This is a genomic window from Pontibacter brevis, from assembly GCF_054779655.1.
The window spans coordinates 171,550-228,110 of sequence record NZ_BAAGXV010000034.1; the positions used below are offsets into that span (position 1 = coordinate 171,550).

45 protein-coding genes are annotated in these 56,561 nt (G+C 46.6%); all 45 read left to right on the forward strand.

What is annotated here, in order from left to right; genetic code table 11:
- Positions 1-380: 380 nt before the first annotated feature.
- The 45 genes from ACYVB1_RS12600 to ACYVB1_RS12820 all read left to right on the forward strand — a co-directional run bounded on the left by ACYVB1_RS12600 (position 381) and on the right by ACYVB1_RS12820 (position 56,345).
- Positions 381-1,313, forward strand: coding sequence for a glycosyltransferase family 2 protein (locus ACYVB1_RS12600; protein WP_460924028.1), 933 nt, complete (start codon positions 381-383; stop codon positions 1,311-1,313).
- A 615-nt stretch (positions 1,314-1,928) separates the two neighbouring features.
- Entirely contained in the window at positions 1,929-2,777 is an 849-nt protein-coding gene (locus ACYVB1_RS12605) for a hypothetical protein (RefSeq protein WP_460924029.1), read from the forward strand.
- A 176-nt stretch (positions 2,778-2,953) separates the two neighbouring features.
- On the forward strand, positions 2,954-3,739 hold the full coding sequence (gene cysQ, locus ACYVB1_RS12610; RefSeq protein ID WP_460924031.1) for a 3'(2'),5'-bisphosphate nucleotidase CysQ: 786 nt from the start codon (positions 2,954-2,956) through the stop codon (positions 3,737-3,739).
- Positions 3,739-5,511: an SLC13 family permease gene (locus tag ACYVB1_RS12615; RefSeq protein WP_460924032.1), complete on the forward strand. Its 1,773-nt coding sequence runs from the start codon at positions 3,739-3,741 to the stop codon at positions 5,509-5,511. The genes cysQ and ACYVB1_RS12615 overlap by 1 nt, the downstream gene beginning before the upstream one ends.
- Before the next feature lie 4 nt (positions 5,512-5,515).
- Positions 5,516-6,124, forward strand: a complete 609-nt coding sequence (cysC, locus tag ACYVB1_RS12620) for an adenylyl-sulfate kinase (RefSeq protein WP_460924034.1) — start codon at positions 5,516-5,518, stop codon at positions 6,122-6,124.
- Complete coding sequence (cysD, locus tag ACYVB1_RS12625) at positions 6,117-7,022, forward strand: sulfate adenylyltransferase subunit CysD (RefSeq protein WP_460924035.1); 906 nt, start codon at positions 6,117-6,119, stop codon at positions 7,020-7,022. The genes cysC and cysD overlap by 8 nt, the downstream gene beginning before the upstream one ends.
- A gap of 14 nt (positions 7,023-7,036) precedes the next feature.
- Positions 7,037-8,278, forward strand: a complete 1,242-nt coding sequence (cysN, locus tag ACYVB1_RS12630; RefSeq protein WP_460924037.1) for a sulfate adenylyltransferase subunit CysN — start codon at positions 7,037-7,039, stop codon at positions 8,276-8,278.
- 16 nt (positions 8,279-8,294) lie between these two features.
- The gene (locus ACYVB1_RS12635) at positions 8,295-9,074 is read left to right on the forward strand and encodes a polysaccharide deacetylase family protein (RefSeq protein ID WP_460924039.1); all 780 of its coding nucleotides are present in this window, start codon (positions 8,295-8,297) and stop codon (positions 9,072-9,074) included.
- Positions 9,064-9,924 (forward strand): sulfotransferase family protein, encoded by an 861-nt coding sequence (locus ACYVB1_RS12640; RefSeq protein ID WP_460924041.1) that lies wholly within the window; start codon positions 9,064-9,066, stop codon positions 9,922-9,924. The genes ACYVB1_RS12635 and ACYVB1_RS12640 overlap by 11 nt, the downstream gene beginning before the upstream one ends.
- Positions 9,921-11,078: a glycosyltransferase family 4 protein gene (locus ACYVB1_RS12645; protein ID WP_460924043.1), complete on the forward strand. Its 1,158-nt coding sequence runs from the start codon at positions 9,921-9,923 to the stop codon at positions 11,076-11,078. The genes ACYVB1_RS12640 and ACYVB1_RS12645 overlap by 4 nt, the downstream gene beginning before the upstream one ends.
- Before the next feature lie 133 nt (positions 11,079-11,211).
- Positions 11,212-12,210: an NAD-dependent 4,6-dehydratase LegB gene (locus ACYVB1_RS12650; protein ID WP_460924044.1), complete on the forward strand. Its 999-nt coding sequence runs from the start codon at positions 11,212-11,214 to the stop codon at positions 12,208-12,210.
- A 33-nt stretch (positions 12,211-12,243) separates the two neighbouring features.
- Positions 12,244-13,407: a LegC family aminotransferase gene (locus tag ACYVB1_RS12655; protein WP_460924046.1), complete on the forward strand. Its 1,164-nt coding sequence runs from the start codon at positions 12,244-12,246 to the stop codon at positions 13,405-13,407.
- Positions 13,404-14,033 (forward strand): acetyltransferase, encoded by a 630-nt coding sequence (locus ACYVB1_RS12660; protein WP_460924048.1) that lies wholly within the window; start codon positions 13,404-13,406, stop codon positions 14,031-14,033. The genes ACYVB1_RS12655 and ACYVB1_RS12660 overlap by 4 nt, the downstream gene beginning before the upstream one ends.
- Before the next feature lie 199 nt (positions 14,034-14,232).
- Complete coding sequence (gene neuB / locus ACYVB1_RS12665; protein WP_460924049.1) at positions 14,233-15,318, forward strand: N-acetylneuraminate synthase; 1,086 nt, start codon at positions 14,233-14,235, stop codon at positions 15,316-15,318.
- On the forward strand, positions 15,305-16,039 hold the full coding sequence (locus ACYVB1_RS12670; protein ID WP_460924051.1) for a WbqC family protein: 735 nt from the start codon (positions 15,305-15,307) through the stop codon (positions 16,037-16,039). Before neuB ends, ACYVB1_RS12670 begins: the two co-directional genes overlap by 14 nt.
- Entirely contained in the window at positions 16,029-16,601 is a 573-nt protein-coding gene (locus tag ACYVB1_RS12675; protein WP_460924052.1) for a GNAT family N-acetyltransferase, read from the forward strand. Before ACYVB1_RS12670 ends, ACYVB1_RS12675 begins: the two co-directional genes overlap by 11 nt.
- The gene (gene neuC / locus ACYVB1_RS12680; protein ID WP_460924053.1) at positions 16,598-17,788 is read left to right on the forward strand and encodes a UDP-N-acetylglucosamine 2-epimerase; all 1,191 of its coding nucleotides are present in this window, start codon (positions 16,598-16,600) and stop codon (positions 17,786-17,788) included. The genes ACYVB1_RS12675 and neuC overlap by 4 nt, the downstream gene beginning before the upstream one ends.
- On the forward strand, positions 17,785-18,456 hold the full coding sequence (locus tag ACYVB1_RS12685; RefSeq protein WP_460924055.1) for a PIG-L deacetylase family protein: 672 nt from the start codon (positions 17,785-17,787) through the stop codon (positions 18,454-18,456). The genes neuC and ACYVB1_RS12685 overlap by 4 nt, the downstream gene beginning before the upstream one ends.
- Before the next feature lies 1 nt (position 18,457).
- A complete protein-coding gene (locus ACYVB1_RS12690; protein ID WP_460924057.1) occupies positions 18,458-19,504 on the forward strand; it encodes a nucleotidyltransferase family protein in 1,047 nt (348 codons plus the stop codon).
- A 13-nt stretch (positions 19,505-19,517) separates the two neighbouring features.
- Positions 19,518-20,222: an acylneuraminate cytidylyltransferase family protein gene (locus ACYVB1_RS12695; RefSeq protein ID WP_460924105.1), complete on the forward strand. Its 705-nt coding sequence runs from the start codon at positions 19,518-19,520 to the stop codon at positions 20,220-20,222.
- Positions 20,219-21,139 (forward strand): Gfo/Idh/MocA family protein, encoded by a 921-nt coding sequence (locus tag ACYVB1_RS12700; protein ID WP_460924058.1) that lies wholly within the window; start codon positions 20,219-20,221, stop codon positions 21,137-21,139. Before ACYVB1_RS12695 ends, ACYVB1_RS12700 begins: the two co-directional genes overlap by 4 nt.
- A 1-nt stretch (position 21,140) precedes the next feature.
- The gene (locus tag ACYVB1_RS12705) at positions 21,141-21,878 is read left to right on the forward strand and encodes an oxidoreductase (RefSeq protein WP_460924059.1); all 738 of its coding nucleotides are present in this window, start codon (positions 21,141-21,143) and stop codon (positions 21,876-21,878) included.
- 374 nt (positions 21,879-22,252) lie between these two features.
- On the forward strand, positions 22,253-24,046 hold the full coding sequence (locus ACYVB1_RS12710; protein WP_460924060.1) for an ABC transporter ATP-binding protein: 1,794 nt from the start codon (positions 22,253-22,255) through the stop codon (positions 24,044-24,046).
- A 468-nt stretch (positions 24,047-24,514) separates the two neighbouring features.
- Positions 24,515-25,669: a hypothetical protein gene (locus ACYVB1_RS12715; protein ID WP_460924062.1), complete on the forward strand. Its 1,155-nt coding sequence runs from the start codon at positions 24,515-24,517 to the stop codon at positions 25,667-25,669.
- Positions 25,670-25,745: 76 nt separating this feature from the next.
- Positions 25,746-26,840 (forward strand): glycosyltransferase, encoded by a 1,095-nt coding sequence (locus tag ACYVB1_RS12720; RefSeq protein ID WP_460924063.1) that lies wholly within the window; start codon positions 25,746-25,748, stop codon positions 26,838-26,840.
- Between the two features lie 28 nt (positions 26,841-26,868).
- The gene (locus tag ACYVB1_RS12725; RefSeq protein WP_460924065.1) at positions 26,869-27,714 is read left to right on the forward strand and encodes a glycosyltransferase family 2 protein; all 846 of its coding nucleotides are present in this window, start codon (positions 26,869-26,871) and stop codon (positions 27,712-27,714) included.
- The gene (locus tag ACYVB1_RS12730) at positions 27,668-28,825 is read left to right on the forward strand and encodes a glycosyltransferase (protein WP_460924067.1); all 1,158 of its coding nucleotides are present in this window, start codon (positions 27,668-27,670) and stop codon (positions 28,823-28,825) included. Before ACYVB1_RS12725 ends, ACYVB1_RS12730 begins: the two co-directional genes overlap by 47 nt.
- The gene (locus ACYVB1_RS12735; protein WP_460924069.1) at positions 28,776-29,774 is read left to right on the forward strand and encodes a GNAT family N-acetyltransferase; all 999 of its coding nucleotides are present in this window, start codon (positions 28,776-28,778) and stop codon (positions 29,772-29,774) included. The genes ACYVB1_RS12730 and ACYVB1_RS12735 overlap by 50 nt, the downstream gene beginning before the upstream one ends.
- 6 nt (positions 29,775-29,780) lie before the next feature.
- Positions 29,781-31,628 (forward strand): asparagine synthase (glutamine-hydrolyzing), encoded by a 1,848-nt coding sequence (gene asnB / locus ACYVB1_RS12740; protein ID WP_460924071.1) that lies wholly within the window; start codon positions 29,781-29,783, stop codon positions 31,626-31,628.
- A 205-nt stretch (positions 31,629-31,833) separates the two neighbouring features.
- Positions 31,834-32,946: a hypothetical protein gene (locus tag ACYVB1_RS12745; protein ID WP_460924073.1), complete on the forward strand. Its 1,113-nt coding sequence runs from the start codon at positions 31,834-31,836 to the stop codon at positions 32,944-32,946.
- Positions 32,939-33,928: a polysaccharide deacetylase family protein gene (locus ACYVB1_RS12750; RefSeq protein ID WP_460924074.1), complete on the forward strand. Its 990-nt coding sequence runs from the start codon at positions 32,939-32,941 to the stop codon at positions 33,926-33,928. Before ACYVB1_RS12745 ends, ACYVB1_RS12750 begins: the two co-directional genes overlap by 8 nt.
- On the forward strand, positions 33,928-35,118 hold the full coding sequence (locus ACYVB1_RS12755) for a glycosyltransferase family 4 protein (protein ID WP_460924076.1): 1,191 nt from the start codon (positions 33,928-33,930) through the stop codon (positions 35,116-35,118). The genes ACYVB1_RS12750 and ACYVB1_RS12755 overlap by 1 nt, the downstream gene beginning before the upstream one ends.
- Positions 35,081-35,722 carry a sugar transferase gene (locus tag ACYVB1_RS12760; RefSeq protein WP_460924078.1) on the forward strand — a complete coding sequence of 214 codons (642 nt, stop codon included), beginning with the start codon at positions 35,081-35,083 and terminating at the stop codon, positions 35,720-35,722. The genes ACYVB1_RS12755 and ACYVB1_RS12760 overlap by 38 nt, the downstream gene beginning before the upstream one ends.
- Positions 35,719-36,756: an ATP-grasp domain-containing protein gene (locus ACYVB1_RS12765; protein ID WP_460924080.1), complete on the forward strand. Its 1,038-nt coding sequence runs from the start codon at positions 35,719-35,721 to the stop codon at positions 36,754-36,756. The genes ACYVB1_RS12760 and ACYVB1_RS12765 overlap by 4 nt, the downstream gene beginning before the upstream one ends.
- A 4-nt stretch (positions 36,757-36,760) precedes the next feature.
- Entirely contained in the window at positions 36,761-37,654 is an 894-nt protein-coding gene (locus ACYVB1_RS12770; RefSeq protein WP_460924082.1) for an NAD-dependent epimerase/dehydratase family protein, read from the forward strand.
- 16 nt (positions 37,655-37,670) lie between these two features.
- Positions 37,671-38,318 carry a metallophosphoesterase family protein gene (locus ACYVB1_RS12775; RefSeq protein WP_460924084.1) on the forward strand — a complete coding sequence of 216 codons (648 nt, stop codon included), beginning with the start codon at positions 37,671-37,673 and terminating at the stop codon, positions 38,316-38,318.
- Between the two features lie 258 nt (positions 38,319-38,576).
- A complete protein-coding gene (locus ACYVB1_RS12780; protein WP_460924086.1) occupies positions 38,577-40,115 on the forward strand; it encodes an MBL fold metallo-hydrolase in 1,539 nt (512 codons plus the stop codon).
- Between the two features lie 97 nt (positions 40,116-40,212).
- Positions 40,213-41,364, forward strand: coding sequence for a DegT/DnrJ/EryC1/StrS family aminotransferase (locus tag ACYVB1_RS12785; RefSeq protein ID WP_460924088.1), 1,152 nt, complete (start codon positions 40,213-40,215; stop codon positions 41,362-41,364).
- 847 nt (positions 41,365-42,211) lie between these two features.
- Positions 42,212-44,143, forward strand: coding sequence for a polysaccharide biosynthesis protein (locus tag ACYVB1_RS12790; RefSeq protein ID WP_460924090.1), 1,932 nt, complete (start codon positions 42,212-42,214; stop codon positions 44,141-44,143).
- Between the two features lie 385 nt (positions 44,144-44,528).
- Complete coding sequence (locus ACYVB1_RS12795; RefSeq protein ID WP_460924092.1) at positions 44,529-45,710, forward strand: Pycsar system effector family protein; 1,182 nt, start codon at positions 44,529-44,531, stop codon at positions 45,708-45,710.
- 300 nt (positions 45,711-46,010) lie between these two features.
- Entirely contained in the window at positions 46,011-48,278 is a 2,268-nt protein-coding gene (locus tag ACYVB1_RS12800) for a tetratricopeptide repeat protein (protein WP_460924094.1), read from the forward strand.
- Positions 48,279-48,597: 319 nt separating this feature from the next.
- Positions 48,598-49,959 (forward strand): hypothetical protein, encoded by a 1,362-nt coding sequence (locus ACYVB1_RS12805; protein WP_460924096.1) that lies wholly within the window; start codon positions 48,598-48,600, stop codon positions 49,957-49,959.
- Between the two features lie 377 nt (positions 49,960-50,336).
- Positions 50,337-54,509 carry a hybrid sensor histidine kinase/response regulator transcription factor gene (locus ACYVB1_RS12810; protein WP_460924098.1) on the forward strand — a complete coding sequence of 1,391 codons (4,173 nt, stop codon included), beginning with the start codon at positions 50,337-50,339 and terminating at the stop codon, positions 54,507-54,509.
- A gap of 293 nt (positions 54,510-54,802) precedes the next feature.
- Positions 54,803-55,570 (forward strand): 3-keto-disaccharide hydrolase, encoded by a 768-nt coding sequence (locus ACYVB1_RS12815; protein ID WP_460924100.1) that lies wholly within the window; start codon positions 54,803-54,805, stop codon positions 55,568-55,570.
- A 109-nt stretch (positions 55,571-55,679) separates the two neighbouring features.
- A complete protein-coding gene (locus ACYVB1_RS12820; protein WP_460924102.1) occupies positions 55,680-56,345 on the forward strand; it encodes a GDSL-type esterase/lipase family protein in 666 nt (221 codons plus the stop codon).
- Positions 56,346-56,561 lie beyond the last annotated feature (216 nt).

A 56,561-nucleotide genomic window follows, 5' to 3' on the forward strand; every position in this document is an offset into this window, starting at 1 on the left:
GAACGCAGGGAGGCAGCCTGTAGCGGAGCTAAAGAAGAGCCACACCTGCCTAAGACGATGCCTCTCTTGTGAGGGAACCTACCCCATCCTGGAGAGCACAGGCAGGAGCTGTAGAAAAGGCCGTTAGGGAGTTATTGTAACAGCTGCTGCTACGGCAGCTTAGGCAAAACCTCTTGAAAACATTCACTGTGTGAAAAGCTTTAGAAAAGAGGGATGAGCAGGAGAGCACTACTATTGAAATTTACCTGCCTGCAGAAAGTTAAACCGAGTCAACAAATGCCCGTGCAGTTACCAGCCAGTAAAGTCAAAACTTTTGGACAGAAGGAGCAGTATCCTTTGAAATAGTTACCTGCTAATATATTTCGTGAAGTAATTTTTTTATGAGCATTAAAGTTTCAGTCGTCATTCCAACATACAACCGGGGAGATCTAATAAGTGAAACATTAGATTCCATCAAGTCTCAAACGCTAACTGACTGGGAGTGTATCATAGTGGATGATGGGTCGGAGGATGCAACAGAAGAGATTGTAGAAAGATACACCGACGCTGACACCCGGTTCAGATACATAAAGCGCCCCCCGGACAGGCGCAAAGGAGGTAACTCCTGCAGAAACATAGGTTTGGAGGCTGCAAAAGGAGAGTTTATCCAATTCCTGGATTCTGATGACTTACTGGCACCGAATAAATTTGAGGCGCAGGTGCAGGCGCTAAACCAGGCAGCTACGGATGCCGTGGCAACCTGCAAATGGGGCCGTTTCAGAACATCCCATGACCGCTTTAGTGCAAAGCCCAACGAACCAACCTACATCAGTTCCGAAGGCCCGTTAAAGCTACTTGACGTTTTCGGGAAACACAGTATCTGGTTTCCCCCACACGTGTACCTCACGAGGAGAAGCGTCATCGAAAAGGCAGGTCCTTGGAACGAGGACTTGAAGATGAACCAGGACGGGGAGTTTTTTGCCCGGGTGCTGTTGTGTGCCTCGCAAATAGTTTTTGTGCCTGCCACAGAAGTGTATTACAGGCATCATACCGGTAACAACACCAGTTCCTGGAATAAGGAAGACAGGGTAAGGAGTGTGATTGAAAGCTGGAGATTGGTGGATTCTGCTATTGAGCGGAAACTGGGAATCCGGAATCACTCCTACGTAAAGCAAGCCAGGAACATGATATATGATAAGATCAAAGACAGGTTTCCGGGAGTTGTCAGTGACAATCAGGATTTCTTTGACCTGAAGCGCTCAAAGCTGGAAGATCTCTCAGTAAAAGTAAACTCACGGCTGCAGTTGCTGTATCTGAAAAAGGTGAAGCCCTGAACCGTAATTGCAAGCAGCAAGCAGATGAGGCGCTTGTGTCGCTTTAAAGTATTCAGTCTATAAAATCCATCGTGATTTCTTAAAGCAGAAAGCAGGATACTAGTGCAGTTTTATGTACATCTTGTTTTAGAACTTTTGTTTTATAATACATTAAGTAGCAGGGGTTTTAAGGGCCAGAGGGTAAAAATGATGTGCAAAGCTGTGCGTAATAATATAACCTTACTAATATAAGCCCACGTAAGCGGAGGTACATGAACAACCTGTTGTTTCAGCTCAGGAGCTAGAGGAGGAAGAGCACATGAAAAGCGCTTCGCCTTCTGCAGACAGGATACATGACTATAAGTAGCAGTTCCTGCTTACCAGTGCTTTTAACAGCTACTGCTTAGGCACGAAGATATCTGTCACCTATTTTACTGATTTGTCGGCGGTCATACTGTTTAACTGAAACACTGCCGTACGCTGCCCTATAACAAGGTTGTTTATCGGGGCAGCCAGGAAGTAATACGCTGCGTCTACTAAGGCTGAATGAGAGGGAGGCGGGTTGTACAGCGTAGGAACAGGGGCCACAGAACGCTGCTATCAGGTTCCGGAGGATAAATGTAACCAGCAAATCATATGCATAAACTGTACAACTGTATTATTCTATCTACAAAGTCAGCAGGCTCCAGTGCGCTGCAGAAATTCCTGGTGAAGGACTTTGGTTTTCAGATGACGACACACGCACGCCACCACGAGAACGAAACCCTCTTTTGGACCAAAGTGGCTTCCATCCTGGGGCTCCCGCAGCAGAAAATGCACAGAAGCAAGGTTCCATTCACAAACACAAAAGCCCTTGAAAGCCTGAAGCAGTTTTGTGAGGAAGGCAACCTAGGAACACTCACACCTGAAAATGCCACAAAGGAACACCTGTTTGACCTTTACACCCGGCTGGTACAACAACATCAGCCCCGTTTTGTGGAAAAGAGCCCGCATCACCTTTATAATAAAAGTAACCTGGACCTGATAAGAGAATATATTTCCCTGCAACAGAAAGACATGGACTTTAAAGTGATAGGCCTGGTGCGCCATCCACTTTCGGTTATCTACTCCGGCTGGGACAGGTGGCGGTTTGATTGCAGGCAGTTTGAAAAAGAGTGGTACCTGTCAAACAAAAACCTGCTTGAATATAAAGAGGAACTGAACATAGAGCTGGTGCGCTATGAAGACTTGGTGGCTGAAAACGGGGCTTTCATGCAGGAGAAATTAGGCCTGGAGCGAGTGTCAGATAATTTCCATTTTAGAAGCTCTTCTCTCTATAAGTGGAAAACAGATGACAAGTTCGGTCATGAGTTGCGTGCCGAGACAATTGCGCTTGCTGAATCTTTTGGCTACAGCGATTTTGACACCTCTACTGATAAGCTGGCCTGGAAAATAAAAGATTTTTCCACGTTTGCTGGTGTTGAACTGAAGCGGATGCTACGCTAGCCGTAAAAGCATTTTGCAGCTGCCTACGTGCACCACCCTGCCAAAACATCATTAGCCAATAAAGCCAGCGATATGAAGAACAGGTGATCAGGGTTTTATAAGTAAGAGGAATCTTCAGCGACTGGTTTTTCATGTTTAACCTCTCGCGAGAGAGTACCTAACTGTATTGAATAAAAATGGATTTAAGTCAACTTATATCTTCAGCTGCCATAGAGGCAGGAGTCAAGATATTGGAAATATATGAACAGGAGTTTGCTGTAGAATACAAATCAGATGAATCGCCTCTTACCATGGCCGATAAAAAGGCACATGAGGTGATAGCAGCACACCTTGAAAAAACACCGTATCCCATATTAAGCGAAGAAGGCAGCCAGATTGCTTACGAGGAAAGAAAGAACTGGCCTGCTTACTGGCTTATTGACCCACTGGATGGCACAAAAGAATTTGTGAAGCGCAATGGGGAGTTCACAGTAAATATAGCTCTTATAAAAGCCGGGGTTCCTGTGCTGGGAGTGGTGTATGCCCCAGTAAAGCAGTGGCTCTATATAGGCGCATCGGGAGAGGGCGCCAGGAAACTGGAGCTAAAGGAACACAAACTCCCGGATAACTGGAAGGAGGCAGGAGATAGCCTGCCATTAAAAATAAACGAGGGGCGGAAGTACACGGTAGTAGGAAGCCGTTCGCACAGATCAGAGGAGACAGAGGCGTTTGTTGCGAAGTTGCAGGAAGAGCATGGCGAGGTAGCGTTTGTGTCGATGGGCAGCTCGCTGAAGCTCTGCCTGGTGGCAGAGGGGGTGGCCGACATTTACCCGCGCCTGGCACCTACCATGGAGTGGGACACCGCAGCCGGGGATGCCATTGCGCGCAGTGTGGGCTGTAGCGTGGTGCAGTATCATACGGATGCCCCCCTGCAGTACAACAAGGAAAACCTGTTGAACCCCTGGTTTGTAGTGAAGCGTTAATGGTTGATCTGCCGATCGAAAAATGGGTTACAATTGCAGTGCTGGTTTGGTGCGTGGCAGGTTTGCTGCTGGATACAATGCGCCCGGCACTGGTCTTTATCAGCGGCATTATTGTGCTGATGCTGGCAAAGGTGGTACAGCCAGCCGATTTCCTGCAAAGTCTGAGTAATGAGTCCATTATTACCATATTCCTGCTCATATTCATTACCGCAGGCATCAAGAACCACTTCAACCTCATCGGTTTTCTGAACAGGCTGTTCCGTTCAGCGAAGAGTCCCAGGGCCTTTATGGTTCGCATGACAGCCGGTGTGTCTGTGCTCTCCTCTGTAATCAATAACACGCCTGTTGTCGCCTTAATGATTCCGTATGTGTACCAGTGGTCGAAGCGGCATAAGGTGGCACCTTCCAAGCTGCTGATCCCGCTCTCCTTTGCAGCTATTATTGGAGGAATGATGACGGTGATAGGTACCTCTACCAACCTGGTTCTGAATGGATTCATTCTTTCCAGGGAGCCTGAAGGCCTGGGCTTTCTGGATTTCTTTGTGCCGGGAGTGCTGGTTACAGCCGTAGGACTTACTTTTTTAGCCACTGTTGGCTATAAGCTGTTACCGTCCCGGATAAACCCACTGGACGAATTTAAAACCAATGCCCGTGAATATCTCGTAGAAACGCTTATTGAAGAAGGATCTGTACTGGCTGGTAAGAGCATTGCCGAAGCCAACCTTCGGAACCTGGAGGGGATCTACCTTTTTGAGATAGTTAGAAAAGGGAAGGGCATCAGCCCGGTTACGCCAGGGGAGGTGCTGCAGGTAGGCGACCACCTGTATTTTGCAGGTGATACTGAAAAAGTAGTGGAGCTTTTGCAGCAGGACAACGGTCTGCAGATACCGCACTCAGGCAAACTGGGTATTGCCAAGCATGTGAACCTGGTGGAGACGGTAGTGCCGAGAAACAGTGACCTGATAGGGCGCACGTTAAAGCAAAGCCAGTTCAGGGCTAAACATGACGCTGCGGTGGTGGCAGTGCACCGGAATGGAGAGAACCTGACAGGTAAGATTGGGGCTATTGTGCTGGAACCCGGTGATTTACTTCTGCTGTCAGCAGGCCAGAAATTTCTTTCTCGTAACAAAAACAACAAAGATTTGTACACTGTATCAGTAGTGTCAAGAACAAATGGCACTGCTACCTGGAAAAAAGCAGTTTTTGGAATTGGCGCTTTGTTGGCGCTGGGGTTGATGATAGCAGGCTTCTTCAGCCTGTTTTTTAGTATTTTCCTGGTGAGTGTGCTCATGGCCGTTACCGGTCTCCTGCGGGTGGATGAAATAAAGAAACTCCTCGACCTGGAACTGCTTGTAGTGCTGGCGAGTGCCTTAACGCTGAGCAAAGCGTTGATTGATACAGGAATAGCAAATGAAATAGCAACCTTATTTATTGCATTCTTTCAGGATTTTGGAAAGTATGGAGTGTTGATTGGATTGTTCAGCGTCACGGTTTTGCTGACCTCCTTCTTAACCAATGTGGCTGCAGTCTCCATTGCTTTCCCAATTGCGTATTCTCTTAGCCATGACATGGGCTTCGACCCAATGGGTTTTTACGTTGCGATTGCCTTTGGGGCATCTGCCAGTTTTTTAACTCCGGTTGGGTACCAGACGAACCTCATGATCTATGGTCCAGGGTCTTATAAGTCATCTGATTTCCTGAAGATAGGTGTGCCATTCACCCTATTGTACTCTATAACATGTATTACCTACATCATACTTATGTACTTCTAAAACTATGAGTGAAAAGCTACACATTATACCACACAAGCACCGGATAAACAGGAAGCTGCGAAACAAGATGAAAGGACACCGTTCTATGGTCATTTGGTTTACCGGTTTTTCCGGCAGCGGTAAATCTACCCTTGCCAATGCCCTTGAGGAATACCTTTATGAGCATGGGTATCACACGTTTGTACTGGACGGTGATAATGTGCGCAAAGGGCTCAACAGTGACCTTGACTTTTCAGATGAATCTCGCAAAGAAAACATTCGCAGAATAGGGGAGGTAACAAAGCTGATGGCAGATGCTGGCCTTGTGGTGATGTCGGCTTTTATTTCGCCTTTTAAAGAAGACAGGGAGCGTGTAAGGGAAATAGCAGGTGAGGGCAACTTTGTTGAGGTGTTTGTAGACTGCCCGGTGGAGGTGTGTGAACAGCGGGATACGAAGGGACTTTATGCCAAGGCACGCAAGGGGGAAATCAGCAACTTTACGGGTATCAGTGCTCCGTTCGAGGCTCCCGAAGATCCTGCCATTCACATTCAATCAGATAAGGAACCGCTTGATGTATCCGTACAAAAGCTTATTTCTTACATCGTACCTAAATTGAACCTACCAAATGAGTAATTATTCATTAAGTCATTTAAAAGAGTTAGAGGCAGAGGCCATATATGTTATCCGGGAGGTAGTGGCGCAGTTCGAGTGGCCAGCCATTCTGTTTTCCGGCGGTAAAGACTCCATCGTAGTCACCCACCTGGCCCGCAAAGCTTTTTTTCCGGCCAAAATCCCCATGCCGCTCGTGCACATCGATACCGGCCACAACTTCCCTGAAACCATTGCCTTTCGCGATAACCTGGTGAAGGAACTGGGTGTGCAGCTTATAGTAGGGTCGGTGCAGGAGTCGATAGACAAGGGGCTGGTGAAAGAGGAAAACGGAAAAAATGCCAGCCGCAATGCCCTGCAGACAGCCACTCTGCTGGATACCATCGAGAAGCATCATATTGATGCAGCCATTGGTGGGGCACGGCGCGACGAAGAAAAGTCAAGAGCCAAAGAGCGCTTTTTCTCCCACCGCGACGATTTCGGGCAATGGGACCCCAAGAACCAGCGGCCGGAGTTGTGGAACCTGTTTAACGGCAGAAAGAACATGGGCGAGCACTTCAGGGTATTCCCGATCAGCAACTGGACGGAGATGGACATCTGGCAGTACATCCTGACGGAGAACCTGGACATTCCTTCGCTCTATTTTGCGCACCAGCGGGATGTTATTTTCCGAGACAATACCTGGCTGCCTGTGTCGGAGTACATCCGCCTGCGCGACGAGGAAGAAGTGGTGCGCAAGCACATCCGCTTCAGAACGCTGGGCGATATCACCATTACCGGTGGCGTGGAGTCTGATGCCGATACCTTAGATAAAATCATTCTGGAAGTAGCCGCTACGCGCCACACAGAGCGCGGCAACAGGGCCGACGACAAGCGTTCCGAAACATCGATGGAGGACAGAAAGAAACAGGGCTACTTCTAAACAAGCAAGAAACTATGCAACTATTAAGATTTACGACTGCCGGAAGTGTGGATGATGGAAAAAGCACCCTTATCGGCCGGTTACTCTTCGATTCAAAATCCATCTTCGAAGACCAGATGGAGGCTGTTAAAAAGTCGAGCGAGAAAAAAGGGCTGGACCACGTGGACCTGTCTTTGTTTACAGACGGCCTGAAAGACGAGCGGGAGCAGGGTATTACCATTGATGTGGCCTACCGCTATTTCGCCACCCCAAAACGCAAGTTTATTATAGCCGATACGCCGGGGCACATACAGTACACCCGCAACATGGTAACCGGTGCTTCCACGGCTAACCTGGCCCTTATCCTGCTGGATGCCCGCAATGGCGTAGTGGAGCAGACCTGCCGCCACTCTTTTATTGCCACGCTCCTGCAGATTCCGCACGTGGTGGTGTGCATCAACAAGATGGACCTGGTAGATTACTCCGAGGAACGCTTTGACGAGATTGTGGAGCAGTATACCGAATTTGCCGCGAAGCTGAATGTAAAGGACGTCCGGTTTGTGCCCATCAGCGCGCTGCACGGCGACAATGTGGTGAACCGTTCCGAGAAGATGAGCTGGTACCAGGGCGAAACGCTGCTGCACATGCTGGAGACCATCCACATCGGCAACGACAAGAACCTCATCGACTGCCGTTTCCCGGTGCAGACGGTTATCCGACCGCACAACGACGAGTACCACGACTACCGGGGCTATGCCGGCCGCGTGGCAGGAGGCGTTTTTAAACCCGGCGACAAAGTGCTGGTGATGCCATCTGGCTTCAGCAGCACCATCAAAAGCATCGACACCTACGATGGACCGGTGCAGGAAGCGTTCCCACCCATGTCGGTGAGCATGACTTTGGAGGACGACATCGACATCAGCCGTGGCGATATGATTGTGCGGGAAAACAACCAGCCAAAAGTTATTCAGGACCTGGATGTGATGCTGTGCTGGCTGAACGAGCAGGGCCCTGCGATGCGCGGAAAATACATCCTGCGCCACACTACCAACGAGGTGCGCACCATGATAAAGGAGGTGCTTTATAAAGTTGATATCAATACGCTGCACCGCATAGAAGACGAGAAGGAAATAAAGATGAACGAGATTAGCCGGGTGCGCCTGCGGACAACAAAGCCGCTGCTGGCCGATGCCTATAACCGCAACCGCCAGACCGGCAGCATCATCTTAATAGACGAAACAACAAACGAAACAGTAGCGGCTGGTATGATTCTGTAAACCTGTCACCGATAAGATGAACAAGCTGGAGCTAAATAAGAAGATTGTCACCTACCATAAAATAGGTGCGCAGCATCAACTGGCTGAGCACTTTGAGATTTATCAGGGAAAGGACATCCTGGTGACGGTGGACGATGGCGACATTTCATTTTATCAGCACATGTTCCCGCTGCTTAAAAAGTATAACATGCCCGCCATCCTGTTCATTATTACAGGGTTGATAGATACTAAGGTGCCTTTCTGGTGGGATGAAATGGTGTACCTGCTGGGAGCCGAAGAAGGAGAGAAAAAGGTATGGGAAGTGAAAAAATGGCCCAACCATAAACGGCTGGCGTATATACAGCAGCTTCGGGATAACTCAAATAAGCCCTCGCTGGAGCAGGTGCAGCTAACGACGGCGCAGCTACTGGAGATGCAGGCGGCCGGCATTACCATTGCCAATCACTCGCACACGCACCCCATGTTCGACCAATGCACGGAAGAAGAGCTGCGGGAGGAATTTCGGAAATCCAGGGAGTTTTTTGAGGAGCGGCAGCTGAAGGGGTATGACCTCTTTGCTTACCCGAATGGTAACCACAGCCCTTTAACAGAGAAGATGGCAAAAGAAGCAGGAATAAAGGCTGCTTTCCTGTTCGACCATAAGCTCCCGGGCAAAGACTTTAACTCTTACCGCATATCGCGGTTAAGCGTAACAGACACAACCAGTGCAGGCAAGCTGCGCTTTATACTAAGTGGATGGCACACAAAGCTGTTGCCCCTCCGCAAGAAGATACATACTATTCTAAATGGCAGATAAACCAATTTTTCACCGCCTTGTCGGGCGCTTCAGAAAGAACAAGGCATTCATGTCTTTTCTCGACATGACGGGGAGCGACATCCAGAACAAGAAATGGGTGTTTGTCATCGGCTGTTATAATTCAGGCACAACATTGTTAGAGCAAGTGCTTTCCACGCACCCGGCCATGAGCTCGCTGCTCGACGAAGGCGTGGTACTCACAGATAAACTCCTGCGGCCAGAGGATTTTGCCTGGCGCCGTATGTGGCATGCGTGTGAGGAGGAGATGAAAATAGATGAAAAAGAGGCCCCGGAAGTAGCCAGGAGAGTGAAAAGGCACTGGTCCCATTTCTATGATTTAAAGAAGCCGGTGTTACTTGAGAAGTCTATTGCCAACACCACCCGCATCGATTTCTTTAACCGCTATTTTAAAAATGTGTACTTCATCCATCTCGTCAGGAACGGGTATGCTGTAGCGGAGGGAATACACCGCAAAGCTGCCATTATGCCGGGAAATCCGATGTTTGGGAAAGAAGACCGCTATCCGCTGGAGCTATGTGCGCAGCAGTGGGCCCGAAGCCTTGAACTAGTAGAGCAGACGAAAGCAAAGGCCGATAACTTCTATGAGATTACGTACGAAGAATTCACGGACGAGCCGGATGCGGTGCTGCGGGAAATAACAGATTTTATAGGGGTCGAACCCTTCGGGAACAGCTTCAAGAACGAAGTTTTTTCTGTTCACAATGTGGAGAGCAGCATCCGGAACATGAACGAGAAGAGCCTGCGAACACTCTCTAACGATGATATCAATCTTATAAATAAAGCTGCTCTCCCTTATTTAGAACAATACGGTTACCTGATTAAGGCATGAAGATACTTTTTGTACAGGATAGCCTTGGTACTGGTGGAGCAGAGCGTTCGAATGCGAACCTGTGGTACTACCTGCGGTCGCAGGGCGTGGACCTGACAATTGTAGTGCTGGAGCACCGGAAAGAAGGCATTGAGCAGGAGATTTTAGGAGAAGGCTTTCCCGTAATATTCTTGAAGGGAGAAGGCTTGCTGCGCAACAGCAGGGAGATTGCGGCTATCATCAGGGCCTATAAGCCTACAGTGGTCCATTCTACCCTGATAAGGTCGAACCTGCGCGTCAGGCTGGCAAAACTGTTTGCCTCCTTCTATCATGTAGAAAGCTTGGTGAACTGCACCTATGATCCCATCCGGTTAAAGGACCCGCGGGTAAGCAAAGCAGGTTTTTACCTGTATAAATATATTGATTACTTTTCCCGGTTCAGGGGGGTAGACCATTCCATTGCGATTACGCACGAGGTAGAGAATCACTACCAGCGTGAGTTGGGCGTGCCCCGGGAGCGGTTGTCGGTTATATACCGTGGCCGGAGTGGAAATAGCCACTTGGGCACAAGCACGGTGAGCCGGTTGAAGTTCAGCGCAGAACTGGGCATCCGCCAGGACAAGGTGTGGCTGATACATGTGGGCAGGCAGGAATTTCAGAAAGGACATATCTACCTGCTGAAAGCCCTGCAGCAGATGCATGCTGAACACCCTGCTGTCTGGGGCAAAATCGAAGTTTTGTTCTGCGGGAGAAAGGGCAATGCTTCTGCTGATATAGACGCTTTCCTGGAGAAACACCCTGCGCTTACACCTGGCTTACATTGGCTGGGCCACAGGCACGATGTGCCGGAGTTGTTGGCTGCTTCCGATGTTTTTGTGTTCCCTTCTTTATATGAAGGTTTGGGTGGCTCTCTTATTGAAGCACAGGCCGCAGCGCTTCCGGTGGTGTGCTCCGACATACCAGTGTTTTATGAGGTGGTAAACGAAAATGAGAATGCCCTGATGTTTCCGGTTGCCAATGCGGCCGCCCTGTCGGAGCAGCTTGTGAAGCTGGTGAATAATGCCCGCCTGCGGGAAAGCATGAGTGAGAAAAGCCTGAAGCATTTTAACCAGAAGTTCAGGCTGGAGAAAATCAATGAGGAGACGCTTGAATTTTACAGGAAAGTAAGGATGTAAAGTTCCTGCTGCTCAAGAAGTATCAGGCGTCTGTATAAGATTTAAGGCTGCTGTTTGATGGCTGACGGATGAGCAGCGTTTTTTAAATAAAATAACGAGGTAGCGCTATCAGGCCTCAAAAAATAAATATTCTATGGAATTAATAAATAAACATGTTCTTGTAACTGGTGCTGATGGTTTTATAGGAAGCCACTTAGTAGAGCGCCTGTTAGAGGAGGGCTGCAAGGTCAGAGCATTTGTGTATTACAACTCTTTCAACAGCTGGGGGTGGTTAGATAATTTTCCAAAAGAAAAGCTGGAGCAGGTAGAGATCTTCTCGGGCGATATACGGGACCCGAATGGGGTGCGTACCGCAATGAAAGACATAGAAGTGGTGTTCCACCTGGCGGCCCTTATCGCCATTCCGTTCAGCTACCACTCCCCCGACAGCTACATCGACACCAACGTAAAGGGAACTCTGAACATCGTGCAGGCAGCAAGGGACATGGGAGTGGAGCGTGTGCTGGTAACTTCTACCTCCGAAGTGTATGGCACGGCCCAGTATATTCCCATTGATGAGAAACACCCGCGGCAGCCACAGTCGCCGTATTCCGCCTCTAAAATAGGCGCAGACTGCATCGCCGAATCCTTTTACAGGAGCTTCAACCTGCCGCTTACCATTGTCCGCCCCTTCAATACCTATGGTCCGCGTCAGTCTGCCCGGGCCGTTATACCAACCATCATCACACAGCTGCTACAAGGCAAAACCGAAATCAAACTCGGTGACCTGACACCTACGCGGGACCTGCTGTTTGTAAAAGATACCGCCAATGGCTTCGTGCAGATTGCAAAATCAGAGAGCCTGATAGGGGAGGACTGCAACATTGCCACTGAGTCTGAAATCTCTATCGGGGAACTGGCGCAGAGTATTATCGACCAGATTAACCCTGATGCTAAGATCATCCAGGATGAAGTGCGCCTCCGGCCTCAGAAGAGCGAAGTATTCCGCTTGTACGGCGCGAACTGCAAAATCAAGCAGCATACCGACTGGCAGCTGAAGTACAACCTGGAGGAGGGTGTCAGGGAAACTATTGCCTGGTTCAGAGACAAAGAGAACCTGCGCCACTACAAAGCGGATATTTACAACATTTAGGCCGACTCCATTATTAACAAACTAACAAAAATCATGGAGCAAACGAGCAAGTACAGCCACATTATAGATTTTATTAAAACCCTTTTCCCGGGCCAGGACTTCATCCCGTTGCACGAACCTCTTTTTATCGGGAACGAAAAGAAATATGTTGCCGATGCAATTGACTCCACCTTCGTATCCTCGGTGGGGGCCTACGTAAACCGTTTCGAAGAGATGATGCAGGAAATTACAGGGGCAAAGTATGCAGTGGCCACGGTAAACGGTACGGCTGCCCTGCATATGGCGCTTCTGGTAGCCGGCGTGAAGCGGGGCGACGAAGTACTGTCGCAGGACCTGACCTTTATTGCAACGGCCAATGCCATCAGCTACATCGGCGCACATCCTGTTTTCCTGGATATAGACCGAAAGACGTTGGGCTTGTCTGCCGATAAGTTAGAGGCTTTTCTGCAGGAGTATGGGCAGAAGGGAGAGAACGGCACCATCAACACCAGCACGGGTAACCGGATAGCGGCCTGTGTGCCCATGCATACGTACGGTTTTCCCTGTGAAATAGAGCGCATAGCCGCCATTTGCCGTGAGTGGGAGATCCTGCTCATAGAAGATGCTGCGGAGTCCTTAGGGAGCTATTACAAGGGCAAACACACCGGCACCTCCGGGCTGCTGGGCACTTTCAGCTTTAACGGAAACAAAACTGTGACCTGTGGCGGAGGCGGCGCTATTGTAACAGACAACGAGGAGCTTGCCAAGCTTGCCAAACACCTGACCACACAGGCCAAGATGCCTCATGCATGGGAGTTTAACCATGACCACATTGGCTACAACTACCGTATGCCTAACCTGAACGCAGCACTGGCCTGTGCCCAACTGGAGCAGCTGCAGACTTTTGTGGAGAACAAGCGAGGTTTGGCAGAAACGTACAAATCCTTTTTCAGCGAAGTAGAGAACATTACCTACTGCGAGGAAGGGCAGGATGCAAAAGCAAACTACTGGCTGAACGCCCTGCTGCTGGACAGCAAAGAAGCACGCGATACTTTCTTAAAGGAGGCAAACAGCAACGGGGTTATGTTGCGCCCTGCCTGGACGCTGATGCACAAGCTACCCATGTTCCAGAACTGCCAGCACCATGATGTAAGCGTCAGCGAATGGGTGGAGGAACGATTGGTTAATATTCCGAGCAGCGTAAGGTTAAAGCCATGAAAAAAATTGCGCTATTCGGGTACTCGGGCCACGCATACGTTGTGGCAGATGCCATTAAGCTGAACGGGGATGAAATAATGGGGTACTATGAGAGAGCAGAAGCCCAGGCGAACCCCTTTGGGATTACCTACTTAGGCTATGAGCAGGATGCCGAGACGTTATTGCCACTGAAGGCTGAAGGAATTCCCGGAATCGTTGGGGTCGGAGAAAACAACATCCGGCAAAAAGTCATGCTTTTCCTGGGGAGCCAGGGCGTATCCTGTACTTCTGTTATTCATCCAACGGGCATTGTCTCCGGTATGGCTACGATAGGTGAAGGCACGTTTGTGGCTGCCGGCGCTAAAGTGAATCCACTGGCAAAAGTTGGAGCAGGCGTCATTCTCAATACAGGTTGTATTGTGGAGCACGAGTGCAGCATCGGCGATTTTGCACACATTGCCCCGGGTGCTGTACTGGCTGGCAGTATAAGCGTTGGCGAAGGCAGTTTTATTGGCGCTAATGCTGTGGTTAAACAGGGAGTGCGAATCGGGAGTAAGGTAGTAGTGGGAGCCGGTGCGGTTGTGTTGAAAGACGTACCCGACAATCAGACCTGGGTCGGAAACCCGGCCAGAGAAACAAATAAGTAAGCAAAGCCACGAAGTAGCGGAGGCCGGTGTAAAGCATTGGTAATGTTGCTTTAGCAGAAAAAGTAACAAGCGAAATAGCTGGTGCAGGAGCAGATTGATCTAAACCAAAGCATGTAAAACTACGATACAGTAACATAACTGCTCTGCATGCATAAAATTAGTTCATAAAACACGGGAGTAAGAAAACACTTGATTAGAGTTGGATCTTACCCTTGAACCAAAGGGAAAAACAGATATAGAGAAAGAAGTAAAAGAAATCAAAAAAATGACAAAAACACTCATCATAGCCGAGGCAGGTGTAAATCATAATGGCAGTATAGAACTAGCTAAAAAGCTGGTAGATGCTGCTGTTGAAGCAGGTGCAGATATAGTGAAATTCCAGACTTTTAAAGCAGAGAAGGTTTCAAGTAAACTGGCTGCAAAGGCAGAATACCAGAAGCAAACTACAGGAGAGGAAACTTCTCAGTTAGCAATGTTAAAGAAGCTGGAATTAACTGAGGATGATCATGATACGTTGATTTCTTACTGTTCAGATAGAGGAATATTCTTTCTGTCCACTCCCTTTGATCTTGACAGTATTTTGTTGTTGAAAGAGAAAGGAATCAGAATAGGTAAAATACCCTCCGGGGAAATTACCAATCTTCCCTATATAGAAGCCATGTCTAATGCCTTTCCGGAAATCATACTGAGTACCGGAATGGCTACTATACACGAAGTGGCGTCTGCTCTTTCCATATTATTGAACAACGGCACCAAAAAGGAAAACATCACCATACTGCACTGCAATACAGAATATCCAACCCCAATGCAGGATGTGAATCTGAGGGCTATGCTCCATATAAAGAACCATCTGGAAGTTAAGGTCGGATACTCTGATCACACCCTGGGCATAGAAGTTCCGATTGCAGCTGTGGCGTTGGGGGGTACCGTGATAGAAAAGCATTTTACCCTGGACAAGAACATGGAGGGGCCGGACCACCGGGCTTCCCTGGAGCCAGCAGAACTAACAGCCATGGTAAAAGCTATCCGCAACATTGAGCAAGCAATGAGTGGAAGCGGTGTAAAAGAACCTTCTCCTTCAGAGAAACCAAATATCTCATTGAGCAGGCGCAGTATACACCTGGCAGTAGATGTTAAGGAGGGTGATGTATGTAAACCGGAGCACCTGATTATGAAAAGGCCAGGTGATGGCATTAGCCCTATGGAGTATAAAAACTTAAACAACAAAACGTATTCAAGAAACTTAGAAACTGACCATAAACTTGACTGGAATGATTTCAAATAACAATGCGAATGTTTTATCAATACATCAACCTAGTTATTTTCCCTGGCTTGGACTATTAGACAAGATAAATAAAAGCGACGCTTTCATCCTGATGGATGAAGTGCAGTTAGCAGATAGGGCATACCAGCACAGAAACATCTTTTTGACAACGGGTGGTTCAGAAAAGTACCTTACGGTGAATATTTCCAAAAAAGGCTACAGGGGTAAGTATATTAAAGAACTGGAGCTGTCAAACCCTGACTGGCAGAAAGAGCACTTTTATTTTATTCAGGATAATTATAAAAAGCACCCTTTTTTTGATGAGGTGATAGAAGTTATACAGGAGGTGTATGAGAAGGATTATAAGTTTCTGATAGACCCCTTGTACGATTCCATGCGAATCGCGCTCAAAATGTTCGGTATCAGGACCCCCGTCAGGTTAATGAGCGAACTTGACTATGACAGGTCATTGAAAAAAGATGACCTCATTCTGGAACTGGTAAAACAGGCTGACGCCAAGACGTATCTTTCCGGCACGGGTGCTCTTAAATACATGGACACTGACAGGTATGAACAGGAAGGCATCAAAATAGAGGTGCAGGAGTTTTCTCACCCGCACTATCCCCAGCTTAACTCTCCTGACGAATTTAAACCCGGAATAAGTTGCCTGGACATGCTTTTTAATATCGGTATAAAGGAAGCAAGTGCTGTTCTACAAGAAACCTCAAAAAATGAAGTTTAACTTTAACCAATTACCATCCATAGAGACGCAGAACCTTTTGCTAAGAAAAGTAACACTTTCTGACGCGGAGGATGTATTTGCTTTTACCAGTGACAGCAGAACATCGGAAAGGTTAACCTGGGAACCGCATAAAGATGTAGACCACACGCGCAATTTTCTTAGATCCCTGATAGAAAAATACGAACAGAATGTTGCTGCTCAGTGGGCGGTTTGCCTGAGGTCAACCAACAAAGTGATCGGGTTCTGTGGCTTCATCAACTATCATGAGGAACATAAAAAAGGGGAAGTTGCCTATGTGTTGTCTCCGGAGCATTGGGGAAAAGGGTACTTAACAGAAGGGTTAAATGCTATCATACAGCACTGCTTTACTTTTTTTGACTTTAACAGAATAGAGGCTAAGTGTGAAGCCGACAACATTGCTTCAGAAAAAGTGATGCAGAAAGTAGGAATGAAATCAGAAGGATATATGCGCCGCTACATCATAAGAAAAGGAAATGTGCATGATTATAAGCTTTACTCAATCATAAAAGAGGACTACAGCAATTTAAATACAGCTAAATGACAAATAACAAAGTTTCTATAGGTGTTTTTACAGGCAATAGAGCTGAGTTTGGTATTCTGTTTCCCCTATTAGAATTATTAGAAAAGAAGTACAACGTCATACTTTTTGTTTCCGGGGCACACATATTGCCTGAGTGGAATACAATTTCAGAGGTAGAAAACCTGATCAATGAGCACCGTCTGAACATAGAAATTCAGCGCATTGACTACGAAAATAAAGACCATTACCACGATAGCCTGACGAACATTTACTCAAAGGTATTTTTGCTTCTCAGCGAATTCAAGAAGACAAAAAATATGGAGTTGTCGGTTGTGCTTGGAGACAGGGTTGAAACCTTTGCATACACTTCTGCTTCCTTTTTCAATCAAATTCCCATCGTGCATTTATATGGAGGGGATGTGGGCAACGTACCCTATTTCGATACAAACCTGCGCCATGCCATAACAAAGCTTTCGCATTTACACCTGGCAAGCAATGCACAGAGCCACAAAGTTTTGTTACAACTAGGCGAAGAACCCTGGAGGTGCCATGATGTGGGGAACTTAAGCTTAGATAATTACAGGCTTGGAAATTATACACCCAAGGCGCAACTCATTGATGAACTGGGTTTGGATGCTGATGAGAAAGTAATACTTTTTACTTACCATCCCAGCCAGTTCAAAAGTGCAGAAGAGAATTTTCAGCACTTCAAACTGATCTACGATACCTTAGATTCAAACCACCTTCAATCCATTATAACCTATCCTAATAATGATGAGGGACACCTGGACATCACGCACTTTCTTGATAGTGCTCCTGCAGGAGGCAAAATCAAAATAGTGAAGAATCTTGGAATAAGAAAATACCTGGGAATCCTGAAAGAACTCGATGCGATAGTGATAGGGAACTCAAGTAGTGGCCTGTATGAAACAGCCTATACGTGTACCCCTGCTTTAAATATTGGGGACAGACAGACTGATCGTCCGAGAGGCCAAAACGTAATTGATGTGCCTCTGGACCAGCTGGATAGTTTGCCTTCGATTTTAAGCAATATCGTTAAGAACTACGAAGAAATAAAACAGGAGAATACCAGGAGTAAAAACTTCTTTGGGGATGGAAGCACCTCGATGAAGTGTTTCGAACAAATTGACTTGTTTTTATCTGTTGATAAAAACAAAAGAATATTTAAGCTATTTGAACTGAAATGAGAAACATACTGGTAGTTTCTGCGCATCCCGATGATGAGGTACTGGGAGCCGGAGGAACCATGCTGAAGCACAAGGCGAAGGGTGATGCTGTGTACTGGTTGATAGTGACCAATATTTTTGAAAAACATGGGTTTACAGCAGAAAGAGTTAAATCCCGGCAGCAGGAAATAGAAGAAGTTGCAGCACGCTTAGGTGTGACGAAAACTTTTAAACTGGATTATCCTACCATGACTTTATCAAGCTCAAGCCTGATAAAGCTTATCCCGGATGTTTCAGCGGTTTTTCAGGAAGTAGAGCCCGAAATTGTTTACTGCCTCAACAGATCCGACGCCCACTCAGACCACAGGTTTATCTTTGATGCTGTAATGGCCTGCACAAAGTCTTTTCGTTACCCGTATGTAAAGCAGGTGCTCATGTATGAGTGCATTTCTGAAACCGAGTTTGCGCCGGCTCTTCCTGAAAAAGCTTTTCTGCCGAACTATTACGTAGACATATCGGCGTACCTGGACGAGAAGCTGAGCATCATGAAGATCTATGCATCTGAGCTGGGAGAGCATCCCTTTCCTCGTTCCATAGAGAACATTAAAGCCCTGGCACATTTCAGAGGGGCGAGCGTAGGCGTACAATATGCCGAAGCTTATCAACTCATCAAATACATTGATAAATAATATGAACGACTACCACAGGCACATCATCAGGTGTAACTCACCCATGAAGCAGGCACTGGCACAGCTAAATGAGCTGGCTGCTGATGCTATTCTTTTTGTTGTAGATGAAAATGAGAAGCTGATGGGCTCCTTAACAGATGGAGACGTGAGAAGAGGATTTCTGCGGGGGCTTAGCATGGATGATGTAGTAGATGCCTATATTCAGCCAAACCCCAAATACCTGCAGAAGGGAGCCTACACCATTGAAGAGGTGATTAGCTACCGGAAAAACAACTTTAAGATTATACCGGTACTCTGCCAGGATGGAAAGATCGTGAATGTGATCAACTTCAGGTTCCTGAAGTCTTATTTGCCCATGGATGCCGTACTGATGGCCGGCGGCAGAGGGTCCCGTTTGAGGCCTCTGACTGATACCACTCCTAAGCCCCTGCTGAAGGTGGGAGACAAGCCAATTATTGAGCATAACCTGGACCGCCTTATCAGCTTTGGGATTGACGACTTCTGGATGTCGGTGCGCTACCTGGGGGAGCAACTGGAGGATTACTTTGGCGATGGCAGCTCCAGGTATGTGAATATTAAATACGTATGGGAAGATGAGCCATTGGGTACCCTGGGTGCTGTTAGCAAGATAGATGAATTTCAGCACGACTGTATCCTGGTGACTAATTCTGACATACTCACCAACCTGGACTACGAAGACTTTTACCTGGACTTTAAAGCCAAAGATGCAGCTCTCTCCGTCGTGTCTATACCTTATACAGTCAGCATACCCTATGCGGTGTTGGAGACAGAAAACGGGAGTATAAAAAACTTTAAAGAAAAGCCTACTTACACCTATTACTCTAATGGCGGTATCTACCTGATCAAAAAGGACGTATTGAAATACATCCCTAAAGATACCTTCTACAATACAACAGATCTGATGGAGCTGCTAATCAAAAACGGATACCTGGTAAACTCTTATCCCTTACGGGGTTACTGGCTGGACATAGGTAAACCGGAAGACTTTAAGAAAGCTCAGGAAGACATTAACCAGATAAAGTTTTAGAATGAATATATTGATGACTATTTGTGCAAGAGGGGGGTCTAAAGGAATACCAGGGAAAAATATAAAAGAGCTGAACGGCTCTCCTCTGATTGCTTATTCAATAAAGACTGCGAAAGAATTTGCTAAAAAGTATAAGGCTGATATTTCGCTCAGTACCGATGATAGCGTGATTAAAGCAAAAGCAGCTGAATTCGGAGTGATAACAGACTATACCAGGCCTGAGAGCCTGGCGAATGACACAGCAGGAAAGATAGACGTTATTCAGCACCTTCTGGATTATGAAGAAACGAACAGAGGCAAGAAGTATGACTATGTGATAGATCTGGATATAACCTCTCCCTTAAGAACACTTCAGGATCTTGAAAGCGCCTTGAACATGCTCGAAAACAAGCCGGAAGCTTTAAATATTTTCTCTGTGAGCCCTGCCAGGAGAAACCCTTATTTCAATATGGTAGAGGAACAGGGAGATGGATTTGTACGCGTTGTAAAAAAGTCACGTGATATTAAATCCAGGCAGGATGCGCCTCCCGTTTACGACATGAATGCCTCTTTTTGTGTTTTCCGCAGAAGATTCTTTGAAGAAGGGCTGGCCATAGGTACCACCGACCGCTCTCTTGCCTATGTTATGGAGCATACCTGCTTTGACCTGGATCATCCTATCGATTTTCAAGTAATGGAGATAATGATGCGGGAAGGGTTAATAGAACTGAAACTATGAGAGTGCTGATAGTAGGATTAGGCTCCATTGCTCAGAAACACATACATGCTTTACGCAGGCTCAAACCAGACATAGATTTGCTTGCATTACGTACTGGAAAATCGAAGAACGAATTGCCAGGAGTAAAGAACGTTTACCAGTTGGATGAGGTGGATGGTGACTTAGACTTTGTTATCATTTCTAACCCAACAAGCAAGCACCTGGAGAGCATTAAGAACCTGGTATCACTTAAGGTGCCTATGTTTATAGAGAAACCTCCTTTAGCTACATTAGAAGGGGCTGATGAGGTTTTAGAGCTCCTGGAAAGAGAGCAGATTACAACTTATACTGCCTTTAATTTAAGGTTTCACCCCATTCTGGGCTGGGTCAGGGATAACATAAAAGATAAAAGAGTACTGGAAGTACAGGCTTATTGTGGATCTTATCTGCCAGACTGGCGGCCTGACACAGATTACAGGAATGTGTACAGCGCCAAAAAAGAACTCGGTGGCGGTGTGCATTTAGATTTGATCCATGAAATGGACTATATGAAGTGGATTTTTGGTAATCCCCAATCTGTCCATGGCTTTGTTTCTAAAGTATCTGATTTAGAAATTGATGTGCCTGATGTTGCACATTACTGGCTCACTTATGAGCGGATGGTAGCAGGTATTACCCTTAACTACTACCGCCAGGACGCCAAAAGAACGCTGGAGATAGTCTATGACGACACCACATGGCATGTTGATCTTGTAAACAATCAGGTTGTTGATTCATCAGGTAAGATGCTGTTCAAGGCGTCACCAACCCGCCTGCAAACTTATGAAAACCAAATGAGCTATTTTCTGGACTGTCTGCAAACTGGTAGAAAGCCAATGAACGGCTTACATGAAGCTCTCCAGACCTTGGAAATGAGCCTGAACATTAAAAACAGATAAAATGATACTAGACGGTAAAGTTATACTTGTTACAGGTGGAAGCGGCCTGCTAGGCAAGGCTTTTATAGATGATCTGAAAGCCAAAGGAGCTATTGCCTTGAACTTAGACATCAATGTAAAGACAGACTTCCAGAAGGGAGATGTTTTTTGTGATGTAACAGATGATAAAAGTATATATGCTGCCATTGATGAAATAACAGATGAGCATCATAAAATAGATGGCTTAGTTAACAGTGCCTATCCACGAACCAACGACTGGGGGGCAGCCTTTGAGGAAGTAGATGTAAACTCTTGGAGGCAGAATGTGGACATGCAATTGAATAGTTGCTTTGTGATTACGCAGGCAATTCTAAAGCATATGAAGCAGTTTGAGGCTGGGAGTGTGGTCAACATAGCCTCTATTTATGGAGTTGTTGGAAATGACTTTACAGTATACGAAGGCACCTCCATGACTTCTCCGGCAGCCTATTCAGCCATAAAGGGAGGCATTGTAAACTTTACCAGGTATCTCGCAGCCTATTATGGAAAGCATGGGATAAGAGTAAATTGTGTGTCCCCGGGAGGCATTTTTAATTCCCAGCCCGAGCCTTTTGTGAAAGCTTATGAGAAAAAGGTTCCTCTCAAGCGCATGGGGTATCCGGATGATATTGCCCCCGCAGTTTCTTTTCTTCTCTCGGATGAAGCCAGGTATATTACCGGACAAAATTTAATGGTAGATGGTGGCTGGACGGCAATTTAGTCTGCTTCGCTAACGGTTAGCGCGTTATTTTCAGTGAAGCCAGAATTACCGGCACGAAAAATAAGTGCGTGCTGATACAAATAAGATTTTATGCAGGAAACTACCAGTAGCCGTTTTAAGTGCTGCCAGTGTGTTAAAAAACTGCCTTTGCAGGAAATATAAAATAAACGGTTTCCGTAGAAAAACGACAGCCCCGGTGTTTGTGAGTCAGGCCTAGTCACCAGCATGTTGAATCGGTCTCGAGGCATCTTGAGCTATACATGAGCTATACAGTAATTAAAATCCTGGCGGAGAAAGCTTCAACTACAGGTGTTGATGATGAAGTTGGTTTTTAATTCGTAGAACAAAATATTTTTAGAGTAAACCCAAACTAATTGAAATCATTTATAAATAAATACTTCGATAACTTTGCCTATTTCTACCATCACCTGGGCTACAGAATTTTTGTTTCTGTAGGCTTAAGTATCATGGTAGGGGTACTTGACGGCTTTGGTCTGGCCATGTTTCTGCCACTACTGCAGATGATAGACAGCAGGAGTGGCGGAGATGTTGATTCTGAGCAAATGGGTAACCTCTCTTTCCTTATCGATGGCCTGACATCTATGGGATTCCAGCTCAACCTGCAAACTGTTCTGATAGTTATGCTGCTGTTCTTTTCGCTGAAAGGGGTGATGAAGTTCCTGGAGGGGTATTATAAGGTTGTGTTGCAGCAAAGGTTTATCCGGCAAATCCGCTTTTCAAACATAAACCTGCTCTCGGGCTATCTGTACAAAGATTTTGTTAGCAGCGACTCCGGTAAGATACAGAATACCTTTAGTGGTGAAGTAGACAGAGTCATGCAAGCTTACCAGACATACTTCAAAACGTACCAGTATGGAGTAATGGTGATGGTTTATACTGCTTTTGCCTTAATGGCCAATGCGCAGTTCGCTCTCTTTGTTGCAATTGGGGGAGTGGTGACCAACTTTATTTTCAATGCATTTTACAAAAAAACAAAGCTTTATTCTAAAAAGTACACCCAGCAGTCACATGGCTTCCAGGGGCTTCTGATTCAGATGGTGACAAACTTCAAATACCTGAAAGCATCTGGCTTAATTGAAGAGTTCGGCCTGAAATTAAAGAGGTCCATAACCGGGCTAGAATTAGTACAGCGGAAGTTAGGAACCCTGTCTGCTGCGCTTGCAGCCATACGCGAGCCCTCTGTTATACTGGTAGTAGTGGTGGTTATTCTGGTGCAGGTAAACCTGTTCGAACAGAGCCTGGGGTTAATTATCCTGAGCTTACTGTTCTTTTACCGTGCGTTAAACTTTTTGATGTCTGTCCAAAACTACTGGAACTCATTTCTGGCTGTATCGGGCTCTTTAGATAATATGTCAGAATTCACGGCAGAGTTGGCACGCCATCAGGAACTACCAGGTAAGAGAACATTCGGGAGGTTTGAGCAGGAAATTGAGTTGAAGAACCTGAATTTCTCTTACGACAATGCCCACATTTTAAAGAATGTATCGCTGCGGATCAGCAAAAATGAAACCGTAGCATTGGTAGGGGAAAGCGGCTCTGGCAAAACAACGCTAATGAATGTACTAAGCGGCTTGTTGCAGGTCGACAGGGGCACGTTCCTGATTGATGGAGTAGACGCGCAGGAGTACGATATAAGGTCCTTCCAGAGAAGGATTGGCTATATTACACAGGAGCCCGTCATCTTCAACGACACTATCTTCAACAACATTACTTTCTGGGATGAACCTACAGAGAAAAACATAGCACGATTTAACCGGGCACTTGAAATAGCCTCGATTTACGACTTTGTGATGAGCCTTCCCGAAAAGGAACATGCGCCATTGGGCAATAATGGTATCATGGTAAGTGGGGGGCAAAAACAGCGCTTGTCCATTGCCCGTGAACTGTACAAAGAGGTTGACTTCCTGTTTATGGACGAGGCCACCTCTGCACTGGATTCTGAAACGGAAAAGAGCATTCAGGAGAATATTGATAAGCTGAGGGGAAAATATACCATCATCATGATAGCACACCGGTTATCGACAGTGAAAGATGCAGATAAGATAATCTATCTGAAGGATGGTGTCATAGAAAATGAAGGTAGCTTTGATGCTCTGAAGGAAACTTCGAGCAGGTTTAAGCAAATGGTTGAAATGAATAATTTATAGGGGTAATCCTTTATAAATCTTATTACAAGCACTTAGCCTGTCAGATGTAGTGCAGGAGCGTCTACTCCGGTTTACTCCTAAGCCATTTTAAAGCCCGCAGGTGCAATATCTTTGCTCCGGCTACCGACACACCGCTGAAGGTCTTTTTCAGGTACAACGGTGCAAATGGGCCTTTTGCAGCAATTAAAAGGTTTCTTCCTTATTTTTCAAGCCCGTTCACTTATTCTCTGAGTGTAAGCCGGTTGGTGCCTTTCTTCCGTCATCCGCCAACTGGCCCTGCCTTTTGCGGTCGGCCTGTACCTGTAACCTTTTTGTTTGGAAGGAGGTTACTATTTGTGTTAGCAAGTTCTTTAGGTATACTGGTTCAGTACAAACTGGCTGTCCGCATTCAACTATCAGATTGCAAAATTGCAAAGTATCTATATGAGTAAAATCGTTTTTCTGGAATTACGTCTTTTTCGAAACAGCATGATTGAAACATACCAAATCAATCAGCTGAAAGAAGCAGGGCATGAAATAGAAATATGGTACCTGGGTAACCTGTTTGGTGTTAGCAACAACGTGATCTTCAATGCTCCGGCAATACAGGAGTATGTGGTGATGATTGATAACCTGAGCCTGCTGAAAGAAAAGGTCAGAACGCTGGCACCTGACTCCGTTTTGTTTTCAACCTTAGGTTTGCCTTATTTCTATCCTATTCTCTTCAGAACCATTAAATCCCGGAAAGATCTCATCTGGATTGGCAGAATTACGAAAAGCATTCCGGCAGGTGGTAGCAGGAAAAGGAAAAGCCCATTCCAGATTGTTTTAGGCAATATCCTGTTTTACAAACTGTACCGGCCTTATAGCAATCTTATACTTTACTTATCTCAAAAAGTAATCAGGAAGTACGGCCATTTGGTAGGATTGAAGGCGTATAGGCCAGACTACCTGATGGTCACCAACAGAAAGCAGGTTCCATCAAATTTTCCACAGGATAAGGTCATCGTGACACATGCTGATGACTATAATGTACACTTATTAAATAAGACCTCAGAAGTTGACCCTGCTTTACAGGATGCAATTGTTTTTTTAGACCAAATGCTCTATTTCCATCCTGACTTCCGGAATCTTGGCGAAGACATGATGGATGTAGAAGGGTATTACAGTAAACTCAACCAGGTGCTGGAGGATCTTTCCCGTATACACGGCAAACCAGTGGTGATTGCGGGGCATCCGGAGTCTGAGAAAAATTTTGGTTACGCTGAAAATTTTAAAGGCAAAAGGTTTGTGGTAGGTAAAAGTGTAAGCCTGGTAAGACATGCATCGGTAGTGGTCAGCCATTATAGCACTGCCGTAAATTTTGCTGCTATCTACGATAAGCCACTGTTGCTGTTAACGAGCAATAGTTTTAACACTTACGATAAGATCCGGAATCCTATCAACTCTTTCTCTAAGGCGTTGAACGCAACTGTTGTCAACATCGATAACTATGACCTGCAGGAACTCAAGCTAAGCGCAAAACCAGATTATAAGCGATACAAGGAGAACTACATTAAGGTTGATAATACACCCGAGGAATTGTCTTATCCTTATGCCGTCAGCTACGTTTTAAATCAACGCAATCTGGCTAACGCAATGTAGCAGCGGTGCCTGTAGCTGTTCAATCTTATTGTCCGGTAAGTTCTAATTGAAACTAAGGGTTGAATCAACCATCTTAATGAAAATACTTCAGTTAATTCATAAACCACAACTTCGGGGAGCGGAGATTTTTGCGGCACAGCTGTCTGACAATCTGGAGCTGCAGGGGCATTCTTCTAAATTGCTGGCTATTTATGAAAGTAACGATGCTACAAAGTACAATCGCAGTTACCTCACTATTAACGCCAACTCTGCCGCCAGCCTTTGGGACATGAGAGGTTGGAAAGCACTGGCGGCTAAAATAGCAGAAGAAAAGCCTGATGTGGTACAGGCAAATGCCGGCGATACGTTGAAGTATGCCGTATTTTCAAAGCTGTTCTTCCGCTGGCATCAGCCACTTGTTTTCCGGAACGCCAGCACGTTGAGCTCGTATCTTAAAAAGCCTGTCCAGAAAGCTTACACCGGCTTTCTGTTCAGGCATACCGATGCGGTGGCTTCTGTCAGTGAATATTCAAGGCAGGATTTAGTCCGGCTTTTCCCGTCCCTTTCCAACAGAGTAAAAGTTATTCCGATAGGCTTAGAGAAGAAACGTGCCGTCAGCAGCCCTTTTCCCGCGGGCCCTCCTGAGCAGCTGAACCTGGTGCATGTAGGCGGCTTTTCTTATGAAAAAAACCACCGGGGACTTCTCCGTATTTTCAAAGCCGCCCTGTCGCTCTTGCCACATGCACACCTCTGGTTGGTAGGAGACGGACCGTTGCGGGCAGAAACAGAAGCACTGGCAGCGGAGATGGACCTGGAGGATCGGGTGCATTTTACCGGCTTTGTGCAGAACCCGCTGGATTATATAGCGCATGGACAGGCACTCTTACTGCCCAGCATTATCGAAGGACTGCCGGGTGTCATCCTGGAGGCCATGCACTACAAGACTCCTGTAGTAGCATACAAAGTAGGGGGGGTAGGAGAAGTTGTGAGCACAGGAAAAACAGGCTGGTTACTCGAAGCAGGCGATGAAAAAGCCTTCGCAGAGGCCATCAAAGAGGTTGTGAGCAACAGCGAAAAAACAGCTGACATTGTTCTGAATGCGTATCAGCAAGTAAACAAGCATTACATGAACGAAGAGATAGCACATTCCTTCCTTAATCTATACCAGGGCCTGTTAAAGAGAAAAAAATAACTAAAAAGAAACAGCTATCGTCTACCGTATGAAGCCAAAAGTTGGAGTTGTTATACTTACCTGCAATCGCTTAAAGCTCCTGAAAATTACCATTTGCAAAGTGCTGGCTCAAAGCCACAAGCAGATTGAAGTCTTAGTAGTAGATAACAATTCAATGGATGGCACCCGGGAGTACCTGGATACAGTGCCCGAGGTAAAAAAGCTTTACCTGGAGGAAAACCTGGGGCCGGCGGGTGGTTTCTATGAGGGCGTTAAGTACTTCGCTGAAGAGTCCGATGTGGAGTTTGTGTGGCTGATGGACGATGACTTTTTCCCCTTCAAGGACTGCCTCGAAATCCTGGTTAACGCTTCTGACGAAAGAACCGTCGTTTTTCCTTATATCCGGGAGAAGGACTTTGCCTCCCGAAGAATGCCCGGCTGGTGGGGCGTGCTGGTGCCTATGCCGGTAATAAAGCACGTGGGGTATCCGAGGGCAGACTTTTTCTTCTGGTCTGAGGACACCGAGTACCTGCAGGAAAGAATCAGAGACAGGTATAAATATCCCTGTAAATGGATTCCGGCAGCCAAAGGAGTGCATTTCACACAAAGAGTTACCAATTACCGGCAGCCCTGGCGCTATTATTACGAGGTCCGGAACATGCTGTACATGCGCCTGTATGTAAAGGAAAAAACAGCACTAAGGGCTTATAAGCTGGTCAGGAGCTGGGTAAAGCTTTTCGGAGCCATTATCATGAAAGAAGATAACAAACTTGAGAAGATGGAATGGTTCCTGCGCGGAACCGTTCATGGCATATCCAAAAAAATAGGTAAAACCATTGACCCTCATCATGTCGGAAAAGGTAAAAATTCTACACATTATCAAGTCACTCGGTAGAGGCGGGGCAGAAATGCTGTTGCCCGAAACCCTGAAGTACCATGATCAGGATCAGTTCGAGTTTCATTACATCTATTTTCTTCCCTGGAAAGACCAGGTGGTAAAGCCCATCGAACGCAATGGAGGGAAAGTAACCTGCCTGCCGGCGAAGAACAACATCGGGATTTCGTTGAAAGTACCGGAGCTTGTTAGCTATATCCGTCGCCATAACATTAAACTGGTGCATTGCCACCTGGCCTGGGCGGGAATAGCCGGAAGAGTGGCCGCGAAATTGGCAGGCGTTCCGGTAGTTTACACCGAGCACAACAATTTCTCGAGCTATCATATCCTTACCAAGCTCATGAGCAGGTTAACCCTGCCGCTGAGCGATCTGACCATCGCCGTATCCGCAGATGCCGAGGAGGCATCTAAAAAGGTAGTGCCGGAAGATAAATTGTGCCTGGTTTTAAATGGGGTGGATACCGTTGCCTTTCAGCGTGGCGCCAGTGCAGCAGACCTGCGCCAGCGCCTGGGCATTCCTAAAGATCATGTTGTTGTAGCCACGGTGGCCGTTTTCCGTAAGCAGAAAAGGCTCGACCTTTTTGTGAAAGTAGCCAGCGGCATTGCAGCCCGGCATGAGAAAGTGAGCTTTGTGCTGATAGGTGACGGACCTGAAAGAGCGGAAGTAGAGGCGCAGGCAAAGCAGGCAGGCCTGCAGGACAGAATTTTTTTTGAAGGCTTACAGCATAACGTAAAGCCTTATTTTGACATGACGGATATCTACCTCATGACCTCTGATTATGAGGGTTTGCCGATTGCCCTGCTGGAAGCTATGAGCATGGCCTGTGCACCGGTAGCGACCAGTGTGGGCGGTATTCCGGAGGTAGTGGAAGATGGTGTTTCGGGCTTGTTAAGCCCTGCCGGAGACGTGGCCTCACTGCAGGAGCAGGTAGAGGCGCTGATACAGGACAAGGAAAGAAGACTTGAAATAGCTTCCAATGCCCGCAAGCGGATTGAGCAACACTTTAGTATGAGGAAAATGGTACAGGAACTGGAGGATGTCTATCACCAATTTTTAACACATGGAGCATACAGCAAAGCAAAGAATAGAGTATACAGTAAGAGCAGCTGATGAAAGCGACTTGCCTGCCATCATCGAGCTTTTTGAGCTGTCTTTAGGTGCCGCACATGGGGCTCCGACAGAGAGCTTCTGGCGATGGAAACACATCGACAATCCTTTCGGTGTATCGCCTGTGCTGCTGGCCTTTGATGGTGACAAACTTATCGGGTTGCGGGCCTTTATGCGCTGGCAGTGGAAATATCAGGGTACAGTCTTGCCTGCCTTCCGGGCAGTAGACACCGGCACACACCCGGACTACAGGGGGAAAGGCATTTTCTCCAGGCTGACCAAGCAGCTGATAGCAGATTTAAAAGAAACGGACCCTGCCTCTTTTATCTATAACACGCCAAACGACAAGTCAAAACCAGGCTATCTGAAAATGGGATGGCAGGTGCTCGGAAAACCTAATCTGGTAGGAAGCGTAGCTTTTAGCTATTCAGGAAAAGCGAAAGAACGCTTTTGGGCGTATCACCGTGATTTACAAAGCCTGGATTTCAGTAGCTTGAATAACTATCAGGTAGATTTAAATCCTGACCTGATTCATGTCAATCATTCGGTAGATTACTACAAGTGGCGCTACCAGTCTATCCCGGAGTTACCCTATGGTTCTTTTGTATATGAAAGCAAGGGACAGGCTATTCTGCTTTTCTTTCATTTAAAGCCGAGAAAGTACTTTTACGAGTTAAGAATCTGTGATGCTCTGTGGCTAAACGGTGAGCCAAACCGGCAGCAACTCATGAAAGCCAGCCATAAACTAGCCGGTCGCTTAGGTACTCCTTTCATCAGCCTGATGCTAAAAGGACCGATCAGTCGTTGGGAAAGAGTAAGGTTCAGGATGTTCTCCCTGCAGAAGTTTGCTCCGGTGGTAACCGTGCGTGAAGTGAACGACAGCGAACTGATAGCACTGGCAGGCAATATAAATAACTGGTCTTTCACCATGGGGGACCTGGAACTGTTCTAATTAACTATGTGCGGAATATTTGGAAATGTTGGTCGCCTGAAAGAAAGCGACATGCGAATAGCAGAAGAAATGCTGTGCCATCGGGGGCCGGACGGGCAGGTGTATAAAACCTATGCGCCGAATGTGCACCTGTTTCATGCCAGGCTCAGTATCGTTGACATAGCAGGTGGTACCCAACCCATGGGTACAGACGATGCAGCCATCATTTTCAATGGTGAGATTTACAACCACCTGGATCTGCGCAAGCAGTTTGGGTTGAATGGAAATACGCATTCCGACACCGAAACAATCTTGCTGCTATACCAGCGACTGGGCCTGGACATGCTGCAACACCTGGAAGGTATGTTTGCCATCGCACTATATGATAAGCGTAAGAGCAAATTGTTCCTCATCCGCGACCGGGCCGGCAAAAAGCCCCTCTACTTTTCAAAAACAGACGAAAGTATCTACTTCGGCAGTGAGCAAAATGTACTACAGAAGGTGCTGCGGCCATCCATCAGGTTATCTGCTATCGCCACTTATCTGCACACAGGCATGGTGTATGGTAAAGATACTCCCTTCGAAGGAGTATACGAGTTGCGCCCCGGCCACTTACTCGAAATAGATGTGCGAAGTGGTGCCATTTCAGAGCAAAGACAATGGTGGTCTATTGTTCCTTTTTATGAGAAAACACTAGACATCAGTGAAGAAGAGGCACTGACTGAGCTGGATAAAAGATTAAAGCTGGCAGTGCGAAAGCGTATCGAAAGTAGTGATCTGGAAGTAGGCTGTTTTTTGAGCGGGGGTATTGACAGTGGCATAGTAACAGCAATGGCAACAGAAGTCAAGCCAGGCTTACGCACCTTTACCGTCAAATTCAGTGACAAGTATGATGAGTCTCCCATTGCCAGAAAAGTGGCAGACCACTTAGGTACCAATCACCAGGAACTGAGTGTGTCTTACGACCATCTTTTGCAGGACTTCGAGAAAATCGTAAATGCCTACGGAGAGCCTTTTGTAGATGACTCCCAGATTCCTTCCTACTATGTAGCCAAAGAAGCCCGGAAGCATCTTACGGTTATCGTGAATGGAGATGGCGGAGATGAACTTTTGGGCGGCTACAGGCGCTATGTGCCTTACGCAAACGCCTTGCTCCGTAGCAAAGGTGTAAAGGCATTATCGAAGGTTGTGGCCCCCATGCTGCCGTCTCCGACAGATAAAATGAGCCTTTACAATTATGGCTATCGTTTGGCCAAGCTCAACAGCCTGGAGAGTTACGAGCAGTACCTGAGTGCCAGTTCAGACCTGCTGCTGGATAGATCTGTGTTCAAGGTTAGTCCTGATACTGCTTTAGAGGAAACGATCAACACGATTTACGGCAGAGACATTTCTGATCTGCGAAAGATCATGCTGTCTGACTTCGAGACTATACTGCCTTATATCCTGCTGAAGAAAATCGATATAAGCTCGATGCAGAGTTCACTTGAAGGAAGGTCGCCTTTCCTCTCCAGGGACATTCTGGAGTTTGCTCCTTCCTTACCGGATAAGCTGAAAGTAAAAGGGAGAACAACAAAATATATCCTGCGCAAATTAGCCTCCAGGTACCTGCCGGCTGGCAACGAAAAGCTTCCGAAAAGAGGATTTGAGGTGCCTATTATTGGCATGGTAGACGAAACACTGCAACCCATAATTAAGGATTACCTGTATAGTAGTAACTGCCTCTACAAAGATGTGCTGGACACTTCCTTCGTAGAAAAGTTAATCAACGACAGGGTAGCGATGTCTAAAGACAAGCGGGCCAAAATATTGTTTGGCCTCCTGACTATGGAAATATGGTACCGGAACCAGAAAGAGGTAGCGCTTCCTGCCGTTTAGGATTGAAAAAGCGGTTGCCGTTTTTCACGTTTATTAAGATTCACTTTAGCCGAAGCAGGATGAGGCAGGACGATTCAACATCAAAATACATCATTATTATTAATAAATGGTAGGGGCGATAATCCTTTTACTAACATTAGCTGTTGTCAATCAGCCAATTTTAAGATACTTCAAATCGAAGTTTCCCTTCGTTTCTATCAACCTGATGAATGGCTTATATGCTTACCATGTCTTATTTTGGTTAGTATACTACCTCTATCAGCTTTCTAACCCATCTGATTCCAAGGGCTACTACGAAAACACGATCACAAGATTTGAAACCTGGTTTTCTGCGTTCGGTACTGATACTAAATTCATCAATTTCGTTGGCTATCCTTTCGCGAAAACACTAGGCTTTTCTTATGAGTCAATGATGGCTTTATTCGCCTGGTTTGGCTTTCTTGGCTTTGTCTTCTTCTATATCTTTTTCAGGGAGAATATAAAGACAAACATAAAAGTCTTCCGGATTGAGTATATCACACTGATCCTTTTCCTGCCCAATATGCATTTCTGGACAGTTGCTTTCAGTAAAGGATCGCTGATATTCCTGGGGATTGGCATGTTCGCTTATGCAATGGTGCGTCCTCAGAAAAGGCTGATTGCTTTATTTCTAGGATCTTTTATCGTCTACCAAATCAGGCCGCACGTGTTTATCTTCTTAGCAGCAGGTGCTGTAGTGGGGTATTTCACGGGCAAAGACCGTGTGCCGATGTATCAGAAGCTACTGGTCTACGTCGCTTTTCTGGGAGGCATTATTATGTTTTTTGATGAGGTGCTGGCAATGGCAAACATCAACCTGGATGAGGGAGGATTCATCGAGGAGTTCAGTGAATTCGCAACAGAGCGTGCTACTTCGCTCAGCAGGTCCGGCTCGGGAGTAGATCTCACTTCTTATCCCTTGCCTCTGAAACTGTTTACCTTCTGGTTCCGGCCCCTCTTTGTAGATGCCCCGAGTCCTATAGGCATTTTTGTGTCTTTTGAGAACCTGCTCTACATCCTGCTTATGCTGAAGTTGTTCAATAATGGTTTTATCAAATACCTGAAAAACTCTACGTCTCTAGTGAAAATGAGTGCCACCATCTTCGTGACGTCTTCAATAGCCCTTGCCTTCGTGATGTCCAACCTGGGTATTGCCATGAGGCAGAAGAGCCAGGTAATGTATTTCCTTTTCTTTGTAATAGGTTCTTACCTGGATTATAAACGGCGAATTTGGCTGAAGAAGCGGGCAAGGAAAAAAGAAATAATGGAGGCGAAAGCAAACGCAGTGACACATGCTTAAAGACATACCTGTATTTACAATTTCTTTAGACTTTGAATTATACTGGGGCATTTTTGACAGAGTGCCGCTGGAGAAAAAGGTTCAGTACTTTGAAAACACACGCCAGGTAATACCTGAAATGCTTTCGCGTTTTGAGCGGGAGCAGGTGCAGGTAACTTGGGCTACCGTCGGGATGCTGTTTGCAGAGGACTGGGGCGATTGGACTGCCTTCAAGCCCGAAGTAGCCCCGACATACGAGAACCAACTGCTGTCTTCCTACAGGCTAAAGGACCTCTACGCTGGAAAGCCCGGGCTGAACTCCTGCTTCTTTGCATCTGACCTTGTTAACCAGATACAGAATACGCCGTATCAGGAGATGGCTACCCATACCTTCTCCCACTATTACTGCCGGGAGGCAGGCCAGACGGTTGAGCAGTTCAGAAGCGACCTGCAGGCTGCCAAAGCCATTGCCGCCAGGAAAGGCATCGACCTGCATTCGATGGTATTCCCAAGAAATCAGCTCAACGACAGTTACCTGCAGGTATGTGCAGCGGAGGGAATTAAAACAGTCCGCTCGAATCCGGTGGATTGGTTTTGGGATATGGATGTGAAGGAAAGGTTGGTTAAAAGAATTTTCCGCTCAGCGGATGCTTATGTACCCATCGGTGCTAAAACATCTTATAAACTGTCTTCTCTGGAATTAAAAGAAGGCTTGCCGCTTGCCATACCAGCCAGCAGGCTGTTGCGGCCGGTACATCCAAAGTATAAATTCTTAAACCGCCTGCGCCTGAAGCGAATACTCGGAGAGATGACGGCTGCGGCAAAATCAAATGAGTGTTACCATCTGTGGTGGCATCCGCACAATTTCGGTGACAGCCCCCGGCAAAGCCTGCAAGACCTGGTGGTTATTCTTAATCATTTTAAAATTCTAAAACAGAAATATGGTATGGTGAGTAAAAGCATGCTGGGTATCTACGACCATATCAAAAACAATAACGCATAATGGCAGTATTATTTCGTGTAACAACAGTTCCTATTTCCCTGAAGAACCTCATCGTAGGGCAATTACCCTTCATGAGGTCGCATGGTTTCGAACCGATCATGATATCGGCAGACGGCCCGGAAAGAGACGTGGTTATAAGAGAGCAGCAGTGCCAGCATATCATACTTGATTTAACCAGAAAAATAACCCCTCTCCGGGACCTGAAAGCCTTGTGGCAGTTTTATAAACTGTGCAGGAAGTATAAGCCTACCATTGTGCATTCGCATACGCCTAAAGCCGGCATCATTGCCATGCTCGGGGCTAAACTGGCTGGGGTGCCAATCCGGTTGCATACGGTAGCAGGTTTGTACCTGATAGAGACAAGCGGTCTGAGACGGAAACTCCTGGAGTTAGTAGAAATACTCACCTATGCCTGTGCTACGGAAGTATATCCAAATTCAAAAAACCTGAGAAACATCCTTCTGAACACCCTCTATAATAGCCCGTCTAAGCTGAAAGTGATTGGCAATGGGAGCAGCAACGGCATTGATACCCGGTTTTTCAGTAGAAGTAGTGTGGATGAAGTTCAACTACAGCAATTAAAAGAGCAACTGAACATAGGCAAGGATGATTTTGTGTTTGTGTTCGTTGGCCGCCTGGTGAAAGATAAAGGAATACAGGAGCTATTAGAGGTTTTTGCTAAACTAAATAAACTGCACCCCTCTTGTAAGCTTTTATTAGTGGGGCCGCTGGAGCAGGATTTAGATCCAATTTCAGATGAGACACTAAAGGAAATTGAAAGTAATCCGGCTATCTTGTCGGTCGGCTATCAGCATGATGTCCGGAATTACCTGGCTATCAGCCATGCCCTTGCCTTCCCATCTTATCGCGAAGGATTCCCCAACGTGCCGATGCAGGCAGCATGTTTCGGCCTTCCCTGCATTGTGACGGATATTAATGGCTGCAATGAGATTATAATAGATGGTGAAAATGGCTTGATCATTCCGCCGAAAGCCACAGCGGAGTTATATGATGCCATGGAGAAATTACTGACAGATCAGACCTTATATGCATACCTAAGCCAGAATGCACGTAGGTTGATAGTGGAACGTTACGAACAGACGCATTTCTGGGGTCTGCTTCTGAACGAATACCAGGAAAAATTATCAGAACATGAAGTTGTACCCGCAGTACATCAAGCCCTTACTTGATTTTATCATAGCCCTCACGGCATTCATTATATTACTGCCAGTTATCCTGCTAGTAGTCTTATTTCTTCTGATTGCGAACAAGGGAGATGCTTTCTTTGTGCAACCAAGGCCAGGCAAAGGAGGGAGAGTCTTTCACATCATTAAGTTCAAGACGATGAACGATAAGAAGGACAAGCAGGGAAATTTATTGCCTGATGCACAAAGACTGACCCCGGTAGGAAGCTTTGTACGGAAGACGTCTCTCGATGAGCTGCCGCAACTGCTCAACGTCATTAAAGGAGACATGAGCCTGGTTGGGCCACGACCACTGCTTGTGGATTACTTGCCCTGGTACGACGAACGGCAACAGCGAAGGCATGATGTAAAGCCTGGTATTACGGGCTGGACACAGGTGAACGGGCGCAATGCGCTCAGCTGGGGCCAGAAGTTTGAACATGACGTCTGGTACGTAGAGAATATCTCCTTTGCCCTGGATATGAAGATCCTGTTTATGACTGTTGGTAAAGTCCTCAAATCCGAAGGCATCTCGGCAGAAGGCCATGTTACGATGCCTACTTTTATCGAATACGTTCGACAAAAAAACAGAACAGATACGACTATATGAAAAAAATACTTGTTACAGGAGCTGGTTCCTTACTGGGCCAGGGAATCCTGCGCTGCCTGAATTTTTCCAGCAATGACTATTACATTATCACGGCCGACCCAGATTTCAGGGCACAGGGACATAGCCTAGGCAACAAGGCCTACACCAGCCGCATGGCAAATGACCCCAAATTTTTAAGCTCATTAGAAAATATCATTCAAAAGGAGGAGGTTGATGCGCTGTTTGTAGGCATCGATCAGGAGCTGCCGCTTATTTCCGAGAACAAGCGCCGCCTCGAGGAGCAGTATGGGGTAAAGGTAGTTGTTTCGCCGCCCAAGGTCATTGCCATTTCCAACGACAAATGGCTGACGGCCGAGTTCCTGCGGGAGAACGGATTTCCCTATCCGCAGTCGGCTCTCACCACCGACAAGGAAGGTATTGAAAAACTTCGCCAGAACTGTTCTTATCCGTTTATAGCCAAACCAGTGGATGGAGCCCGATCGATGGGCATAAAGATCATTAAGGGTGATGAGGACCTGCAGTACGTTTGCTCTTACCCTAATAATCTGGTGGTGCAGGAAATGCTCAGTGAAGAGGAGGGTGAGTTTACGGCAGGCACCATGGTAGTGGATGGAAAGTGCAGGGCTATTGTTTCGCTGAAGCGCGACCTGAAGGATGGCAATACCTACCGGGCCTACCGGGAGGGAGACAATCCCTATGATACCACCATCAGCAGCATAGCCGAGCGCTTGGGTGTAGAAGGTCCTGCCAATTTTCAGTACCGGATAAAGGATGGAAAACCGGTGGTATTCGAAATAAACGGCCGCTTTAGCGGTACCACGCCGATACGCTTCATGTTTGGGTTTAATGAAGTAGAGGCCCTGCTCAACCATCTTTTCGGTGTGGAAGAAATGAAGCAGCCCCAGCTTCGGGACGGTGCCGTTTTCAGAACTTGGTCCGACATTTTTGTGGAGAACGAGCAGCTAAAAGAGTTAAAGGAGGAGGGCGTACTGGAAGGTTATCGCAGCCAGTACTATCCATTTTTAAACAAATAGAGGCATGAAATACTTGGTTACCGGTGCCGGTGGATTTTTAGGAAGCACCCTGGTAAAGCAGCTACGGGAGGCAGGGGAGGAGGTATATGCCGTCAGGCGCAAGGCGGGTGAAGGGGAACTGGTTTTGGACATCACCCGGGCAGACGATTTTGTAAAGCTGGATATACAGCCGGATATTATCATCAACTGCGCCTCTGCACTACCTGCTGGCGGTAAAAGCTTTAGTGACCCTGATTACCTGAGACAGCTCTTTGAGACGAACGTCATCGGCAGTGCTAACCTCATGAATTGGGCAGTATCCCGCAAAATTCCCAAATTGATAAACTGTTCCACCCTGGTGGTGGTGCATAAACCCTGGCCCGTTCCTTTGAAGGAGGATGAAAATACCTACCCCACAGGTGGCCATGTAGGCTACAGCGCTTCTAAACTCTCGCAGGAACTGGTGATGAGTTCCATTGCCGAGGCAGGAGATGTAGACTTGCTGCATGTGCGTATTTCAGCGCTCTACGGCCCCGGCATGAAGGAGGGTGGAGTCTTAACAAAACTGCTGAAGCAGGCTGCTGCAAAGGAAAGGATCAGCCTGACGAATGGCAATAACGTCAGTTTCGATTTTCTGCATGTAGAAGATGCCGCAAAAATCCTTTACCACCTCTCTAAGATGGAAGCATGGCCCCAGCGTATTCTGAACCTTGCATCAGGCGAAGAAATAGGCCTACTGGAACTGGCCGAGACGCTGTGCGAACTGATGGGTAATCCGAAAGAAAACATTGAAAATATAGACCAGCCGGGCGTGGCTTCCAGAGCAAAAATAGAAATCAGCCTGCTGGAAAAATTCCTGGAGGGAAGCGAAATCAGCACCCGGCCTTTTTCAGAAAAAGTAAAAAGCATGCTGGTGTGAAAATAGCAGGACAAACATGAGGGTATTGATTTTTGGCGATGTGCATGGCAACCTACCGGCACTTGAAAAAATGCTGGCAGCGGCCGGTACGGTAGATAAACTAATCTGTCATGGTGATGTGGTAAACTACGGCCCCTGGAGCAATGAATGCGTACAGCTGCTGCAGAGCCTCGGCTGTAGCTGCTTGATGGGCAACCATGAAGGATATTTTCTGGAAGGAAATTACCCGGGTGAGCACCCGGTTGCCAGGGCCTTTTTTGACTACTGCTATCCACAGTTTACCCAGCAGGAAATTATCTCAACTTATGGAAGTTGTTTGCAGCTGGGCGATTACCAGGTGCAGCATACGGTAAACAATAAATACATCTATCCGGATACAGACATCAGTGAACTGGATCTGAAAGAGAACTATATTATTGGGCACTCCCACCACCAGTTTTCTGCCGAGTCGGCCTCTGGTAAAAAGCTCATCAATACGGGTAGCGTGGGGCAGAACAGGAAATTTATCAATGTGATTAACTACGTCATCTACGATACTGAAACTGCGGCTGTAGAACTCAAGGATCTTATATACAATGTGGATGTGGTCATAGATAAGATGAAAAGGGAGGGTTATCCGCCTGTATGTGTAGATTACTACGCAAACAAAGAAGTTATTTCATAACCTAAATGCAGGTTTAAGCGTCTGTCAATATATTCATTCTTGAATATTTTTTCCTGCAGGCTTTCCGTGAAGGCTCCCTGAAAGCCATTTGGCTTAAGTAAGAGCTACTTTACCGTACTTCATGTTGCTGTTTCGGCTACACAACGACAGGGGTTAGGAGTCGTGTGCAGAACGTCTAACTAATTAGGGAAGGCAACCGTATCGGAAAACAGGCAATTCTAACTCTTTATACTATAATTTACCCTTATAGAACCAACCATGAAAATTACTGCAACAGGACATGCTGGCTTAAAAGTGCAAACAGAAGATGCTACTCTTCTAATAGATCCCTGGTTATCACCAGAAGGCAACTTCCAGTCCTCCTGGTTCCAGTTTCCTGACAACTCCCATTTGCTGGCGGACGAGGACATGTATAAGCCTACTGCCATCATTATTTCACATGAGCACTTGGATCATTGCGATCCCTGGTTTTTGTCTAAAGTTGATCCGGAGATTCCGGTTATTGTGCCCAAGTATCCATCCCCGGTTCTGAAGCAAAAAATATGGCAGGGAGGTAAGAGGCCTGTGATTGAGGTGCCCGAGTGGGAAACGTGTGAGATCACTCCTGGCACAAAGGTGTTTTTCGTATCTGAACCGCCTATGAACCACGATTCTGCCATCATCATCCAGTCTGGTGGACAAACGCTTCTGAACATGAATGATGCGCGCCTGTTCCCGATGCAGTTAAGAGATATTAAGCAAAAAGTAGGGGGGACTATTCACACCTTTGCATTCCAGGGAGCTGGTGCCTCCTGGTTTCCCATTCTGTACGATTTCCCGGAGGAGCAAATGCAAAAGCTTCGAAAGCAGAAAAGAGCTGCAAAACTGTCCTACTGCCATAAGAGCATGAAAATTGTTGAGCCAATCATCGGCCTTCCCTTTGCCGGACCGCCCTGCTTTTTAGATCCCGCCTTATTCGAGTATAACGGGGAAATGGAAGACGGTATATTCCCGGACCAGCAGCAGGTAGCCGATTACTTAGCTAAAAAGAAGATAAACAACATCGAAGTGCTGTTGCCTGGAGACACCTGGGATTCAGGTGAAGAACAGAAAGTGCAGGATTCGCATTGGGAGAACTTCAGTTTTGATTCCCGTTGGGATTACCTGAAAAAATATCAGGAAAGACGACAGGAGCAAATACAGCAGGTTTATGACCGGCATCCTTTTCCGGAAGAGTCCCTTTGGGAGCCTTTCAAGGCTTACATGGAAGAGTTGCTGACTTTAAGCCTTTATTTTAACGAGCGCATCAACATGCGGGTAGGGTTTGAAATACAAGGCCCGGGCGGAGGGGACTGGCATGTCGATTTCAGAGAGGGAAAAGAAGGCGTTGGAAAGGGAGTGGAAGACTGTGGCTACATTTACACCTTTGAGTCCCGCTGGCTGCCTCCAATTCTGGCAAAACAAGTGCCGTGGGAGGATTTCTTCCTGTCGTTGCGCTTCAGTGCCAGGAGAAATCCTGACCGCTACAATGACCACCTGCTCGGCCTGCTGAAATTTGCAGACAAAGAAGCCCTCGATGAAGTAACGAAGTTTGAGACGACTCCTTTATCCGATGAAAGAATCACCATCCACTCAGATGGTAAAACCTATTCTGTGTCAAGATACTGCCCTCATGCTGGTAATGATTTTCTAACTTCAGGTGAGGTATTGCCGGGTGGCATTTTCAGATGCCTGGCCCACCACTATGACTTCGACCTGGAAACCGGCGAGTGCATTACAAGTACCTGCGACAAACTTAAGGTAGAACGGATAGCGTAGCATAGCAGCCATATGCCTACTATGGCTTATGAAGCCTGGTAAAAGCCATTGCGCTTTTAATGTAATGACATTTACTAGGCACTAAATGTAAGATTATATGAATTCAAAGATTTGGCTTTCGTCCCCACATATGGGAGAAAGCGAATTTAAGTATGTAAAAGAGGCTTTTGATACGAACTGGATTGCACCGCTCGGTCCGCATGTGAATGGGTTTGAACAGGACATTGCCTCTTATTTAGGAGGGGGCGTACATGTGGCCGCTCTAAGTGCGGGTACAGCTGCCCTGCACCTGGCTCTTGTTATTTTGGGCGTGCAGGCCGGGGATGAGGTAATCTGTCAGTCTATGACCTTCTCAGCTTCCGCCAACCCTATTAAGTATCAGGGAGCTACGCCAGTGTTTGTGGACAGCGAGGAGCAGACCTGGAACATGTCGCCCAGGTATTTAGAAGCTGCTATCTTAGACAGAATAGAGGAAACAGGTAAAAAGCCGAAAGCCATTATCGTGGTGCACCTGTACGGCATGCCTGCCCAGATGGACCGCATAATGGAAATTGCGAACCGTTATGAGATTCCGGTTGTGGAAGATGCCGCGGAGGCTTTGGGTTCTTCCTACAAAGGGCAACGCTTGGGTTCCTTTGGCGCTATGAGCATTCTGTCGTTCAACGGAAATAAGATTATCACTACCTCTGGCGGAGGGGCTCTGGTGTCTCAAAATGAGGAGTGGATAAGAAAAGCGCGTTTTCTGGCCACGCAGGCACGTGACGCTGCGCCTCACTATCAGCACTCCCACATTGGCTACAACTACAGAATGAGTAATGTCTGTGCTGCCATTGGCCGCGGGCAAATGGAGGTACTGCCGGCTCGTGTAGAGAAAAGGCGGCAGAACTGTGCGTTTTATAAACAGGCACTCGCAGGTTATCCTTCCATTCGTTTTTTAGAGGAGCCGGATGAGGACTTTTATTCCAACAGGTGGCTGACGACTGTGGTGGTGGATAATAGTGCACCAGAAAGTGTTACCAGGGAAGACATCAGGTTAGGGCTGGAAAAAGAAAATATAGAGTCGCGCCCGCTCTGGAAGCCAATGCACCTGCAACCTGTTTTTGAAAATACTCCCTTTTATGGCGATGGTACCAGCGAGAGGCTTTTTAATAAAGGACTTTGCCTGCCCTCTGGCTCAAACCTGACTGATGAAGAACTCCAGCGAATTGTGCAGCAAATCCAGCAGATTATGCAGGTTACAGCCAGTTAGGAGGTGTTTACATACGCTGGAAAGTGATGAGGGATAATAATGGGGAGCAAGAGGCTATATTTTTCCTGCTCTAAAGCTTCTCTTTGTTGCGGGTATGTTAACAAAAGCATTTTTTAAGCGTTTCCGGAATTAAGATAAATTAACATAAATGCTTCTGATGTATGTAATTAATCTGGCTGATTATAGGATATTTCAGGGTTGTTGATTCGTGGTCAAGGGTGCTTGCTTCTGCTTTGCAAGGCATCGGAAAGTATATCTGGAAACTTTACCAGTCCGGCTGCTGCATACAACCTTACCCAAACCATCCCCTCTGTTATAACATAGCAACCTGAACAAGTGTTTTAATGTTCTGCTACGACGGGGCTTTCAGAACAGGAAACCAAAGCTTTGGCTTGGAAATAAGTCAAAACAATCATACTGGAAGCGCTTTCATGATCAGGCATATTGTTTCGCTGCATCTTCAGGACAGTTCAACTACTACTTTCATGGCGCCCTTTCAGGTAGATTCCTGCCCTCTATCTTCAGCTTTGTGTTTGGTGCTAACGCTTCATTTTCTCATACACAGATAGGTAAAATGTGTCCTGATTATGATTAAACAAATATTCGGTGAAATGTCTATAACCATTTGTTTTTCTCCCCGTTCTAATTACCACGGCTATAGAAGCTGAAAAACTCGATATTTATAAAGTTATATAAAGTCATCCTACTTTATTTGATTAATGTTTAAAATTGCATTTATATAAGTTTGTTTTTTCTTTAGAGACTCTTTATGTTTAAAAACCATATTAAGTCTTATGTGATGGATTTATACTGTCAAGTAGTGGTGTAAAATGTGTGACATGGTATTATGAAGATTTTACTCAACAGATTCCTTCCGAAATGGATAGTATTGATGATTGACCAGCTGATAATGAGCTGGTCTTTTGCCTTGTCTTTTTTCGTTGTAAGGCAGTTTGAATTCTCAGAAATTCTGAGAGGTCATTTTTTAGTTTACATAGGCCTGTTCTGTATAGCCTCTCTGGTTACGTTCTATACAATGCGTGTGCATACCGGCCTTATAAGGTACTCCAGTATACATGATATTTACCGTATTTTCTCTGCTGTGCTTATATGCAGCGTAGCGTATGGCGCATTTGTAGGGCTTTGGCTTGAACCTGTGCACAACATTGATACGGTTAACATTTACCTGGTCCTGCTACTGAACTTCTTTATTGCTTCTACTCTGCTGATAATGGTAAGAATAGGAGCAAAGGCGCTGTTTATGTACATCAGGAGTGGCACAGCCGGCAGCAAAGAGCGGGTGCTTATTTATGGCGCAGACGGTTACTCCATTCTGTTAAAGCAGGCACTGGAAGCCAGTGATTCTGGCCACTTTTCCATTGCCGGTTTCGTGGATGATGATCCGAACAAGATTGACAAGGACATTCATCAGAAAAGGGTGTATCATGTAAACGATATAGAAAGCCTGCAACGCAAACTTAAAATAGACAAGCTGTTTGTTTTCAATGAGGACCTGAAGTCGGAGTTCCGGAAAAAGTCCATTGAAAAGTGTGTGGAACTGGGCATAAAAGTTCTCACCGTGCCACCAACCGAGCAGTGGATGTCGGGCAACCTGAGCATGAAGCAAATCAAAGATCTTAAAATTGAGGATTTGCTACAGCGCCCGCCAATTGTGATAGAGAATAAGCAGGTAGCAAGCGACTTGGCTGGCAAACGCGTCCTCATAACCGGAGGTGCCGGCTCTATTGGTTCTGAAATTGTGAGGCAGGTGTTAAGTTACAATCCTGAGTTGGTGGTGGTGTGCGACCAGGCAGAATCACCACTCCATGAGTTGCAGCTTGAGGTAAAAGAGCAGTTCCCGGATGCAAACCTGGCCGTCTGTATCTGCGATGTCACCAACTTCAACCGCATGTATTCTCTCTTTAAGGATTACACGCCAGAGATAGTATACCATGCGGCAGCATACAAGCACGTGCCGATGATGGAGAATAACCCATGTGAGGCGGTGCTAACAAATGTGTTAGGTACTAAGAACCTGGCTGACCTATCGCTTACTTTTGATGTAGAGAAGTTTGTGATGATATCGACAGACAAGGCGGTGAATCCTACTAACATCATGGGTACTTCCAAGCGTATTGCCGAAATTTACATACAGTCACTGAATAGCATTAGCGGCAGCAAGATAGATGGCAACAAGCCCGGCACCCGTTCAGAGCCACAGACCAAGTTTATTACAACCCGATTTGGTAATGTGTTGGGTTCCAACGGATCTGTTATTCCGCGTTTCCGTGCTCAGATTGAGAAAGGTGGCCCGGTTACAGTGACGCACCCGGAGATTACCCGTTATTTTATGACCATACCTGAGGCTGTGCAGTTGGTACTGGAAGCAGGCACAATGGGCAAGGGAGGCGAAATATTTATTTTCGATATGGGTGAGCCTGTTAAAATAGTAGACCTGGCTACCAAAATGATCAAACTGGCAGGGCTGGTGCCGAATGTGGACATTAAAATAGTCTTCACTGGTCTGCGGCCGGGTGAGAAGCTGTATGAAGAGCTGCTGAATGAAGAGGAAATGACAATCCCGACGCATCACTCAAAAATCAAAATATCTAAAGTAAGAGAATACGCTTACGATGATGTCGCCAATAACATAGAGGAACTACTGAAGCTGAATAAAAACAAAGAAGAGCTGAAAGTGGTGAAGAAGATGAAGCAGATAGTACCGGAATACATCAGCAACAACTCCAGATTTGAGCAACTGGATATGCAGGTGAATTAGGACTGATTCTTTATTCTTTCTTTGAACCTATCAAAGCCTAAGAACCGCTGCACCGGCGGATCTTAGGCTTTTTCTATTTAAACCCGCCTGTTTTATCCATCGTGTATAACAAATGCAGAGGAAAGGCTTTCAGTTGATTCATGCTACAGGCTCTCAAGCTTCTGATGTTGTTGTCTGCCATATCCTTTTTTTAACATAGTATCCCTTATGTTCGATTTTTTCAGTTGGTTTTATGATTGTGAATAAAATAATTTTAGTTTATATTTATTTAATGACTTGTTGCCTGCGTATAGGAGGATTAGTTACAGAAAATAACCTGCCATAACAGGTTATTGGCATTAGAGGCAAAAGCAACATATCATCGGGAGGTTTAAATTGTTAAGGGATGGAAATAGTTGATAGTAATATCCTGGAAAGAACGCATTCATATGTAGCGCATCAGTTACCGACGGCTGGTGAGGTTAATGGTTTCGACTTAAAGCACACGAAAGAATTGGTGGCCGTGGCAGAAGAAATTGGCAGATCCTGCTCGCTGCAGGAGGAGGAGATGGAAATACTGCTGCTGGCTGCATGGCTTCACGACCTGAGTTATGCCAAGCCGGGTGAACAGGCAGAGGGAGGTGCCTTTTTACCGGTAGCTGAATATTTAGAAAGCAGTGGCCTGTCTCAAGGCCAGGTAAAAAAGGTTAACCAGTGTATCGCCGCTACGCATTACCCCCAAAACCCACAGGACATGATACAGGAGGCGCTCTGCGATGCCGTAGCGTCTTTTTTGGCCGCACCCGATTTCCTGACGCAGGAGGAGAGACCGGTAAAAGGCAAATCGCGTAAGAAGCGGGATTTTTATGAATGGCTGAACACCCAAATCAGCCTGTTCAAGAAACATGCTTTCTTTACCAAATACGCCAAGAACGCCTTCTCAGATGGCAAAGAGAAAAACTTGAAGTTACTGAAAAAAAAGCTGAAGGAACTAAGCAAAGACAACGCTGAACTGGAGGCGGTTTGGGAGGAAAATAAAAAGCTAAAAAAAGACCTTGCAAAGGAAAAGGAGCAAAAAGTAAGTAAGGGAATAGAGACAATGTTCAGGACCACCATGGCCAGTCACCTGCAACTAAGTGTTATGGCCGATGGCAAAGCGAACCTCATGATTTCTATAAATGCCATTGTTGCTTCTATCCTGATTTCCACTTTTGTCAGGAAGTTTGAAGAGTTGCCCCACCTGATGATTCCGTCTATCATGCTAACACTGGTTTGTGTGTTAACCATTGTTTTTGCTGTACTGTCTACCCGACCGAACATCAAGAAAACAGAGGTGCCGGAAGATAAACGGGATCTGCTCTTTTTCGGTGATTTTGTACAGCTCAGTGCTGAGACATATAAAAATGGTATCCGTAACATCATGCGCGATCATGATCAGTTGTACAACAGCATGATCGACAACATCTATCTGCAGGGGAAGGTGCTGGCTAAGAAATACCGCCTGCTGAAAATAGCTTATACTATTTTTATGGTTGGTTTTGCCTTGGTTTTAGTCAGCTACGCCATAGCCTGGACATTCTTTGAGTAAGAGAAAATGTTCCGGGAAAGCAACAAAACCAGGTAAGGTGTAGTGAAGGCTTTTTCAGAAGGGCACCTGCACGAGAATAAAGTTAAGAAATGAATTAAGGCTCAGTTTACAACCAACAGGTAGGTAGCTCCACTCATGAAAAGAACGCTTCTCTTGCTTGCCTTCCATATATCAGTAGCATTCCCGTGCTATTCGCAGAGCCAGGTAGCTGACAGCCTGTATGCCCTGCTGAAAAAACATTCTCAAACTGATACTTTACGTGTACACTGGCTCAACGAACTTAGTGAACATACTGAACTAATGGCAGAGCGAAGTGATTCGCTTTCAGAACAGGCGCTGTTGCTTTCCCGGCGTTTAAATTTCCAGCCAGGTGTCATAACTGCTTTAGGCCTACAAAGCTCTGCACAGGCAAGAAAGGGTTATTTACAGCGGGCGCTGCAAACAGCAGAAGAAGCGTATGCGCTAGCAAAGCTGCACAGGAACCCCCATCTCATCGCCCAATCGCTCCGTCGGATGGCGTTGGTATATCGCTACCAAGGCAAACTGCAGGAGGCGCTGGCACTAAATAACCAGGCGCTTAAGCAGGCCCGGCAAACACAAAACAGGAAGTTGGTTAGCAAAGTGTTGATTGAGTTCGGCCTGGTCTACCGGTCGCAGGGCAATTATTCCAAAGCCATGCAATACCTCCGGTCGAGCCTGCAGGCCGCAGGAGCAGATCTAAGCCTGCAGGCAGATATCTTACGCACTATCGTTGACATTCATCGGACGGAAGGATCTTATACATCTGCTGCAGAAAATGCTTTAAAGGCGCTGCAGACAGCCAGGCAGGCAAAAGACCAGCACCGCATTACGCTGTCATCCGTGCAACTCAGCAACATTTACAATGCTTTAGAGGAGCCATCGCAGGCGCTCATCTATGGAGAGCAGGCCCTCAACGAGGCAGAGCGGTTCGGAGACAAAACAACAGTTGCCAGTGTGCTCAACAGTATTGGTAGTGCCTATGCCCTTATGAAACAGTACCCTGAGGCGATAGCATACTTCCAGCGGAGCCTGAAGATAGTACAGCAACTGAACAACAAACGCAGCATTATTGATCGGGAAGCCAACCTCGCTGATGTCTACGAACTCCAGGGCAACTATGACCTGGCAATGAAACATGCTTTTTTATCGTTGGCTGGTGCCACGGATTTAAAAGAGAAAGCAGGGGTAGCCAGGGTTCAGAATATACTGTCCAGGGCTTACCTGCACACAGGGCGCCTGGATAGTGCACGCTGGTTTGGCGAGCGCAGTTTAAAGCTGGCTCAGGAAATTGAGCATAAGTCTTATATTCAGGATGCTTATCATGTGCTTTCACGGGTGTACGCACTACAGAAAGATACTGCCAAAGCTTACCGATACCAGTTGCTTTATGCAGCTTATAACGATAGTGTTTCCAGTGTTCAGGCCGCAAGGCGCCTTGAACTTTTAAAGCACCAGGCAGATTTGGGGAAGAAACAGTCGGAAATAGATTTGCTTTTCAAAAGCAACCAACTGCAGAGCGAGGCTTCCCGGCGGCAGCAACAGCTGCTTTTGTCTCTTTTCGTTGGTTTGGTGTTAACACTTTTATTAGTAGCCATGCTGTGGCGGACAAACCGGCAAAAGCAAAGAAACAATGCTCAGCTCCTCAAGCTGAACAAGGAAATAGAACATCAGCGGGATAGTCTGGACGGGGCACTTACAAAGTTAAAGACGGCCCAGGAACAACTAGTTCAAAAAGAAAAGATGGCATCGCTGGGAGAACTGACGGCTGGTATTGCACACGAAATCCAGAACCCCCTGAACTTTGTCAACAACTTTTCAGAGGTAAGCGCTGAACTGCTGGAGGAGCTGAAGCAGGGGCCTATTCAGCGCTTACAGAACGGGGACAAAGCAGAAACGGATTTACTGCTGCAGGACCTGATGCAGAACCTGGAACGTATTCACCAGCACGGAAAGAGGGCAGACGCTATTGTAAAGAACATGCTACAGCACTCGCTCACAAGTAAAGGTGTAAAAGAGCCAGCTAACATCAATGCTTTGGCCGAGGAGTACCTGCGGCTGTCTTACCACGGGATGCGCTCTAAAGACAAGGCCTTCAACGCAGTGCTTCAGACAGACTTTGACAGCAGCCTTGGCAATGCCGAGGTTGTGCCTCAGGAGATAGGGCAGGTGCTGCTAAACGTATTTAATAATGCCTTTTATGCTGTGCGGCAAAAAAAGCAGCAGTTAAATGGGCTGTATCAGCCGGAGGTAAGCGTGAGCACGCAACAGGTGGATGGAGGAGTTGAGATTCGGGTGAAGGACAACGGGACCGGTATTCCTAAAAAAATGAAACATAAGATTTTCCAACCTTTCTTCACCACCAAGCCAAGCGGACAGGGAACAGGCCTTGGCCTGTCACTAAGCTATGATATCATCACCAAAGGCCACAACGGAGAAATACTGATGGATTCTCAAATTGGAGAATATACCGAATTCATCATCAGGCTGCCTGATTGTATTACGGTTCCATCAAGTGCAGAGAGCCTGACAGCACAGAAACAATTTTAAGCAGAAAGACCAAAGCTGGAACACCGTGGTTGCCGAAAGCTGCTTGACCAGAGGCACGGTATTGTAGCACCTGCACCCCTGGCAGCACGGGTCTTCAGCCAGTGTGGCCGGTTAAAATACTGGTCAAAAGCGCCCCGATCTGCCTTCAGACAACCACGGTCTGCGCATTTGCCATCCGACGTTTAAGTTTTTCTGTTTTTTGTTCATGAAGGTACCCAACGCCGCTGCCTCCGGTTTTGCCTTAAAACCTGCTAGTTGCTTGTCCGGCTACGCCTTTTAAGGTACTTTTGTGTATATATTTAATTCCTCCCTTCCTAGAATGAAGAAAATCCTGCTACACGTTCTGGCAGTCGCTGTTGGTTTTACTAAACCAGTACTTGCGCAACAGGACGTCAAACCAACCAACCCATCAGGTAAGCCAAAGACGGAGTTACGGTACGACCTGACAGAGGATGGTTCGAAATACATAAAAGCAACTTTCCTGAACCAGACATGGCTGCGCTGGACCGAAAATAACCCTGGCACCACCGTAAACGGTGCGCCACAGGAAAATACGGTGGATATAGGCCTTCGCCGCACCCGCCTGCAGCTGTTTGGCCAGCTAACAGACCACGTGTTCTTTTATACCCAATTCGGGATGAACAACTTTAATTACCTGTCGCAAAATGCGGGAAACAGAAAGTTGCAGGCGTTCTTCCATGATGCACTGGGGGAATATAAGGTGTTTAAGCACAATGACATGCTGAAGCTGGGCGCTGGCCTAACCATTACCGGTGGCCTTAGTCGTTTTTCCCACCCTAGCATTGGCACGATAATGACTACAGATGTGCCTGTATTTGCGCAGTCCACTGTAGAGCAGATAGACCAGTTCGCGCGAAATCTAAGTGTGTATGCCAGGGGGCAGATCGGCAAAATAGATTATCGGGTGGCGGTATCAGATCCTTTCCCGATACAAACAAACGGGCAACCTGCTCCTGCTTTAGGTGAAAATGCAGTTTTCACTACCTACGGCCATACCAAGCAGTACAAAGGCTTCTTTATGTACAACTTTCTGGAAAGGGAGCCGCATACTACTCCTTTTATGGCTGGCACTTACCTGGGCGACAAACGCATCCTGAACCTGGAAGGAGGCTTAATTTACCAGAAAGATGCCACCTGGCGAACGGGCAATAGCACAGAGCCAGTCTTCGATGATATGCTGTTGTGGTCCGTAGCTGCTTTTGCTGACATGCCGCTGCAGGACAATACCTATGCACTGTCAGCCTATGCCGGTTACTTTAACACAGACTATGGCCAGAATCATATCCGAAATAACGGCATTATGAACCCGGCCAACGGCAACACAAACCCTGCTAACTTTAGCGGGCCCGGCAATGCATATCCGATGTTCGGAACCGGTGAGACACTCTATACGCAGGCCGGTATCCGCTTGCCAAACGACCTTTTAGGAGACCAGGGCACGCTGCTGCCTTATGTTTCTTACCGCAGGTCTGCTTATGACAGGTTAGAGGATGCAGTGAATGTATATGATGCTGGAATAAACTGGCTCATTAACAAGCATATGTCAAAAGTGTCGCTGAACTACCAGCTAAGGCCTGTCTTTGAACAACAGGCAGATGGCAGGGTGGTGCGTGCCTCTAATGCCGGTTCTGCCTGGATACAGTATCAGGTGAATTTCTAGGCTAAGCACTTTCTCCTGTAAACAGCAAAGCCAGCGGTACCACCGCTGGCTTTGCTGTTTACAGGGGCTTGCTGTGGTTGTTGCCTGTTTTACCTTTGGCGGCAGCTGCTTAAGGTTATAATGTATGGTGGTATTCAAACAATTTTTGTAAAGTTTGATGATGAGGAAATAAGATTAAAATGGAATTTATTTTGTTACAACTTCCTTTTGCTGCTAAATGATGTTCCTGATGGCTTCATGCTCACGAAACAGCCTTTCTGTAGAAGAAAGTCATCATTTTCAGCTTTAGGGTTTTAAGGTCAGATAACGATAAAAGAATGGTTTCTAAATTTTTTACTTAATTTAGAAAAGCAATAATCGCAATATCAGCTGCAAACATGCATTTTAACAGGTTATTAGTTTTCATCTTGCTTCTTTTAGGGAACCTGTACCAGGTACTTGCTGCTGTGCCTGAACAGTACAGGTTCTCTCTTTTAGACATCAACAATGGTTTGTCTCACAACCAGATAAAGAGCTTTCTGAAGGATAGCAAGGGGTTCTTATGGGTTGGTACCGCCTCCGGGCTGAACCGGTACGACGGCTATAAGTTTAAAGTATTCAAGTACAACTCCAATGATACCTCCTCCCTTGTAAATAACGACATAACTAAGTTGTTTGAAGGGCCTGAAGGCAAAATTTGGGTGCAAACCAGCACGGAAACCTGCATCTATGATCCGGAAACTGAGAAATTCCTGAGGTACAACAAAGGAGCAGTAAAAAAGTATGGCCTCCCTGATGCGGCTGTCGAGGATATTGTGCAGGATGCTGATGGTCGTTTCTGGTTTATCAGCAAAGGGAAGGGAATTACCCGCTACAACCCCACCGACGGCAGTTCTGTCAGGCTAACGCATATCTTCAATAATAAACATACCCTCAGTACCAATGATGTGTCTGCCATCCGGCAGGATTCAAAAGATAATCTGTGGGTTATTCACCGCAACGGTATCCTGGAAAAGATAAACAGCAAAACGCTGCAGGTGGTGGAGCGAAACGATGATATCTACCAAAAGTTTAACCAGGAGCAGCTTTACTACTCCCTCACCGTTGACAGCGATGACGACCTGTGGGTGCACCTGCAGAACGTGCCAGGCGGCGTGTTCTTTTATGACCATGCCACTAAACTTCTTGCGCATTTCCATAAAAATGCACCCAGGCTGCAACTCAACAACAATGTGGTAAGAGGTGTGGTGGAAGGTGCAAAAGGGAAAATCTGGATTGGCACGGACCATGGGGGTATTAATGAGATTGATAAGCAGGATTTGTCTGTAAACTACATCCGGCACAACCCTGAACTGGATAAAAGCCTTTCGCACAACAGTATTAATACCCTGTACAAGGACAATGAAGGCATCGTCTGGATAGGTACCTTTAAAAAGGGGGTAAATTACTACCACCCGAACAACATTCGTTTCCCGCATATCAAGCATCAGTCTTCTGTCAGCAATAGCCTTCCGTATAACGACGTAAATGCTTTCGTTGAAGATGCCAGAGGCAACCTTTGGATTGGCACCAACGGTGAGGGCCTGCTTTACTGGGACAGGGCTGCGGGAACCTATACCCGCTATAAGCACGATGCCAGCAAACCGAATAGCCTGAGCAGCGACGTAATTGTAAGCCTGCTGATTGACAGAGATAACACCTTGTGGGTAGGCACCTACCTCGGCGGACTGAACAGGTTTGATGGCGCAGGCTTTACCCACTACAAAAACGACCCGCGTGACCCGCGTAGCCTTTCTGATGACAGCATTTGGGAGATGTATGAAGATCAGCAAGGAAATTTGTGGCTCGGCACGCTCAGGGGTGGTCTTGAGCTGTTTGACCGCCGGAATAACGTGTTCCGTCATTCCCGTTCCGGCGAAGGAGAGTTTCCAGTGCACTGCGACTACCTTTCTTCCATCGTGGAGGATGGCAAAGGCAATCTATGGGTTGGAGGAGGCTATGGCATAGACGTGTTCAACCGCGAGACTGGCAAGAGCACTTATTTTTCCCATGACCCGAAAGATCCTGCAAGTCTTATCAGCAACAACATTACTTTCATCCTCAGAGACAGTGAACAGAATATCTGGATAGGAACCTCAGAGGGCCTTGACCTGTATGATGAGAAGACAAATTCCTTCCGGCATTACACTGTAGCAGACGGTTTGCCAAGCAACACCATCGTGGCCATAGTAGAAGACAAGGCCAAAAGCCTTTGGATATCTACACCGAATGGTGTGTCGAACATGATCCTTGATAGAAAAGGGGAGATAACTGCTTCCTTCAAGAATTTTGATGAGCTGGACGGTTTGCAGAGCAAGGCTTTCAATGAGAATGCAGCCTATCTGACAAGCAAAGGTGAAGTAGTGTTTGGGGGACCAAACGGACTGAACATCTTTAAGCCCGAGAGTATTGGGGAGAACAGCATTTCGCCCCGCATTGTGTTCACTGATTTTCAGTTGTTCAACAAAAGCGTGGAGGCAGGTAAAGCGGTAGATGGGCGGTTGCTGTTTTCCAAAGCAATTCCCGAAACACAGGCTATTGCTTTAAAACACAACGAAAACGTGTTTTCCATAGAGTTTGCCGCACTAAACTTCTTTCATCCCGAGAAAACAAAGTACCGCTATAAGTTGGAAGGCTTCGACAAAGAATGGCATACGGTAAACAACACTACCAGGAGGGTCACATACACTAACCTTGACCCGGGAGAGTATGAGTTTAAGGTTATGGCCTCTAACAACGACGGCGTATGGAATAATGAAGGTGTTAGCATGCATATTACGGTGCTTGCTCCCTTTTGGCTGACAACAGAGGCATACGCAGTGTACTTTGTGCTGGCGGTTGTGTTGCTGATACTGGCCCGAAGGAAGGTGTTGCAAAGAGCAAGAGCAAAATTCCTGATTGAGCAGGAGAGAAGAGAGGCGCAGCAACTGCACGAACTCGACCTCATGAAGATCAAGTTCCTGACCAATGTGAGCCACGAGTTCAGAACTCCGCTTACCCTGATACTGGCCCCAATCGAGAGACTGTTGAAGAATACAAAAGACAAGGACCAGTTGCAGCAGTTCGAAATGATTAACCGGAATGCAAAGCGGCTTCTGAACCTGGTAAACCAACTCCTCGATTTCCGCAAAATTGAGGTAGAGGAAATTAACCTTTACCCATCCGAAGGAAACGTGGTGAAATTTGTGGAGGCTACTGTCAACTCTTTCTCTGACCTGTCAGAAAAGAAGAATATCACCTTAACGTTTAAGGCAAATGTACCGGAGCTACAGGCGTCATTTGACATGGACAAGCTGGAAAAGATTCTGTTTAACCTGCTGTCTAATGCCTTTAAGTTTACGCCCGACTATGGTTTTATTAACGTAGAGCTGAATTGCTACGACAATGACTCCTCATCTGCGGGCATTAAAATTCTGGAGCTGAAAGTGAGGGACAGCGGTATTGGTATTGCGAAAGAAAACCATAAAAAGGTGTTTGAAAGGTTCTTCCAGGATGTGGTGCCGGGCAACATGGTGAACCAGGGTAGCGGAATCGGTTTATCTATTGCGAAAGAGTTTGTGAAAATACACGGAGGTATCATCACCCTGGACAGTGCTCCCGGCCAGGGCAGTTGCTTTACGGTGACCATTCCTGTGAAAGAAATTATCCCGATGCCTGCCCTTGAGGCTGCGGAAGAGGTAAAGGAAGAGAAGGAGCATGCAGAGCAGGAAATTGTGGCAGTTGCTCCTGGTAAGCTGCAGACTTCCAGTTACCTCGACAATGCCCCTGTCGTGTTGCTGGTTGAAGACAGCGAAGACTTCCGTTTTTATCTGAAGGATAACCTGAAGGAGCATTTTACTATTATAGAGGCGAGAGACGGCAAGGAGGGATGGCAAAAGGCGCTGGCGCACATGCCGGACCTGATTGTGAGCGACCTGATGATGCCGGAAGTGAATGGAATAGATTTGTGCAAAAAGATAAAAGCCGACTCCCGTACGTCTCATATCCCGTTTGTGCTCCTGACGGCTCATGCCTCGGAGGACAAGAAACTGGATGGCTTAAATATTGGGGCAAACGATTACGTGACTAAGCCCTTCAGCTTCGACCTGCTGCTTTCCCGCATCAAAAACCTGATTACACAGCGAGAGCTCCTGCAGAAAGTGTTCGAGAAGAAAATAAGTGTACAGACGAGCGAGGAGAAGATTGTTTCCCTGGATGATAAACTGGTTCAGAACGCGATCAAGACAGTGGAGGAGAACTTGTCAAATCCTGATTTCTCCGTCGAGGTGCTGAGCAAGGAACTGGGGGTGAGCAGGGTACACCTCTATAAAAAGCTCCTGGCCATTACAGGGCGGTCTCCGGTAGAGTTTATTCGTATGATAAGGTTGCAGCATGCAGCGCAATTGCTTGAGAAGAGCCAGCTGACTGTGGCAGAAGTGGCTTACAAAGTAGGCTTCAATAACCGGAAGTACTTCACGAAGTATTTCAAAGATGAATATAAAACTCTGCCATCACAGTATGCTGAAAGCAAGCAAAAGGAAGCGCAGGCTTGAGAGGTTGGGCCAAGGCTGACATTCAGAGAGAAAGCCAGGCGTAAATACGCTGCACGCAAAACTGAACTGTTGCCTCTGGAGCCAAAGGTAGAAAGCTTACTTGTTTATGTTATACCATTGCCTCCCGGTTGCATGCAGGTATAATCAAAGTTACACCGTGCATCATTTATCTGAAATAATTTGTAGATTGTAAGCAAAAGAATCTCTTAAGAAAAGCGCATGTCCTGCTCCTGCCTCAGACAGAGGCAGAAACATAACTAGCACAAACTGAAATTTAAAGAACCCTTACACACATGAAATCTTACTCTTTGAAGAAGGCCGCTTTTGCGGCAGTAGCCCTTGGCCTGCTGGCCTACACCAACACACAGGCGCAGAATAATGTACCGAAGCCACCTAAAATGGTGCCGGAGATGACAGAGTTCTGGGAACCAGAAGTGCGTGTAGTTACGCCGGGAAAAAATAATGCTGCTCCCTCTGATGCCATTGTGCTGTTCGATGGAAAGGACCTGTCGCAGTGGAAAGCAAAGAATGGTGGGGGAGACGCCAAATGGCAGGTAAAGAACAACGAGTTTGTTGCCGGCAAAGGCGATATTTCAACGAAAAAAGAGTTTCAGGATTTCCAGCTGCACATTGAGTGGAGCGCGCCGGACGAGGTAAAAGGTGAGAGCCAGGGCCGTGGCAACAGCGGTATTTTCCTTCAGGACCGCTATGAGGTTCAGGTGCTGGACAACTATAACAACCGCACTTACTCCAACGGCCAGGCAGGCAGTGTCTACAAGCAGCATCGCCCGCTGGTCAATGCTATGCGCAAGCCTACGGAGTGGAACGTATACGACATCATCTATACTGCCCCCCGCTTCAAAGAAGATGGTTCTTTGTTTAGTCCTGCCCGTGTAACAGTGCTCCATAATGGCGTGCTGGTGCAGAACAATGTGGACATAAAAGGACCAACAGAATACATCGGCCTGCCCGAATATAAAGCACACGGTAAGGCCCCGATAAGCCTGCAGGACCACGGCAACCCTGTGCAGTACCGCAATATCTGGGTAAGAGAATTGTAAATATAGAATGGTATAGAGTTTCAGGCAGAGCACGGGTTAGATACCTGTGCTCTGCTTATGCTTTTACTTCATGTTCAGCTGCCGCTACAGAACAACTTAATTTCATAGAATGAAGAGACATATTACCTGCTTGGCTTTTGCTATAGCATTCTTGCTGCTATACTCCAATCAGATTCATGCGCAATCGAAAGTAAAAATAGCCTGTGTCGGCAATAGCATAACAGAGGGTGCAGGCCTGAAGCAAACTTATCCTGATGTGCTGCAGATACTGCTTGGGGATGAGTATGAGGTAAAGAACTTTGGTGTGAGCGGTCGTACGCTGCTTAAGAAGGGAAACCTCCCTTACTGGAACGAAGACAAATACACCGAAGTATTGGCCTGGAACCCGGATGTTGTCATCATTAAGCTGGGTACCAATGATTCAAAGCCACAGAACTGGGAGCACAAGAAGAATTTTGTTAAAGATTACAAAGCCCTGGTGAAGTCTTTCCAGAAGCTGCCTTCCAATCCGCAGGTCTACCTGGCATATCCTATCCCTGTTTTCGAGGATAAGTGGGGTATCAATGCAAATGTGGTGAAAAAGGAGGTGCTGGCTGCCATTGAAAAAGTCGCCCGCAAAACAAATTCAAAAACGATAGACCTGTACACGCCTTTTCTTGGCAAGGCTGCCCTGACCTACGATGGGGTTCACCCCAATGATGCCGGTGCTGCACTTTTAGCCAATGAAGTATACGAAGCCCTCAAAACAGTTAGAACCATTTCAGCAAAGCAATAAAGTTTTGCCTTTACCAGGATCCTGCTTTCTGGCATAGTTTTCCGCTGGAGTGGCAGCGTATGCGCACGCGCATATTACACAGCTCTGATTCTCCTGATTTAGTACTCCTACAGTAGAGGCTATCTCAAAAATGGGAATCCCAGCTTGAGTTAATATGTTGGTTTCTCATGGAGTTGACAAACGAGCAATGGGAAAGGGTAAAAGACCTTGTGCCAG

Coding starts and splice junctions, on each gene's coding strand:
- cysQ (WP_460924031.1), top strand. CDS start 2,954: ATGGATTTAAGTCAACTTATATCTTCAGCTGCCATAGAGGCAGGAGTC.
- ACYVB1_RS12760 (WP_460924078.1), top strand. CDS start 35,081: ATGAAGTTGTACCCGCAGTACATCAAGCCCTTACTTGATTTTATCATA.
- ACYVB1_RS12745 (WP_460924073.1), top strand. CDS start 31,834: ATGAATGGCTTATATGCTTACCATGTCTTATTTTGGTTAGTATACTAC.
- ACYVB1_RS12695 (WP_460924105.1), top strand. CDS start 19,518: ATGACTATTTGTGCAAGAGGGGGGTCTAAAGGAATACCAGGGAAAAAT.
- ACYVB1_RS12770 (WP_460924082.1), top strand. CDS start 36,761: ATGAAATACTTGGTTACCGGTGCCGGTGGATTTTTAGGAAGCACCCTG.
- ACYVB1_RS12660 (WP_460924048.1), top strand. CDS start 13,404: ATGAAAAAAATTGCGCTATTCGGGTACTCGGGCCACGCATACGTTGTG.
- ACYVB1_RS12670 (WP_460924051.1), top strand. CDS start 15,305: ATGATTTCAAATAACAATGCGAATGTTTTATCAATACATCAACCTAGT.
- cysN (WP_460924037.1), top strand. CDS start 7,037: ATGCAACTATTAAGATTTACGACTGCCGGAAGTGTGGATGATGGAAAA.
- ACYVB1_RS12810 (WP_460924098.1), top strand. CDS start 50,337: ATGCATTTTAACAGGTTATTAGTTTTCATCTTGCTTCTTTTAGGGAAC.
- ACYVB1_RS12615 (WP_460924032.1), top strand. CDS start 3,739: ATGGTTGATCTGCCGATCGAAAAATGGGTTACAATTGCAGTGCTGGTT.
- ACYVB1_RS12640 (WP_460924041.1), top strand. CDS start 9,064: ATGGCAGATAAACCAATTTTTCACCGCCTTGTCGGGCGCTTCAGAAAG.
- ACYVB1_RS12800 (WP_460924094.1), top strand. CDS start 46,011: ATGGCAGAGCGAAGTGATTCGCTTTCAGAACAGGCGCTGTTGCTTTCC.
- ACYVB1_RS12820 (WP_460924102.1), top strand. CDS start 55,680: ATGAAGAGACATATTACCTGCTTGGCTTTTGCTATAGCATTCTTGCTG.
- ACYVB1_RS12605 (WP_460924029.1), top strand. CDS start 1,929: ATGCATAAACTGTACAACTGTATTATTCTATCTACAAAGTCAGCAGGC.
- ACYVB1_RS12785 (WP_460924088.1), top strand. CDS start 40,213: ATGAATTCAAAGATTTGGCTTTCGTCCCCACATATGGGAGAAAGCGAA.
- ACYVB1_RS12730 (WP_460924067.1), top strand. CDS start 27,668: ATGTCGGAAAAGGTAAAAATTCTACACATTATCAAGTCACTCGGTAGA.
- ACYVB1_RS12635 (WP_460924039.1), top strand. CDS start 8,295: ATGAACAAGCTGGAGCTAAATAAGAAGATTGTCACCTACCATAAAATA.
- ACYVB1_RS12645 (WP_460924043.1), top strand. CDS start 9,921: ATGAAGATACTTTTTGTACAGGATAGCCTTGGTACTGGTGGAGCAGAG.
- ACYVB1_RS12705 (WP_460924059.1), top strand. CDS start 21,141: ATGATACTAGACGGTAAAGTTATACTTGTTACAGGTGGAAGCGGCCTG.
- ACYVB1_RS12775 (WP_460924084.1), top strand. CDS start 37,671: ATGAGGGTATTGATTTTTGGCGATGTGCATGGCAACCTACCGGCACTT.
- ACYVB1_RS12805 (WP_460924096.1), top strand. CDS start 48,598: ATGAAGAAAATCCTGCTACACGTTCTGGCAGTCGCTGTTGGTTTTACT.
- ACYVB1_RS12795 (WP_460924092.1), top strand. CDS start 44,529: ATGGAAATAGTTGATAGTAATATCCTGGAAAGAACGCATTCATATGTA.
- ACYVB1_RS12720 (WP_460924063.1), top strand. CDS start 25,746: ATGAAAATACTTCAGTTAATTCATAAACCACAACTTCGGGGAGCGGAG.
- ACYVB1_RS12655 (WP_460924046.1), top strand. CDS start 12,244: ATGGAGCAAACGAGCAAGTACAGCCACATTATAGATTTTATTAAAACC.
- cysC (WP_460924034.1), top strand. CDS start 5,516: ATGAGTGAAAAGCTACACATTATACCACACAAGCACCGGATAAACAGG.
- ACYVB1_RS12690 (WP_460924057.1), top strand. CDS start 18,458: ATGAACGACTACCACAGGCACATCATCAGGTGTAACTCACCCATGAAG.
- ACYVB1_RS12650 (WP_460924044.1), top strand. CDS start 11,212: ATGGAATTAATAAATAAACATGTTCTTGTAACTGGTGCTGATGGTTTT.
- ACYVB1_RS12675 (WP_460924052.1), top strand. CDS start 16,029: ATGAAGTTTAACTTTAACCAATTACCATCCATAGAGACGCAGAACCTT.
- ACYVB1_RS12790 (WP_460924090.1), top strand. CDS start 42,212: ATGAAGATTTTACTCAACAGATTCCTTCCGAAATGGATAGTATTGATG.
- ACYVB1_RS12750 (WP_460924074.1), top strand. CDS start 32,939: ATGCTTAAAGACATACCTGTATTTACAATTTCTTTAGACTTTGAATTA.
- cysD (WP_460924035.1), top strand. CDS start 6,117: ATGAGTAATTATTCATTAAGTCATTTAAAAGAGTTAGAGGCAGAGGCC.
- ACYVB1_RS12725 (WP_460924065.1), top strand. CDS start 26,869: ATGAAGCCAAAAGTTGGAGTTGTTATACTTACCTGCAATCGCTTAAAG.
- ACYVB1_RS12715 (WP_460924062.1), top strand. CDS start 24,515: ATGATTGAAACATACCAAATCAATCAGCTGAAAGAAGCAGGGCATGAA.
- ACYVB1_RS12685 (WP_460924055.1), top strand. CDS start 17,785: ATGAGAAACATACTGGTAGTTTCTGCGCATCCCGATGATGAGGTACTG.
- ACYVB1_RS12700 (WP_460924058.1), top strand. CDS start 20,219: ATGAGAGTGCTGATAGTAGGATTAGGCTCCATTGCTCAGAAACACATA.
- ACYVB1_RS12755 (WP_460924076.1), top strand. CDS start 33,928: ATGGCAGTATTATTTCGTGTAACAACAGTTCCTATTTCCCTGAAGAAC.
- ACYVB1_RS12600 (WP_460924028.1), top strand. CDS start 381: ATGAGCATTAAAGTTTCAGTCGTCATTCCAACATACAACCGGGGAGAT.
- ACYVB1_RS12780 (WP_460924086.1), top strand. CDS start 38,577: ATGAAAATTACTGCAACAGGACATGCTGGCTTAAAAGTGCAAACAGAA.
- ACYVB1_RS12735 (WP_460924069.1), top strand. CDS start 28,776: ATGGAGCATACAGCAAAGCAAAGAATAGAGTATACAGTAAGAGCAGCT.
- ACYVB1_RS12815 (WP_460924100.1), top strand. CDS start 54,803: ATGAAATCTTACTCTTTGAAGAAGGCCGCTTTTGCGGCAGTAGCCCTT.
- ACYVB1_RS12765 (WP_460924080.1), top strand. CDS start 35,719: ATGAAAAAAATACTTGTTACAGGAGCTGGTTCCTTACTGGGCCAGGGA.
- asnB (WP_460924071.1), top strand. CDS start 29,781: ATGTGCGGAATATTTGGAAATGTTGGTCGCCTGAAAGAAAGCGACATG.
- neuC (WP_460924053.1), top strand. CDS start 16,598: ATGACAAATAACAAAGTTTCTATAGGTGTTTTTACAGGCAATAGAGCT.